Source organism: Vibrio sp. 10N.247.310.98 (genome assembly GCF_041467395.1).
GTDB classification, from domain to species: Bacteria; Pseudomonadota; Gammaproteobacteria; order Enterobacterales; family Vibrionaceae; genus Vibrio; species Vibrio crassostreae_C.
On record NZ_JBFSUL010000010.1, the window covers coordinates 57,672 to 101,615 of the forward strand.

Below are 43,944 nucleotides of genomic sequence, written 5' to 3' on the forward strand. Positions count from 1 at the left end.
AACTCGCCCCTACGCCGAGAACATGCGAAAAGTTATCTCTCATGTTGCATCGGGTTCCCTGGAGTACCAGCACCCTTACCTGCAACAGCGTGAACCTAAGCGTGTCGCTTACATCATTATCTCGTCCGATCGCGGCTTGTGTGGTGGCTTGAACTCAAACTTGTTCAAGAAAGTGTTAGAAGAAATGGAGCAATGGCGCACCAAGGGAGTCGAGGTAGAAACAACCTTAGTGGGATCTAAGGCTATCTCGTTCTTCCAACGCGGCGGCAACGTTATTGCACAAACGTCAGGTCTTGGCGATACACCTAAGTTAGAAGACATCTTAGGTACGGTGAATGCGATGCTCGGGCATTACGACGAAGGTAAAATCGATAGCTTGTATCTCGTTTACAACCAGTTCGTCAACACCATGGTTCAAGCGCCAACGACCTTGCAGTTGCTCCCCCACCCTTCGGATTCTGAGGAAGGTGGTGAGCCTAAAAAAGCGCGTCGTTGGGACTACATCTATGAGCAAGCACCCAAAGACATACTCTCAGAACTGTTACATCGATACATCGAATCGCAAGTGTATCAAGGCATTGTTGAGAGCATTGCCTGTGAGCAAGCAGCCCGAATGGTCGCTATGAAAGCGGCGACTGATAACGCAGGCCAACTCATTGATGACTTGCAGTTGGTCTACAACAAGGCGCGTCAGGCTGCCATTACCCAAGAGCTGAGTGAAATAGTCTCAGGTGCCCAAGCTGTCTAGGGCTAGAAAAGACTGGGTCAAGAACAGAATTTGAGGATTTAAGAATGAGTGTTGGAAAAATAGTTAAAGTAATCGGCGCGGTGGTTGACGTCGAGTTCAGCGGCGGCAACAGCCCACGCGTTTATGATGCATTGAAAGTGACTAGCGACGAAGCAAGCTCGTTAGTATTGGAAGTACAACAACAACTGGGTAGCAATATCGTTCGTTGTATTGCAATGGGTACGTCAGATGGCTTACGTCGTGGCCTAACGGTTGAAAACACAGGCTCTCCAATCACGGTTCCTGTCGGCGAAGAAACGCTAGGCCGTATCATGAACGTGCTTGGTCAACCTATCGATGAGTGTGGTGAAATCGGTCAGAAAGAAAACTACGAGATTCACCGTGAAGCCCCTTCTTATGAAGAACAAGCAAACAGCACTGAGCTTCTAGAAACAGGCGTTAAGGTTATCGACCTTATCTGTCCATTCGCTAAGGGTGGTAAAATTGGTCTGTTCGGTGGTGCTGGTGTAGGTAAAACCGTCAACATGATGGAGCTTATCAACAACATCGCCAAAGCCCACTCAGGTCTTTCTGTGTTTACCGGTGTAGGTGAGCGTACTCGTGAAGGTAACGACTTCTACTACGAGATGAAAGAAGCAGGTGTACTAGACAAAGTAGCCATGGTTTACGGTCAAATGAACGAGCCACCGGGAAACCGTCTACGTGTAGCACTTACAGGCCTAACTATGGCTGAGCGCTTCCGTGATGAAGGTCGTGACGTACTGTTGTTCATTGATAACATTTACCGTTACACGCTTGCGGGAACAGAAGTATCAGCTCTGCTAGGTCGTATGCCTTCAGCAGTAGGTTACCAACCAACACTGGCTGAAGAGATGGGCGTACTTCAAGAGCGTATCACGTCAACAAAACAAGGCTCTATCACCTCTATCCAAGCAGTATACGTACCTGCGGATGACTTGACTGACCCATCGCCAGCAACAACCTTTGCTCACTTAGATGCGACCGTTGTACTGTCTCGTAACATCGCGGCACTGGGTCTATACCCTGCGATTGACCCGTTAGATTCAACGTCACGTCAGTTAGATCCGCTGATCGTAGGCCAAGAGCACTACGACATTGCACAAAAAGTACAAACAACGCTGCAACGCTACAAAGAGCTAAAAGACATCATCGCGATTCTTGGTATGGATGAGCTGTCTACTGAAGACAAACAGACCGTATCTCGCGCTCGTAAGATTGAACGTTTCTTAACGCAGCCTTACCACGTAGCCGAAGTGTTTACCGGTCAGAAAGGTGTCTTTGTACCGCTAAGCGAAACACTAAGAGGCTTTAAAGGTCTATTGAGCGGTGAATATGACGATATCCCAGAGCAAGCGTTCTTGTACTGTGGCTCTATCGACGAAGTGCTTAACAAAGCAAAATCACTCTAAGAGGCAGGTGCACCATGGCTATCGGAATTACAGATAATACATTTCAACTTAATATTGTAAGTGCGGAAGGTACGCTGTTTTCAGGTCCAGCGTATGCCCTAGCCGTTTCTGGCGCTGACGGTGAACTGGGGATCCGCCCCGGTCACTCCCCGCTTCTCAGTAAGATCAAACCGGGCGTAACCGTGTTTGTTACAGACCCTAAATCAGAAGGCCAAGTGCTGTATGTCTCTGGTGGGATGCTGGAAGTTCAGCCGGATGTGGTTACGTTATTAGCCGACACGGCCTTGCATGGTAAAGACATTGACCGCGCTCGCGCAGAAGAAGCGAAATATGCCGCTCTAGAGAACATCAACAAGGGCAACATAGACATTAACTTTGCACAAGCTCAGCTAGAACTAGCGAAAGCCGTTGCTCAGTTACGTGCATCAGAGCTAACTTCTTCTCACACAAGACACTGAGAATAAGCGTTATTGGCCGTTAGCTGTGCTAGCAAACAAATACAAAAAAGGCTCACTAACTAGTGAGCCTTTTGATATCTGCGTAACGTAAAACCTAGGTCTAACGTTGCTTGATGTTCAAACGAATAGTTTTAAAAGATTCGTTTTAGAAAAGCAGTTTAGAGCAGTCGTTTAGAACTGTAGTTTAAAAGAACTCAATCGAATTACGGCCGCTTTTGTCATCACGTGTTGGCTTTGGCGTATCCGCTTTCTTTTTCGGTTTCTTCTCTTTTTTCTCTTTCTTTGGTTCAGCCTTTGCGCTTAGCATTTCTGCTTTGCTTTTCTTAGATTCCTTCTTCTTAGAATCCTTTTTAGACTGACCTTTCTTCGCCTTGTTCTCTTTTTTAGGCGTTTCTTTCTTTTTCGGCTTTTCTGATTCTTCTTGTACTGGCTGATCACACACCACTACATAGTATTCTTGGTTGAATTCAAAGAAGTCGCCATCGTACATTTTACGACGCTTACGGGTTTCTAGCTCACCATTTACCGCTACGTAGCCTTCAGAGATGATGTGCTTAGCTTCACCGCCACCACTCACTAGGTTAGCAATTTTAAACACTTTGTAGAGCTCGATTGGCTGTGATGAAACATCAATACCAATTGCTTCAATTTCAATCTCTTCGCCTTCTTCGCCCAGCTCTTGGCCTTCGTAATCAGCGTCTTCGTAATGTTCTTGGTCCATGGTGACCTCTACCTAAATATGTACTTCTGAAATATTGGGCGCAGTGTAATCTTAAAACAACGAAATGACCATGTTGAATTCAACCAGAGCCCATTTGTTTTAAACAAACCCTCTGCGTTATAAAACACCACCAACATTCGAAAGACTCACCAACTGCTTAGTATATTCATGCTGCGGATTACCAAACAAAGTCTCAGTGTCGCCCTTCTCTATTACCTCGCCAGCTTTCATGACGATGGTGTAATGACACAAGGATTTCACGACATTCAGATCATGACTGATAAACAAATAGGTCAGGCCATACTTTTCTTGAAGTGACTTCAGCAAATCCAATACTTGAGCTTGAACGGTTCTGTCCAATGACGATGTTGGTTCATCGAGCAGGATAAACTCTGGCTTTAAAATCAAAGCACGAGCAATCGCAATACGCTGCCTTTGACCGCCAGAAAACTCATTTGGGTAACGGTGACGCGTTTCAGGATCGAGGTCAACCTCTTTCATTACGTCACAGATGCGTTGGTCGAGTTCGTGCTCATCCAATTGTTGATGCACTAACAAACCTTCGCCAATCACCTGAGCGACCGACATTCTCGGGTTTAGCGCAGAAAACGGGTCTTGAAAGACTACTTGCATACGGCTTCTAAACGGAAGCATCTGTTTTCGATCTAAACCTTGAAGCTGTTCACTCGAGTAGGTGATTGACCCTTCACTATCTACCAGCTTAAGTATCGCCATACCGGTCGTCGATTTACCAGAACCACTTTCGCCAACCAAACCGATTGAGTGCCCTTTCTTCAAAGTGAACTCCATGTCGGTCACAGCTTTAACATGAGAAATGGTGCGCTTGAATAAACCGCCCGTGATCGGGAACCAAACACGAAGTTGATTTACATCGAGTAGCGGTTTGCTTTCGGGTGACACAGGAACGGGCAAACCTTTCGGATCAGAGTTAATAAGTTTTTGAGTGTAAGGGTGAGCAGGCGCGTTAAACAGGGTATGACAGTCGTTACTTTCAACCAAGCGACCATCTTTCATTACCGCTACTCTGTCGGCAATCTTACGAACGATACTTAAGTCATGAGTGATAAAAAGCATCGCCATACCGAGCTCTTGTTGCAGGTCTTTTAGAAGGTCGAGGATCTGCGCTTGTACCGATACATCCAATGCGGTTGTCGGTTCATCAGCGATAAGCAGCTCAGGTTCGTTGATCAATGCCATTGCGATCATCACGCGTTGGCGTTCTCCACCAGATAGCTCGTGCGGATAGGCTGAAATCTTTTGCTCAGGATAGCGAATGCCAACCTTGGATAGCCACTCTATCGCTAAGGCTTGCGCTTTGTTGGTTCTCATACCTCGGTGAATCGCGAGGGTTTCAACAAGCTGTTTTCCGACTCTATGAAGCGGATTCAGCGACACCATGGGCTCTTGAAAGATCATGCCGATGCGACCACCACGAATCCCGCGCAGTTGTCTTTCAGAACAACTCAGAATATCGGTGCCAGAGAAGTTAATCTTACCGTTTAAGTAATGTGACGAGCCTTTAGGCAGCAGTTTCAATACTGAATTAGCGGTAACCGATTTGCCTGAACCACTCTCTCCTACCAGAGCAAGTGTCTCACCTTTGTATATTTCTAAAGAGACATCTTGTGTCACTTGCTCTATCGAGTTTTTTCGCCCGAAACCGACAGACAGTTTATCTATGGTCAAAACCGGAGAAGCAGGCGTTGTATTTGAAGTCATAACCTATCCTTACTTCTGTTGATGCGGGTCGAAAGCATCACGCACCGCTTCACCAACGAAGACCAGTAACGTAAGCATCAGTGAAAGCACGACGAAGGCAGAAATGCCAAGCCAAGGCGCTTGTAAGTTAGCTTTACCTTGCGCCAACAACTCGCCTAACGAAGGCGAACCCGCAGGAAGACCAAAGCCCAAGAAGTCTAACGAAGTCAGTGTGGTCACCGAGCCTGAAAGAATAAACGGCATCATGGTTAACGATGCAACCATCGCGTTAGGTAACATGTGACGAAGCATAATACGTTTGTCATCAACACCCATGGCTTGCGCGGCTCGCACATAATCGAAGTTTCGGCAGCGTAAAAATTCCGCTCGCACGATGCCGACTAAACTCATCCAACTAAACAGCACCATAATCCCGAGCAACCACCAGAAATTCGGCTCAATAAAACTCGACAAAATAATCAGCAAGAACAGGGTCGGCATACCAGACCAGACTTCAATGAAGCGTTGTCCGAATAGATCAACCCAGCCACCGTAGTAGCCTTGTGTTGCGCCAACCACGACACCAATCACGCTCGATACAATGGTCAGAATAAAACCAAATAGAACGGAAATACGGAAGCCATAAATGATGCGGGCTAATACATCACGCCCTTTATCATCGGTTCCTAGCCAGTTCACTGAATCTGGCTCCGATGGCACCGCGCCTGAAATATCGAAGTTTATCGTATCGTAGCTAAAAGGAATGATTGGCCACACGATGTAACCGTTGTCTTCAATCAGTTCGATAACATAAGGATCTTTGTAGTCGGCTTCGGTTTCAAACTCACCACCAAATTCGGTCTCGGCGTACTCATTGACAACAGGTACAAACCACTGATTATCATAAGAAACCAAGAGTGGCTTATCGTTGGCGATGATCTCAGCAAACAGGCTCAATCCAAACAAAATGGTAAATATCCAAAGGGAGATAAAACCACGCTTGTTTGCTTTAAAACGTAACCAACGAGCTTCAGCTAAAGGGTTGTTAAACATTTATTATCAATACCTTGTTATTCGTTCGCCATTAACGCGCTTCAAAATCAATTCGAGGATCAACCCAGGTATAAGTCAGGTCGGAGATAATGCTCAGCACCAAGCCAAGCAAGGTCATGATATAGAGAGAACTAAACACCACTGGGTAATCTCGCTGAATAGTCGACTCAAAGCCAAGCAGACCGATGCCTTCGAGTGAAAACATCACTTCAATCAACATAGAACCCGTGAAGAAAATACTAATAAATGCGCTCGGGAAACCGGCAATAATGATCAGCATGGCGTTACGGAAAACGTGCTTGTAGAGAATACTGCTCTCGTCCAAGCCTTTCGCGCGCGCGGTCACCACATATTGCTTATTAATTTCATCAAGGAAGGAGTTTTTGGTCAGCATGCTGAGTGTTGCAAAGCCACCGATGACCATCGCAAAAATAGGCAAAGCTAAGTGCCAGAAATAGTCGCCAATTTGCTGATACCAGTTGAGTTGGTCGAAGTTACTCGACACGAGCCCACGCAATGGGAACCAACTGAAGTAGTTACCACTCGCGAACAAAATAATCAGGATAATCGCAAACAAGAAGCCTGGAACGGCATAGCCAACAATCACCACCGCACTCGACCAAATATCAAACCGAGAACCGTGATGTATCGCCTTCATGATGCCCAAGGGTATCGAGATCACGTAGATGATTAACGTACTCCATAACCCTAAGGAGATGGAAACCGGCAGTCGCTCGATGATCAAATCAATAACGTTGCCGCCTTTAAACAGGCTTTCACCGAAGTTAAAGGTCGCGTAATTTTTCAACATGTCGAAGTAGCGAACATGAATCGGCTTATCAAAACCAAACTGCTTTTTGATCTCTTCTACCACTTCAGGATCAAGCCCGCGAGAGCCTTTATAGCCACTGGCAGATGCTTGGTCACTTTCGCTTAAATCAACTTCTTGTCCACCACCAGAAAAGCGCTCCATGATGCCAGAGTTATGCCCTTCTAATTGAGCAACGGCTTGTTCTACCGGACCTCCAGGGGCAATCTGGATGATGAAAAAGTTGATGGTGATGATCGCCCACAGCGTGGGGATCACCAACAATAAACGTCGAAATATATACGCGGCCATGCTAACTAACTCCTAGCGACGTTTTTCAGGAAGCAAAGCCGCCTTCTCTTCTGAAATCCACCATGTATCGATACCTAAATCGTATTTAGGCAATACATCTGGACGCTCAAACTTATCCCACATTGCTACGCGGTATTCACCGACGTGCCATTGCGGGATGTTGTAGAAATTCCACTGCAATACACGGTCAAGTGAACGACCTAGCGTAAGCAGCTTTTCAGGGTGCTGTTGGTTACGCGCAATTTCTTCTGTTAACGCGTCAACCACTGGATCGATAACACCTGCAGTATTGTAAGTAGAATCAATGTAGTTAGAGTTCCAAACGATCATTAAGTTCGGGCTAGGATAAGGGTTTGCGGAAAATGACGACGAAACCATGTCGAAATCACGATCACGCAAGCGCTTGATGTATTGAGTGGTATCGATGGTACGGATCTTCATCTCAATACCCATGCGCTTAAGGTTCTTTTGAACCGGCGTTGCGATACGTTCCGTGGTTGGGCTGTAAATCAACAACTCAAATGACATCGGCTTGCCAGTCTTTTCGTTGGTCATGACTTTGTCTTTCAGCACCCAACCCGCTTCTTTCAACAATTTGAAAGCGGTACGCATTTGGCTACGAATACGACCGCTACCATCGGTGACGGGTGGTTGGAATTCTTCGGTGAAAACTCGCGGTGGAATCTGATCTTTGTATTGAGACAACAACTCGACTTCCGCTTCGCTTGGTAAGCCTTTCGCTTCATAGTCTGTGTTTTGGAAGTAGCTGCGAGTACGTTTGTACTGACCATAGAACATGTTCTTGTTCATCCACTCAAAGTCCATCGCATAGGTTAACGCTTCACGCACTTTAGGATCCGAGAACACAGGTGATTGAATGTTGAAGACGAAACCTTGAGTCGTTTCAGGCTTCTCGTGGTTGATCTCTTCTTTAATGATGTAGCCTTTATCGAAGTTCGCGCCCGTATAAGAGTTAGCCCAGAACTTAGCCGAATTCTCGGTTCGAAGATCGAACTCCCCTGCTTTGAACGCTTCCAACATTACCGTGTCGTCACGGTAGTAATCGTATTGCACCTGCTTGAAGTTATTGCGGCCAACGTTAACTGGTAGGTCTGCTGCCCAGTAGTTTTCATCTAGACCATAGGTAACACTTTGGCCTGATTTGTAGCTGATGATCTTATAAGGACCACTACCGACTGGTGGCTCACTTAGAGGCTCAGACAGCTTTCTGTCTTTCCAGAAATGTTTCGGCAATACACGAGTGCTTTGCGCGAAGCTAAACAGTTTTTCGCGGTTTGGACTGTTCATTTCAATACGAACAACCAAATCAGAGACCGCTTTTACTGACTTAATCTCTTTGTAATACACACGATACTGAGGCACGCCCTCGGTTGAGAACTTGTCAAAAGTAAAGGCAACATCATGCGCAGTGATAGGCTCGCCATCTTGGAATTTAGCATTTGGGTTGATGTCGATTTCCATCCAAGTGAAATCACTGGAGTAGCGAACCTTTGAAGCGATCAATGGATAGTACGCATCAATCTCGTCACTCGGAGAAAACATCAAGGTATCGTAAATCTCTCCGGTATAACTTGCAGCAACGCCGCGGGAACCGAATCGATTAAAGCTATCGTACGTACCTATGCTGCCATAGGTCACTTTGCCCTGCTTTGGCGCATCAGGATTAACGTAATCGAAGTGAGTGAAATCGGCTGGATATTTTGCTTCACCAAAACCAACCAGTTGTGTGGTTTCAATAACGGTGACAGCAGGAGTTGATTGGGTTTCAGAAGCGTAAGTAACGGAGGGTTGTAAAGCAATAAGCGGCAACATGATTGCACATGACTTCAAATTAAACCTGAAAAACTGAGTGCGTTGCGAGGCTTTGCGTCGAAAAACTGTTCCCATTTGACTCTCCCTTCAAATGTCATGAATTCTATATTCAAGTTGATTTATCGGCTTTGAATGCATGCCGCTAAATCAAGTATAGGTTCAAATCTAACATCATGTAATAACTAATAAAACCATCAGCACTCTATCTCTGACGGTTTATTTACAAATTACTCGTCACCACTCGAAGTTATTGGATGCAGTGAGCTTTGATTGCTTTGGTTCCTTTGATTGAGTTGATTAGCTTGGTGGCGTTGGAAAGCACGGGGGAAGGCAGAAGCACTAAGATTGCTCTAGCCTGAATGACACAAGCCTCAACGGCTAAGATTCCTTTGGTTGGCTTCTAAAGTGAAATTTAGGCTCTAAATAATCAACAAACTATACTTTTACTGGAGTATCCTTGCTGCCTAGGTCTAAATGGAATGACACTTTGAACAAACCAAACCAAATAACATTCGCAACGTTCAACCTTCTGAACTATCTCGAGCCACCGAATGCTTATTATGATTTTGAGAACATCTACAGCTTCGAAGAATGGCAGAAGAAGCAACATTGGATGGCTGAAGCGATTCGTTCATTAGATTGCGATGTGATTGGCTTCCAAGAGATATTTAGCCCGCAGTCTTTAGAGCAATTGATGAACGAGCTAGGTTATCCATACTTTGCAGTGGTCGATAGCGCACACGTTGAAGATGATTACCTATACACCTCACCTGTCGTTGGTATTGCTTCCCGTTACCCTATTGAAAACGTTCAGCCTGTTACGCCAGATTCGACGTTACTGACAGCATTCAACCTTGGCGACAAATTCTCATTCAACAGAACACCTGTTCACGCGACGATTACGTTACCCCATTTAGGTTCAACCGACTGTTATGTGGTGCACTTCAAATCACAACGTCCGACAGAGCCAAAAGCAGAATCTGTCGATACGAACAACGCTCAGCAAGGTGCAAAACCACAAAGTGACACGCTCACTCGTTTTCACCAAGAACGGCTTGGCTCTTGGCTATCCAGTGCCCAACGCGGCCTAGAAGCTCAGATGCTGCATCAATACATCACCAACCAACGCTACCAAACCGATCAACCTGTTGTGTTGATGGGTGATTTTAATAAGCCTCTATTTAATGATGAGTTTAAAGGGCTGTTGAGTTACTCAATCAACCGAGACGAAAACAGCAAGCATTGGCTATCCCACTTTCGATTAAAAGACAGCTGGGATCTTTACCATCAGCTACATGAAGAAGATTTGCTTGAACAGCGTAAGCCAACCCATTACTACGGCGCATCTGGGTCTGTACTGGACTACATTTTGATGTCGAACGAGTTTGATTGTCAGAACTCGTCTAGTTTGATGGAGATCTCTAGCTACACAGTGTTAGACCATCACCTCACCAATCCAAGCTTTGAACACGACCAATTCAGTACGGACCATGCCATCGTGTCTGTTACCGCTCATATTCGTGAAGCCTAGAGTTAAACATAAAAAAGCCGCAGTCAAAAACTGCGGCCTTCCACTTTAGCTAAACGGGTTGAGCTAACCGACGCCCCATTTAGAAACCGATTTACCGTTTAGCAAAGTATGAAACTTAGAATGTGTACATTGCGTCTAAGTAGAAAGAATCCAGAACAACAGTATCTTCTGTCTTGTGTCCGTTTTCGTAATCTTCGATATCAAAAGCATCGGCTTCGTACGCTAAGCGAAAGCTCAACGAAGACATTGTAGGTGGCGTATATCCAACACCAACACCCATACGGATGCCATCTCCCGAATCATCAAAACCATCTCCTGAAGGGCGAGAGCCATCAGCAAGCTTCATGTCTAGATCAATAGTCGACAGACCGATAGTGCCAAATGGACGAATGCCATTATCAAACGTGTAACCGAGGTTCGCCGTTACCGAAAAGATTTGAGGTGTCCAAGTGAAAACCTTATTACCAGATTTCGTTTTCAGGGCGATATCACCAAAATCTGTGTATTGAGCTTCAACCGAAACAATGCGGTTAAATTTGTAACCAGCAATTAATCGGTAAGTATTGTCTTCGGCTTTAAAAGTAATAGGCTCACTGATCGTGTCAGTTAACCCGCCCACTTCGACCATTAGCACACTTAAATAATTACCCGCTCCAACAGCAGGCCAATTTGCTCAATCTCCACAATTTAGAATAAGACGAACAGAAAACACGATGAACCACACAATAGACTTCAACGGCTTAATCATTGATATCGACGCTCGAACGATTACCAACCAGCAAGGAAACAAAATCACTTTGCGCCCTCGCCTATTAGCAGTGCTCTGCTTGTTATTGGAAAATGTGGGAAGACCGATTTCAAGAGAGCATATTGTTGATGTGTGTTGGGACGGACAACTCTCGTCACCACATGTTCTTGCAAACGTAGTCTATAACCTACGCAATGTGTTCGCGCGATTAAGAGCATCCAACGTCCAGATCATTACCATTACTAAGTTCGGATATGCGCTATCGATTGAACCCACGTAAAAGGATTTATGCAATCAATGGCGGTGACTAAGATCACCAAAAAACGCCCCATCGAAACGTTTCGATGATCATTATCACACTCTAAGAAGGTGAAAGGTGCAAATGATAAATCACACACTATTATCACTATCGAAACGTTTCGATGGCTTTTCTTGAGTTGTTTCTCATCCCATCAAACGTGTTTTTTCGATAGGTCGTGATATGAAAAAAAGTACTCTAATAAACTCTGAACTCTCCTACTTAGTGGCGACTCTTGGCCACACAGACGAAATTACGATTTGTGATGCAGGGCTGCCGATTCCAGATCATGTATCTCGTATCGACCTTGCTTTAACTCACGGTGTGCCAAGCTTTGCTCAAACCGTCAAAACCATGCTTGATGAGTCTCAAATTGAAGGTGTGGTTATCGCAGAAGAATTTGCAAAAGTAAGCCCAGAACATCATGCAGCGCTGATTGATCAAATCAAAACAGAAGAAGCGCGTTGTGGTAAAGAAATTGCGATTACTTACATCACTCATGAAGAATTTAAACAGCGCACTCATGAAAGCCGCGCTGTGATTCGTACTGGTGAATGCACACCTTACGCGAATGTCATTTTCCAAGCTGGCGTAACGTTTTAGCTCAAGCGAAACATAACGACAGCCCAGCTGTGATAGCTGAAAGACAGAATAACCAAATACAACTGGCCCCGAGTAAAGGAACCGACATGACTCAAGCCATTTTAGAACTTAGCTCAATTGAGAAAGCCTTCCCTGGTGTGAAAGCATTAGACAAGGCAAGCCTCAACGTTTACCCAGGACGCGTAATGGCGTTAATGGGCGAAAACGGTGCAGGCAAATCAACCCTCATGAAAGTGCTGACAGGTATTTATCACTTGGATGGTGGCACTATCGCCTACCAAGGTAAGCCAGCTGCATTCAAAGGGCCTCGTGACTCTCAACAAGCTGGTATCAGTATCATTCACCAAGAACTGAACCTGATCCCAGAGCTGACCATCGCCGAGAACATCTTCTTAGGTCGTGAAATCACCGGCACCATGGGTCGAATCTTGTGGAACGAGATGTACCAAGAAGCCGACAAGCTACTGAAACGCCTGAACGTAAAACACAGCTCAAAAACACCACTTGGCGAACTGAGCCTAGGCGAACAACAAATGGTAGAGATTGCGAAAGCCCTATCGTTTGAATCTAAGGTCATCATCATGGATGAACCAACAGATGCCCTAACCGATACTGAAACCGAGTCTCTGTTCAAGGTAATCAACGAGCTACGTGATGAAGGCTGCGGCATTGTTTACATTTCTCACCGCTTGAAAGAGATCTTCGAGATCTGTGACGACATCACTGTACTTCGTGACGGCAAGTTCATTGGTCAGTGCGAAGTAAAAGATACTGACGAAGACGGCCTTATCGAAATGATGGTTGGTCGTAAGCTCGACGAACAATACCCTCGCATCGCCCCAAGCCACGGTGAAACTTGCTTGGAAGTGATTGGTTTAACGGGTTCTGGTGTTCATGACGTTAGCTTTACCCTAAAGCGCGGTGAAATCTTAGGTGTATCAGGGCTAATGGGTGCTGGTCGTACGGAATTGATGAAAGTGATTTACGGTGCCCTTCCAAGTGAGCGCGGCGTTATCAATTTAGAAAATAAAACCATCAACCCTGTGAGCCCTAAAGATGGCCTTGCTAATGGCATCGCTTACATCTCTGAAGACCGTAAAGGTGACGGCTTAGTGCTTGGGCTTTCAGTGAAAGAGAACATGTCTCTTTGTTCACTGGACCTACTGACCAAAAACGGTCAAATCCAACACAAAGACGAAGTGATCGCAGTCGATGACTTCATCAAGCTATTCAACATCAAGACCCCTACTCGCGAGCAAATCATTGGCAACCTTTCTGGTGGTAACCAGCAGAAAGTCGCTATCGCTAAAGGCCTGATGACCAAACCAAAAGTATTGATTCTCGACGAGCCAACGCGCGGTGTCGATGTCGGTGCTAAGAAAGAGATTTACCAACTCATTAATAAATTTAAAGCCGACGGCATGAGCATCATTTTAGTCTCATCTGAAATGCCAGAAGTGTTAGGAATGAGTGACCGCATCATGGTGATGCATGAAGGCCGTGTAAGCGGTGAATTTGATGCTAAAGAAGCAAACCAAGAATTATTACTGGCGTGTGCGGTCGGTAAAAAGATCAACGAGGACGCAGCATGAGTACTAAAACCATGAGCAAAACAACTGAAGCTCCAAAGAAAAAACCGTTAATCAGCAAAGAGTGGCTGATTGATCAAAAGTCATTGATTGCTTTGCTCTTCCTGATTGTTGTCGTTTCTTTCTTAAACCCGAACTTCTTTACTGTCGACAACATCCTAAACATTCTGCGCCAAACCTCGGTTAACGCAATTATCGCTGTAGGTATGACGCTGGTTATCTTAACCGCGGGTATCGACTTGAGTGTTGGTTCTGTACTGGCGCTTTGTGGTGCGTTCGCAGCCAGCATGATTGGCATGGAAATCCCTGTGATGATCGCAGTACCAACCGCTCTTGTAGCAGGTGCAGCATTAGGTGCGATTAGTGGTGTGATTATCGCTAAGGGTAAGGTTCAAGCCTTCATCGCAACGCTTGTCACCATGACACTACTTCGCGGCGTAACCATGGTTTACACAGATGGTCGTCCTATTTCAACAGGCTTCACAGACACAGCAGACGCATTCGCTTGGTTCGGTACTGGCTACGCAATGGGTGTACCGGTTCCAGTATGGATCATGGTCGTGGTATTCGCAGCAGTATGGTACCTACTTAACCACACACGCTTTGGTCGCTACGTTTACGCACTGGGTGGCAACGAATCAGCAACTCGCCTATCAGGCATCGACGTAGACAAAGTAAAAATCGGTGTTTACGCAATCTGTGGTCTGCTAGCTGCAGTGGCAGGCATCATCGTGGCATCGCGTTTGTCATCTGCTCAACCAACCGCAGGTATGGGTTATGAGCTAGACGCTATCGCAGCCGTAGTTCTTGGCGGGACAAGCTTAGCTGGCGGTCGTGGCCGTATCATGGGCACATTGATTGGTGCTCTGATTATCGGCTTCCTAAACAACGCCCTAAACCTACTAGACGTATCTTCTTACTACCAGATGATTGCAAAAGCAGTGGTTATTCTTTTGGCAGTATTGGTCGACAACAAAAACAAATAAAACCTATTCACACTCTAGGTTAATACAAGTAACACTCTAGTTTAATAAAAGTAACAGTTTGTTTTACCTTAAAATATTAGAATCTATAAATAATGTAACAACGAGCTAGGACTCACCTCTTAGCTCCCCCTACACAAAGGACTTACACCATGAAAAAATTAGCGACTCTTATTTCTGCTGCTCTTCTTTCTACAACAGTATCTGTGTCTGCACAGGCGCAAGATACAATGGCAATCGTTCTGTCTACATTGAACAACCCATTCTTTGTAACCATGAAAGATGGCGCAGAAGCGAAAGCTGAAGAGCTAGGCTACAAGCTTATCGTTCTGGATTCTCAAAACGACCCAAGCAAAGAGCTGTCGAACATTGAAGATCTAACCATTCGTGGTGTTAAGGCAATCCTGATCAACCCAACAGATTCAGACGCCGTGTCTAACGCAATTCGCATGGCTAACCGTTCAAACATCCCAGTACTAACACTAGACCGTGGTGCAAGCCGTGGTGACGTAGTAAGCCACATCGCTTCTGATAACGTAATCGGTGGTGAAATGGCAGGTCACTTCATCATGGAAAAAGTGGGCGAAAAAGCGAAAGTAATCCAACTTGAAGGTATTGCTGGTACTTCTGCAGCTCGTGAACGTGGTGAAGGCTTCATGAATGCAGTAAACGGCAGCGACCTTGAGCTTCTTGCAAGCCAACCTGCTGATTTCGACCGTACTAAAGGTCTGAACGTAATGGAAAACTTGCTTGCTGCTAACCCAGATGTACAAGCAGTATTTGCTCAAAACGATGAAATGGCACTAGGTGCACTTCGCGCAGTTCAAGCGTCAGGTAAAGAAGTGATGATCGTTGGCTTTGATGGCACAGACGACGGCATCGCTGCTGTTAACCGCGGCCTACTAGGCGCTACAGTTGCACAACAACCTGACCTAATCGGTTCTCTAGGTATCGAAATGGCAGACAAAGTACTGAAAGGCGAAACAGTAGACGAGTACGTACCAGTACCTCTAAAAATCATCGCTAAGTAATAGTTACTAGGTAACGCGATATAAAGCAGGGGTCCCCTATCCCCTGCTTTGCTTAACTCATCAGCCCATTAGATCACTGACTTAACATAAAAACTAAACCCGACAGTGCATCGCTGTTTCTCATAAGCCGCTAACAAGGCGAGTAATCAACACCATGAGAAAGACCCATGCATTTTCAAATACGATATATCATAAGGCTCGTATCATGACTCAACTGATTGTTTTAGGTAGCGTTAACGCTGACCACGTACTGCAAGTTCCTTCGTTCCCTCGTCCGGGTGAAACCTTGATTGGCGGTAACTATCAGGTCATCCCTGGCGGTAAAGGCGCAAACCAAGCAGTCGCTGCTGCGCGATTAAACGCAGATATCGGCTTCATCGCCTGTGTCGGTGACGACCCATTCGGCATCAACATTCGTCAAGACTTCGCTAAAGACGGCATCAACATCGACGGTGTTATCGTGGCAGACAACACGCCAACTGGCATCGCGATGATCCAAGTATCCGCAACGGGTGAAAACAGCATCTGTCTTTCTGCAGAAGCTAATGACAAGCTGACTTGCGACCAAATCGAACCACATCTAGAGAAGATTCGCGGCGCTAAATACTTGCTGACTCAGCTTGAAACGCCAATTGAAGGCATTGAATACGCTGCGAAAGTAGCAAAAGAGAGTGGCACGCAAGTCATTCTAAACCCGGCTCCTGCTCGTCCATTATCGGATTCACTGCTTGCTTGTGTTGACGTGATTACACCGAACGAAACTGAAGCAGAAGTGCTGACAGGCATTACCGTGACGGACAACGCGTCTGCTCATCAGGCTGCGTTGGCTCTGCATGCTAAAGGCATCGAAACGGTAATGATCACGCTAGGCGCGAAAGGCGTTTGGGTGAGTCATCGTGGTCAAGGTAATGAAGCTAGCGAAGGTGAATTAATCGCAGGCTTCCGCGTTGAAGCTACGGACACAACCGCTGCTGGTGATACTTTCAATGGCGCATTAGTCACAGGCTTGCTTGAAGACATGCCATTAGAACGCGCGATTAAGTTTGCTCACGCTGCCGCTGCCATTTCAGTGACTCGCTTTGGCGCTCAAACGTCGATTCCAAGCCGTGCTGAAACCGATGCGTTTTTGGCAGAACAACTGTCGGCTTAGCTTGATACCTATTTGAAGGGTTAACTCCTGAGCTAAACCGTAGTTAACGGATGTAAGCCTTCAAATTCGGCAACAACAAATATCAAGCATAAGCCCCTGTTTTCAGGCAGAATATCGCCCAACGTGGAAAAGTGATTCCCACAAGGATTTTATATGGCAACAATGAAAGACATCGCTCGGGTTGCAAAGGTTTCAACGTCTACCGTGAGCCACGTGATCAACAAGTCACGTTTTGTCAGTGAAGAGATTGCTGAGCGTGTTAACAGTGCGGCTAAAGAACTCAACTATGCGCCGTCTGCATTAGCTCGCAGCTTGAAAATGAAGCAAACCAAAACCTTGGGAATGCTAGTGACCACATCCACCAACCCATTCTTTGGCGAAGTGGTAAAAGGTGTGGAACGTCGTTGCTACGAAAAAGGCTACAACCTTATCTTGTGTAACACCGAAGGCGATAGCGAACGCATGAAATCCTCTATCGATACCTTGCTGCAAAAGCGAGTCGATGGCCTGATGCTAATGTGTTCTACCCTTGAAGGCGAACATATCGATGTATTCGAGCGCTACCCAGAACTGCCTGTTGTAGTCATGGATTGGGGCCCTATGTTGTTTGCGAGCGATAAGATCCAAGACAACTCGCACCAAGGTGGCTACATGGCAACTAAGCACTTGATAGATAACGGTCATTCTCAAATTGGTTGTATCACTGGCCCACTGCACCGTAATCAAGCTTCGTCTCGTTATCAAGGCTTCAAGCAAGCAATGGAAGAAGCCAATTTAGAGATCAACCCTAAGTGGATTGTTGAATCCAACTTTGAATGTGACGGTGGTTTTGACTCTTATCAGACATTGAAAACTCGTGGTCAAATGCCGTCTGCCTTGTTCGTCAGTAACGATATGATGGCGATGGGCGTGATTCACGCTGCGGCGCAAGATGGCACATCGATTCCGAATGATCTGTCTATCATTGGCTACGATGACATCCACCTGTCGAAGTACATGACACCCGCGTTAAGCACTGTCCACCAGCCAAAACATCGTTTAGGTAAAACCGCAGTGGATACGCTTTTGAGTAGATTACAAACTCCAGATGCTTATCCGCAAGTCGTTGAACTTGAACCTACTCTTGTTGAACGAAGCAGCGTAAAAGCGCTTTAATACTCGCCACACTCATCACACCGTTGAAAGCTAGCTTATTGAGCTAGCTTTTTTGTCTTTGAAACATAATAACGCCGCTTAATCGCCCCTAAAATGCCGTTAATATGCGAAACTTACACGCTAAAGTATGTATTTACGCACTCAGCAACTATTTGCGCACTTAACGACTAATGATCATCTACACTAACAGTGAATAACAACGACATGGAGAGCGCTGTTTTATGATCGCGGGTTGGTTTGACAATATATCCCTACAGAAAAAGCTATTAGTCAGCTTTTTGATTCCTATCGCTTTGATGCTTATCGTGGCTTTTTCTGTCCATGAAAACACCCGAACGGTTGTAAAAGACAATAATTGGGTTGTACACACACATAAAGCCATCGCTCGGGCTCAAGAACTTCTCAGCTTAACAGTCGACATAGAAACGGCTGAACGTGGTTACTTGATCACGGGTGATCCTGTTTTTTTAGAACCCTACCATTTAGCTCTTGATGTATGGCCTCAAAAACTCCAAACCCTTGCGAATCAAGTGAGTGATAACCCACCTCAAGTAGAACGCCTATATAGAATCGATGATATTCATAAAACATGGCTGAAACAGTCTGGAGAGAAAGAGATCAATCAACGCAGCCTTGTCAATAAAGGCGAAGCTGAAATACAAAGTGTCATCGACCTCACTCAGCAGCAAACCGGAAAAAAATTGATTGATGAGATTCGCCAAGAGATTGCTCAATTCATTGAAATTGAACAACAACTTATTATTACCAGGGTCGAAAAATCGGAGAACTCAGCCAATCAAACCAGCTACATATTAATCCTCGGAACACTGTTTTCCGTGTTCATATCACTCCTTGTTGCTGCGTGGGCGTCAAAGCGTATTAATCGAAGATTACACACCCTACTTGAGGCCACTAACCAAGTTGCCGCTGGCCATTTGGATCAAGGTGCTGCAACTCTGGAATTGAGTTCGAATATAAACACCCAAGACGAAATCGCTCATCTCAAACAAAGCTTTCAAAAAATGACAGACAATTTGATCAGTAATGACAGTGAAATGAGAGCGAAAACTCGGGAGCTAATCGCCGAACGAACCAAAGCTGAAGCCGCAGTAAAAGCTAAGGGCGATTTTCTGTCTACCATGAGCCACGAGATCAGAACGCCAATGAACGGCGTTCTTGGAATATCTCAAATCATTGCAAGCCAGACCCAAGAACCCGAAACAAAAGAGAACATCAACATCATTCTCGATTCTGGTCACCACTTGATGACAATACTCAACGACGTTCTCGACTTCTCAAAAGTCGAAGAAAACAAGCTTGAGCTAGATGTGGCACCCTTTAATTTTGTTCAAGTCATGCAGCCTGTATGCAGCGCTCTAAAACCCTTAGCCGATGAAAAAGGCATTCGCCTGTTGATCGAAAATAACATACCGAAAAACATCCAACTCGTCGGAGACTGTGCAAGGCTACGTCAAATCATGTTCAACTTGGGCGGCAATGCGACCAAATTCACCAAAGAGGGTCATGTGTCCATTCAAGCTGACCTCAATCGCCCCAACAATCAACTGATTCTGACCGTGACAGACACCGGAGTTGGTATCCCGAAAGATAAGCACGAACAGGTATTCAATTCGTTCGAACAAGCAGACACTTCCACAACAAGGAAGTTTGGCGGAACAGGGCTTGGCCTCGCAATCGTCAAGAACCTAGTCAACCTCATGAATGGAGAAATCACATTAACCAGTGCTGTTGGGCTTGGCACAAAATTCCAAGTCTCTCTGCCTATCACATGGCAAGAAAGCAAAGCGAAAGACATCGCAACCCATACAGTCGATGCAGAAACTCTCAGTTATGACTCGTTAAGTATCCTGTTGGTGGAAGATAACCGTATTAATGCCATTGTTGCACAGGGCTTTTGTGAAAAGCTCGGCCATCATGTCGATCATGCAGAGAACGGAAAACTAGCAATTGAACGCCTCAAAACCACTCAATATGACCTTATCTTGATGGACAATCATATGCCTGAAATGAACGGGGTCGAGACAACAAATTACATCCGCGAAAAGCTGAAACTCGATACCTTGATATTCGCTTATACGGCCGATGTATTCCGTGAGGCGCATGACAACTTCATTCAAGCCGGTGTCGACCATATTCTGACCAAGCCTCTGCAGCAAGAGAGTTTCTTCGACGCCCTACAACAGTTCTCAAGTCGATTACCGAAACAAACCGCAGCCGAAGGTTCGAGTGAGAATGAAAATATTGTCGAGCTTCATCGTAAGCCTATTGAAACGCTGAGGTTAACGGAAGAAGAGATCAGCCACTCAGAAGTGATACACATACTGAAAGACGACACGGAAGGGTTCAGCTTACTCATCGACTCAACCATTATTGAGTTCGAACAGTCGGTTGACCGTGTCATCGAATACTATTTAGCGAAGGAGTTGGAGCCACTTTGTCGCACCCTGCACTCCATTAAAGGCATGTCACTAAACTTAGGCCTTAACATGCTTTCTAAGCAGGCATTGGAACTAGAAGTCGAAGCCAAAAATCAACAATTGCCGGATATTGAACGACTGCAAAAGCTGCTCAATCGCCTTATGGTCAATATCCATCAAGCTCAGCGGATGAAAAACGCCCATTCAGTCGAGCATCTGAATCAAATGAACGATCAAGCTTAAGAACGCTTCGCTCCCAAGCTAAAACGCAAGGCTTAATCACCTTGCGTTTTTCGATCTTATACCGCGCTAGTCTCTGTTCTAGCGATTTAACGGTCTATCGGTTTAGCGGTTTAACAGATCGGTGATTTGCTGCATCTCATCTTCAACATCAACGCCATTGTATTGCGGCGCAATCGAGAGATCTTGAATACTCACGGTTTCTACCGATTGCTTGTCGTTAAGTTTAGTCACTAACTCCCCTTTGGGTGAGTAGGCTCGGCTTCCACCACAATAAGTCGCGGTAAACGCATTAACCACATCTTGCCCGAGGCGATTACAAGTAACCATGTGACACCCTTCCTCCAAGGCTCTCGCTTGAGCAATGGCAAAACTATGATGCCCACCGAAGTTGGCAGGGTGAAGAATAACGTCGACCGACTGATACCCTCTCATGATCTCCGGGAACCAAATATCAAAGCAAATCGCGACACCAAACTTTAAGCCTTTGTGCTCAAACGAGAGGCGTTCCTCCCCTCTCGAGAAATACTGCTTATCGAATTTGGTTTGACTGATTTTTCTATATTTGTGTCGTAAACCGGAAGCATCCACAACCACGACGCTGTTGTAATATTGGCCGCTATCTTTCTCGGCAATACCAGCAACAATCAAGGTGTGATGCTTCGCTGCAAGCTGCGTTAATGAATCAATAGTACTGCTGTCGGCGAAGTCTTCAGCCAATTCATGAATTTCTTCAGCCTCATTAAAAATATACCCAGTCGTGAACAGTTCAGGCAGTAAAGTAATATCGCCAACTGACGGCTCCGCTTGCAAAAGATCAGAGACCGAATCTATATTCTTTTGTTTGTTTTTGTATTCAACTTCAAGCTGAATAAGCGTGATACTGACATTATTCAAAATCGAATCCTTGCTAGGTAAAACTTCAAGCTGTAATGCTTCAAGCTAGAGACTAAGAACTAAGAACGAAAGAGTAAGGCAATCCCCTATCGCTTTCTTATTCGCCCGCCAAAGGTTGAAGCAGGTGCACAGTCCTGTACGTATTTTAAACCTGCCTACGGCGCTAATTAAGGCTCTGGTAAAACGGGAGGCGTGCTGTCCATATAGGTTAAGAAATTCACCCACACCTCATGCGTGCGCTGCTTGGTTAACGTCATCTTGTAGGAAAGCGCCATAACCCCTCGAATAGAACCTTCACGCCATTGGGTGTACACAGAATCACAATGTGCTGTCATGTACGCCTGCCAGCTCTCCTGAGCCTTCTTAATTGACGCCACCAGCTCAGCATCGTAAGCATTGTGCTCAAAGCTGACCGCAAGGTATTTATCCAGTTCCGCTTGTGCAGATTCCAACTCAATTGCCGCACACTGATTGATCTCGATGGTATTCATCGCATTCTCGCAATCAACAACACCTTCGTCGGCCAACGCAGAGAATGAGAAGCACACCGCTATAAGTGCTGATATCAGTTTTTTCATAATGGTTTATACGAGATGTTCATAAGTAATAGGAAAAGATTAAGCCTCAATGACCATTTCAAGATTCAATAGATAGTGGATACTTGCTCCAAAGTAATGCAAAAGCACTCAATGTAAATCCATCCGTAATCTCACCACGAGAAATCAACCTTCGAATATCTGACTTGGCAACGTTCACAATCCCATTTACTTCGCTGTCACATTCTTTAACGCGCTGTTCTTCCCTAACTTGTGCTAAATAAATATCGACTTCAGAAGCTAAAATGGCAGAATTAGGTTTAACAGAGCCAAGTTTTTCTACCTGTGATGGCTCAACTAAATAACCAGCTTCTTCAAACAGCTCCCTCATAGAAGTTTCAAGGCTGGACTGTTGGTCTTTCCCATAACCTCTTGGGGCTTCAATTTGGTTTTCTTTGCCGTGAGCAATCCTAGGTATCAAGACAAAAATATAAGAGTCACTAGTTTCTACTAGCACCACAGCACCATTTTCAGAATCTGGCTCTATGACATAGTGGAATACACCGTCTTTGACTACGCTGAACCAAGGGTTTGAATACTGTTCAATCATTTTATTTCAAGTCCCATATATTTTTGCATTTTTGGATACATGCCAAACCAGTTCTGTCTTGTCATGGTCTTCTCTGCACTGTCTTTGAGCTTGTCTTCTATGTAGCCCATGGCTTCATCAGTTATAAGCTGCATCAACTCTACACTGCCCAATGTGGAAATTATTTCAAAAGCTTTGTAAGGATATTGGATCAACTCAATTTCATTTTTTAATGATTTGTATACAACACCTGCATCAAGTATTTTCTCGGGAACATTATTTAGTATTTTTATGTCGTCTAACAAAAAGCCTTCTCCCTTAGTCGCAAACAGTGAGTTGTATGCAGGGTTAATTACCTCACTCTTAAACCTCAAAGACTCTATTGAACTAATTTTACCGAAGTAAATGTCCGATTGACTGTACCAGTCTGATCTTGAATACACTTTGTCGGTCATGCTCTTAAATAGAATCCTATCACCGTCAGACTCAAAATAATGGTTCAATGCTGAGTCATCGTCGATACGACGAAATACCTCATGTTGTAAAGCATCTTGCTGTAAAGCGACTCTCTCTGAACGATAGATTATGCTGTCGAGTGCAAACTGAGTATCTCGCAAGCGCTTACGTAAAATACCTAACTGATGATTGCTTAAACTCCCTTTAAGAGGATTCCCTTCAAAGCTTGAGAAAATGAAATTGTCAGGTAAATTTTCAAAATATTCCTCCAATTCAAAGTTACTCTCTAAGTTAAACCCTCTAATAACTAGTTTGCCAGCTCCTTCTTCATTTAAGTATTTTACAAGGTTTGCCCGCATCAGGACTTCATCAAAACATGGGTTATCAATCAATGTGTTCGGGGACAGCACTACACCATCTCCAAACGTCATTCCCATTAAAAATCTCTTTCGTAACTCACAACGGTCTAACTGCCTCACTGAATCACAATTTGAGAGCAATAGTTTTTCTTTGAATAACAATTCGAAATCCTTTTCATCGACGCATATTGTAGTAAAGCAACAATAGCTAACCTGCTAAAACTTGCTCAAAATCATATCAACCCCACCAAGAAAAAACGAGATAACATCAAGATTTTGCTGGTAAAACTAGAAAACATATTATTTATATCAATAATTCGTGCCTGCACTCACACTATTAATTATTTATATTGCTACCTAAACGCTAACTTTATAAATTAAATCGAATGCTCACATAAATCGGTAACGCTTCTCCAACTATGGATATCAAGTACCAAAACATTGCCAAGACTTCATTTTACTTTGCCATCTCTTTCTTTTTTTCCATGGCAATGCTCATTCCTTTTACACCGTATCACTACCAAACATTAACCGAAGACACATCAAGGTTAGTCGAAACCAGGTTAGAAGGGATCCAATCAAGGTTCGACCGTTTTTTATCTGAAGTTAGACCTGAACAGTCTTGCGACGCGATCGTTAGACAGCTTCGACAAAACGTTTTTGAAGCCGATTGGGTAAAAGAAGCAGCGGTATTCAATAAACAGAACCGATTTTACTGTTCAACCACCGATGGTGACGTTTCATTTCGCCTATACAGCACCATCAGGCAGCGACTCAATGACGACCCGAATTTAACAACCCTGTCGTATTCCAACTCGGCCATCACGCAAGTTCAGTCCATCATGCTCATTTTCTCGAACAAAGAAGATGCCGGAGTGAGCCTGATGATTCCGCCACACTTCATCTATGACCTTGTTGAAACAAACCTGAGCAGCCATGGAATACAGGCCAAAGTTGAAGTGATCAAAAGAGATATCCACCCTACCGATATTGACTCATCAATCGCCAAGGTGCGGATACAATCAAACACCTACCCATTGACCATCACCTCATACATTGGGTATCAGTTTTATCTTCACTTCATGTTGAGTTATTTATGGTTTGGCTTTTTGATGGCCGGAATCACCACCATTATTCTCCTTTCCATCAAGCATAAAAAGCAGAGCCAACGCAGCTTAGAATATTCGCTTTCAAGTGCGCTAAAAAACCAACACCTTCATGTTCACATGCAGCCTATCGTTAACCAAAACACCAATGAGATCGTCGGCTGTGAGTCACTATTACGATGGAACGACCCAATTGAAGGTAACGTCTCCCCGGCTATTTTCATTCCGCTTGCTGAAAGCTTAGGCTTAATTGAGGAGCTCACCTACTTCGTGCTGCGCAAAGTATTAATGACGTTGAAAAGCAATCAAGATGTGTTCGACTCAAAGTACATCAGCGTCAACATCAGCCGCAACGTAGTGTCTAACAGTAACTTCTCTAACAAAGTGATCAGCATCTTTAAAAGACACCCTGAGATCCTCAAGCAGGTGGTTTTTGAAGTAACCGAATATGGTGAATGTTCTGATGCCGACATGGTCAAAATTAGAGACAACCTAACCAAGCTATCGAACAGGGGCGTCAGAGTCGCGATTGATGATTTTGGTACAGGCTACGCAGGGTTAGATTTCGTAAGACAGTTCCCGTTCAGCATTCTCAAAATCGATCGCGTGTTTGTGAAAAACATATCCGACGAATCCAGCTTTGGTCTCCCTTTGCTAGAGTCCATGCTTCAACTATCACGCTCCTTAGGCATGCAAGTCATCGTCGAAGGTGTCGAGTATGAATCCCAAGTGAAAATCTTATCTAAGCTCGGTGTCGACTATATCCAAGGCTTCTATTTTTATAAGCCGATGCCGATAAACCTGACTGTCAGCTTACTCAGGCAGCAGCATTTTGAGTCCGATAACGTTGAGGAACAAACCAACCAGACATTTCCTGTTACATAAGCCACTGAAAAACTGCGAAAGAAAACGCGAAGGCTATGGGTCTCCTTTGATGAACATTTAAATCATCGCATCATCGAATGCATCACAAGGGATATCATGGAAAAGACACTTCAAACCAAACTGGCGACTAGCCTACTACTGCTGAGAATCGGCATTTTTATCGTCTTCTTATTCTGGGGCTTGGATAAGATCCTTGTCCCTGAGCACGCGACAAAAGTACTGTCTGGCTTTTATGGCATCGACATCTCGAACAATGCGATGATGGCTCTGGGTGTCGCACAGCTCGGATTTTTAGGCGCATTCGTTGTAGGCATGTGGAAAAAGTACACCTACGGAGCCATTTTAGTCCTTCATGCAGGCTCAACCTTTTCCTCTTTTGGAAAATACATGGACCCGTTCAATAACCTACTGTTCTTTGCCTCTTGGCCAATGTTCGCAGCCTGTATCGCACTCTTCTTACTGCGCGACTACGACACTTACAGCGTTGCCAACTAATACAAAGGGCGCCGTTATTGGCGCCCTGTTTGGTTGGGTTGATTCTTATCAACCTAAAATACTCTGTTAGCTGTATGACCCTATTTTACATTTCTATAAGTTACTAGAAACCCTGTCAAACCTATTGAGAGAGCAGCAATACATACTCCCCTTAGTATTGCATCATTGAGATAAGCTGAGTAGAAAAGCATTGCAATAAATGCACTACATGACACCAAAAAAGGTGCAATTGAACGATGGGTAAAACGTGAAGTATCAACCACACTATAACGATCTAGAACCAAATCCAAGAGCAAGAGCATGTGCATAACAAACAAAACATTTAGTACTGGAAGTACCCAGTAAAACCAACTATCTACAGGAAAGCTAAATAGTTGAACAAAGGTAAGGTGAGCCAATATAGAAAACAAAATACTTTTCCAACCATTCGAACTACTTTGTACTCTAATGCGGTATGTTCGTCGGGCGACAGAAGCAAGTGGCTTGACTGAAGAAACCCAAATAGCCAACCAAACTATAAGTAATACCATGGTTCAAGAGCCTCTAAATTAAGGTTTACGCAGCTATTCTGAATTAGATATCTAGAACTATTATCCCAAGATATCGACACTTTACGCCTTGCTAAGGTGTGAGCAAACCAATACCTTAGCCTCCGCATAATACCTTAAACACATAAACCAACGCATAGTAAAAATGCCACGCGTTGCGAATTATTCTTAAGCAACTTGTTATACCTCTTGGTTGAGGCTAAAATGACCAAAACAAAGACCACTTAAGAGACCTATTACATGACCACTAGAATTTTAGCCGATGTTGCTGCAAGCATTACTGAGTTGAAAGCTAACCCTATGAAAGTTGCAACTAGTGCTTACGGTGAACCTGTTGCTGTACTGAACCGAAATGAGCCAGCATTTTATTGCGTACCAGCCGAAGCGTACGAAATGATGATGGACAGACTCGAAGATCTTGAACTACTAACTATTGCGAAAGAGCGTGAATCTGAAGAGAGTATTTCGGTAAATATTGATGACCTATAAACTCGACTTTAAAAAGAGTGCACTCAAAGAGTGGAAAAAGCTTGGCTCAACGCTTCAACAACAATTTAAGAAAAAGCTAATCGAGCGTTTAGATAACCCGCATGTTCCGGCTTCAAAACTCTCTGGAGCTGACAACATGTATAAGATTAAGCTGCGCCAATCGGGCTACCGTCTCGTCTACAAAGTTGAAGACGATGTCATCATTGTAACCGTCTTAGCAGTCGGAAAACGCGAACGTAGCGATGTTTACCGTAAAGCTATGAAAAGGTTAGATGATTGATTGCGGTATCAACGCTGCGTTAAGTAGTGAGCAACGCAGACCACCAAACTTAAACCACTGTGCCGTAAACACTAAGTTCAAAGCAAACTGAAAATGCCGAGCGTTGGGAATCTGCCTTAAACGCTTTGTATGCCGATTACGAGCGTTGGTTTTCAGTTACAGTGATTCTAAGGTCAGAATAAGCACCTCGAAGATATTCAGCAAACCCAGGAAGTGGTTCTGCATTACAAATCCCTCTCAATTGTCTACCCACACCGGTAAACATAACCCCACCATATGGTATACCTCTTGTTCCAGCAGGAGCGTTTAGAGATATTATTTTGTCAAAATACCCCAAGATAACCATTGTCGAGTTATGCTCGTTGTTTTGAAGAGCAAATCCACTATCTGTATTAAACTTAATCAAACCTGCTGCCTCAAGTTCGATTAGAGCATTGAAGTCTATACCGGCCTGATTTACGAAAGGATGGTTTCCACCAAAGATAAACAGATAAGGAGTCATGATGTCTGCTGAAAAGCGACAGAGTGAAGTAAATAGTTCAGCTTCTCTTTTATCAAGTAGTGACGCAGCCTCGATAGCTCGCTTAGAAAAATTTCTTGGACTATTGGCTTCTTCGGCTAAAATATTCGCCCACAATGTTTGCATGTCTTCATCTGACACACGTTTACATTTCTCAAAGAAAAACGAAAGCCAATCATCATCAATAGACTCTGGTTGAGAGTTTTCAGAAACAGCTTTTGCTGCCTTAACAGTAATACTTTCAATATTTTCTTGAGCTTTTGCTTCCTCATTAATAACTCGAACAACAGCCCGTTGTTCAATTTCACTAAGCTCAAGTTTACTTAACGCTCTGATTTTATCTGACTTCGCTTCTGCTTTTGCCATTCTAATTGTTCGAGTCGGCTCATATAACACGCCTATGGCGTTAGAAACTTTCTCTATCAATTTTGTAGCCGGTTCTGTGGGATTGAAATTCTCTAACAACTTTCACTTCTCTTCATGACATAAATTATCTTTACAATACAATGTTTTTATCGGGAATTGTGCGTGCTTTATCTCATATTTTCACGTAGGCATATAACAGCTATATTAGACAGAATAATTCTGCATTTTGTCCCCGAAACAATTCTGTCTAGTTTCCAAGACACACTACACTTAGTCTAATAACTCATTTAATAACATTATCTTACCTACTTATCTTCGTATCAAACATGACGAAAAGCAGAAATTTTCCATATAGTTTCTGCAAAATGCAGAAAACTCCCCAATATGTGAGTAAACCGCAGCTCGATAATGAATAGTCATATCTTTGAATATCGTGTTTTCAAACAAAAACGCCGACGTAATTGTCGGCGCTTAACTCTTGGTATTAATAGGTTAGAGGTAGTAACTACTTCGCCATGGTACTCAAAAACTCGGCTTCAAACTCTTCATCGGCTTCTCTTGTTAGGCACTCCACCAGCCAGTCGATGCTTTGATGGTCGAGCTTACTGTTCACCACGAAGGCTTGCTTTACGCCAGACTGACCCAACTTGGCAGAGCCGTAGTTCTTGAATGATTTATTGCCATGATAATGGAGTGACTTAATCGCTTCTGCGTTAGGTTCTGGCAAGGCATCGAGGGTGTTGGCAAGCTGAATAACCAACTCCATAGGGTTCTTAGATGATGAGATGCGATACAGAAAACCGCCCTCCACTCTTTGGCGAACCCAGTAATCAAAGCCACTGCAGTCCATCACTTTGTCGCTGACCAGTGCGGCTTCACTGCGATAGCCACACGGTTCAACCACCACTGGGGTGTGTTTGAATTCTGGCTGGCCTGATGCGGCATCGGTATGAGGCAAGATCAGGTCACATGGTTTACTGTCTTTGGCGGTCGGTGCGTTCCAATGAATCGGCATGAAAACTTGTTCACGGCGCATCTCTTTGGTCACTACTAAGCGGGCTTGGCACTCCCCTTGTGCGCTGCGTACTTTCACCACTGGATTAATAGTGGCGTGGTTGAAAGCATCTAGCCCAAATTCATCTAAGCCAAGCTCTGCAACCGTATCTGGATGCATGGCAACAAACGGTTCTGGGGTGTGTTCACCTAAGCCTGCCGCCAAACCTGTGCGGCTCATGGTGTGCCATTGGTCTCTGATTCGACCTGTGTTCATGATAAGCGGGAATTCAAGGCTGGTATCGGCAATCGGTTTGTCGTGCTCAACTGCAATAAACTGCGCTTTGCCTGATTCAGTAAAGAACTCGCCATTGGTGAACATGCGTTGCTCAATGATCTCTGGTTGATACTCTAACACTGGCCATTGCTGTGGAGTGAGTTCGCCATAGCCTTTTTCATCCAGTTTGGTTAATCCAATTAAGCACAAATCACGCGCTTTGCCCGTTTCATTGCCGAGCGCTGTCATCTCGCAATACTCTTTGAAGATCTCACCTTCGTGACGGAACTCAAATTGCTCTTTGAATCCCATTTTTTGTGCGACTTCTTTTAATATCCACCAATCGGGTTTGGCTTCCCCTGGGCTTGGTAACACGCGGCGTTGACGTGAGATTCGGCGTTCAGAGTTGGTCACAGTGCCCGATTTCTCACTCCACCCTTGTGCGGGCAGCACTACATCGGCCAAGCGTGTGGTTTCTGTATCAGCAATGCAGTCCGACACCACCACAAACGGGCACTTCTCTAATGCCGCTTTGATCTTTTCGCTATCAGGCAGGCTCACAACAGGGTTGGTTGCCATGATCCACACGGCTTTGATTTTGCCTTCATTCATGGCATCAAACAGGTCAATCGCTTTTAAACCCGCATGTGTGGCTAAGCTGTCGGTTTGCCAGAACTCGCTCACCGTTTGGTGTGATTGCGGATCACCAAATTCAAAGTGCGCCGCTAAGGTATTAGCTAAACCGCCCACCTCACGCCCACCCATCGCGTTCGGTTGGCCCGTTACAGAGAATGGCCCCATGCCCGGCTTACCGATTTTCCCGGTCGCTAAATGGCAGTTGATAATGGCATTCACCTTGTCACACCCTTGTGTCGATTGGTTCACACCTTGGGAGTAAATGGTCAGTACCTTCTCGTTCGATGTAAACAAACTGTAGAACTGTTTTAGCTGCTGCTCTGTTAACCCTGTGAGCTCAGGAACGCTTTTGTCGCCCCAGCCCGACTCTGTATAACGATATTGAGTCGCAGATCGAATCGATTCAGTAAAGCCTTGAGTGTGGTTTTCTATGTAGTCTGTATCTAGCTTGTCGTTATCATCGAGGTAACCCAATAAACCATTGAACAACGCCACGTCTGAGCCGGATTCCAATGCCAAGTGAATGTCTGCGATTTCACAGGTATCGGTATAACGCGGGTCGATGACGATAACTTTCAATGCAGGGTTGGCTTGTTTCGCGGCTCTTAATCTTTGGAAAAGTACCGGGTGACACCATGCTAGGTTGGAGCCTGTAATCACGACGAGTTCGGCTTGCTCGAGATCTTCGTAGCAAACCGGTACTGTGTCTGCGCCAAATGCTCGCTTATGCCCGACCACGGTTGAAGCCATGCACAGTCTAGAATTACTGTCGATGTTGCCGCTGCCGATAAAGCCTTTCATCAGTTTATTGGCAACATAATAGTCTTCGGTAAGCAGCTGACCAGACACATAGAACGCAACCGAATCGGCCCCAAATTCTTCGATCGTTTGATTGAATTTGTCTGCGACCAACTGAGTGGCACGGTTCCAATCCAGCTCTTGTTTTTGCTCATTCTGAATATGAGCAGGCTGTGTTAGGCGTCCTAAAGGCGTGACGGTATCACCAAGCGCAATCCCTTTAGTACATAGCTTTCCATAGTTTGATGGATGATCTTTATCACCACGCACTTCTAGTTTTCCTAACGATGTCGGTCTCGCTTCTATTCCACACCCTACACCACAATAAGCACAGGTCGATTTTATCCAGCCGCTGTTTGAATCGGTCATCCGTTTCTCACTCAATTATCCATAATTGTAATAACTGAAAATAAGCAAATAACACGCCACTTAATAGCAGCTGATGAATAGCAAATAATTTCATCTAAAAACAACAACTTAATAAAAACACAAATATCAACAACGAACCAAACAGAACTTAGCCAAGATAAAAACTTAATTTTTGCACCATTTTGCAGAAAGTTGCACCACAAACGCTCATTTATATAAATATAACAAAAATTTTACATACCACTTTAGGGGTAATTACGTGCCACCTGCAATTTTTAAATCACTGAAATATATATATTAAATTTTATTTAAATGAACAAATCGCAATCTGGCACCCTCCTTGCTCCACTAGAAACCAAGACTTAGAAAAAACATTTTTGTTTTTCTTGATGATTATGAATTGAGTGGAATCTCAACCCGGTATTCATCTGCTAACGACTAGAAATTAGATGCTAGTGATGGTGGCGCCGAGAATAAGGAATGGATTATGAGCAAGAAGAAAATCGTCGTTGTTGGTAACGGCATGGTTGGACACAAATTTATCGACAACATCCTGCAATCAGACAGTGATGAGTTTGATGTGATTACTTTTAGTGAAGAACCAAGGCTGGCCTACGACCGTGTTCAGCTGACGGCTTACTTTAATGGTAAAAGCGCTGATGACCTGTCATTGACCAGTGAAGAATATTACCAAAGCAACGGCGTGAACTACTTGTTGAACCAGAAGGTTGCCAAGCTAGACACCGCCAATCAACAAGTCATCACTGAAAGTGGTCACGTTGAAAGTTACGACAAGCTAATCTTGGCGACGGGCTCTTTCCCTTTTGTTCCCCCTATTCCCGGTAACGACCAAGAACACTGTCACGTTTATCGCACCATCGAAGACTTAGACGCCATCGAGCTTTCAAGCAAAGGCAGCAAATCTGGCGTGGTGATTGGTGGTGGTCTGCTTGGCTTAGAGGCCGCAAACGCAGTCAAAAACCTTGGCTTAGAAACCCATGTGGTTGAATTTGCTCCACGCCTGATGGCCGTTCAGTTAGATGACGGTGGCGGCGCCCTACTGCGCAGAAAAATTGAAGACCTTGGTGTGCAAGTTCATACCGAGAAAGCGACCTCTGAAATAGTCGACGGAGAAAACGCTCGCTACCGTATGAACTTTGCAGACGGCACCCACCTTGAAACCGATATGATCGTGTTCTCTGCGGGTATTCGCCCTCAAGATGCCTTAGCTCGCAGCTCTGATATCGCCATTGGTGAACGTGGCGGCATTGTGATTAACGATCACTGCCAAACCAACATCGACAACGTGTATGCGATTGGTGAATGTGCCCTTTGGGACAACAAGATCTTCGGCTTAGTCGCCCCTGGCTATTCAATGGCGAAAATCGCGGCTGCGCATATTGTCTCTGACGGTACTGACGACGCTGCATTCACTGGCGCCGACATGAGCACCAAGCTCAAACTGCTTGGCGTCGATGTTGCCAGTATCGGTGAAGTGCACGGCAAGACAGAAGGTGCTCAATCGTATACCTACAACGATGAAATAGAACAAGTTTATAAGCGCCTGATCATCTCGGCTGACGGCACGAAAATTGTCGGTGCCGTATTGGTCGGTGATGCAGAAGCCTACGGTTCGCTACTGCAAATCAAGCAAAATGATATGCCCCTTCCTGAAAACCCATCAGTGCTAATTTTACCTAACGTGGCCGATGATTCTGGCTCTGCAATGGGTGTTGAAGCTCTGCCTGATAGCGCTGTGATCTGTTCATGTTTTGATGTGACCAAAGGCGATATTAAAGAGGCCGTTTCAGCTGGCTGCACCACGATGGCTGCATTGAAAGAAACCACGAATGCTTCAACAGGTTGTGGCGGTTGTTCTGCCCTTGCGAAACAGGTTCTCGATAGCGAGCTAAGTAACCTAGGTGTGGAAGTCTCTAACGATATCTGTGAGCACTTTGCTTATTCTCGCCAAGAGCTTACCGACATCATTCGCGTCAACAAAATCAAGACCTTCGACGAGCTGTTAGATTCTCACGGCAACGGATTGGGCTGTACTGTGTGTAAACCGGCTGTCGGTTCGATTCTGGCTTCGTACTGGAACGATTACATCCTTGAAGATCAACATATCGAGCTGCAAGACACCAATGACATCTACCTTGGCAACATGCAAAAAGACGGCACTTACTCGGTAGTTCCGCGTATTGCTGGCGGTGAAATCACTCCAGATAAATTGATTGTTTTAGGCGAAGTCGCTAAAGAGTTCGACCTGTACACCAAAATCACGGGCGGTCAGCGTGTCGACTTGTTTGGCGCACAGCTTAACGAACTGCCTATCATCTGGAAAAAGCTGATTGATGCAGGTTTTGAAACGGGCCACGCCTACGGTAAATCGGTTCGTACCGTGAAATCTTGTGTCGGTAGCACTTGGTGTCGATACGGTGTCGACGACAGTGTTGGCTTAGCGATTCGACTTGAGAACCGCTACAAAGGCCTGCGTTCACCACACAAGATCAAGTTTGCGGTTTCAGGCTGTACTCGTGAATGTGCAGAAGCCCAATCGAAAGACATTGGTGTTATCGCCACCGACAAAGGTTGGAACCTCTACATCTGTGGTAACGGCGGTATGCGTCCTCGTCATGCAGACCTATTCGCCACTGATTTAGACGAAACCACACTCCTTAAATACATCGACCGCGTTTTGATGTTCTACACACGTACCGCAGACCGCTTACAGCGTACATCGGTATGGATGGAGAACCTCGAAGGCGGCATTGAATACCTCAAGCAAGTCGTGATTGAAGACAAGCTCAACGTGGCTGAAGAACTCGAAGCGGACATCGCACTCAACATCGAGAAGTACCAGTGTGAATGGAAAACCACCATTGAAAACCCTGAGAAGATGAAGCGCTTCCAGCACTACATCAACAGTGAAGAAATGGACACTAGCCTCTCTTTCATCAAAGAGCGAGAGCAGCGTTTTCCTAAGCCGAGCTTGAGTGATGCTTCGAATTCAAAACGCGATGAAAAGCTCGCAAAAGCAGACCAAATCGAAGTGACTGAGGTTTCATAAATTTCATCAGGTTCATCAATAAAAAAATAAAAACTCAATTTTAGACTAGGAGAAAGTCATGGAAAATTGGACAACCGTATGCAGCACCAGCGATCTAACCCCAAACGGGGGAATTTGCGCCAAAGTAGACGATAACCAAGTGGCTATTTTTTACTGCAAGCGCAGCGACACGCTTTATGGGCTCTCTAATTACGACCCTATCGGCAAGGCGAATGTGATGTCACGTGGTATAATTGGTTCATTAAGCGGAGAACCTTACGTGGCCTCACCCTTATACAAGCAGCATTACCACTTAGAAACTGGCGAATGTCTTGAACAGCCTGAGCTCAAGCTCGTGAAATTTGAAGTTCGCAAGCAAGGAGAACAAGTTCAAGTTCTCGCACCACTTGCTATCGCCAGTTAACTAAACCGCCGACACCATCATGCAAACGCTTATTAGCGTGCGCAATTTCGGCACATGGTTTATGCACATTAAAAGCGTTCTAAGTTCGGAAGTAACGCAGGTGCACAAACCGGGTAATTTTCCAGATTTAAAGGATTTAAACCATGGATAACACTAAATTTTCGCTGCTTTCATTTACGGGTAAGATGAAGGTATTACACCTAAGCTGGATGGCCTTTTTCATTACCTTTGTTGTGTGGTTCAACTTTGCCCCACTACTGCAAATGGTAAAAACTACGCTTGGTCTTTCTACTGAAGAGATCAAAACCCTCCTGATCCTCAACGTTGCATTGACCATTCCGGCACGTGTCGCAATAGGCATGCTAACCGATAGATACGGCCCAAGGTTGGTTTACTCTTCGCTACTCGCGGTCTGTTCTATCCCTTGTTTCATGTTTGCTCTGGCAGACTCTTTCATTCAAGCAGCAATCGCTCGTTTCCTACTGGGCTTCATTGGTGCAGGTTTCGTTGTCGGTATTCGTCTTGTGTCTGAATGGTTCCCACACAACGAACTGGGTACTGCAGAAGGTATTTACGGCGGCTGGGGTAACTTCGGTTCAGCAGCAGCAGCGTTCACACTTCCAACTCTCGCTCTAGCGTTTGGTGGTGAAGACGGCTGGCGTTATGCGGTTGGTATTACTGGCGTAATGAGCTTAGCGTTCTCGTTTATCTTCTACAAAAACGTGTCAGATACACCAAAAGGTTCAACTTACTTCAAGCCTGCTCAAGTAACAGCGATGGAAGTGACATCAAAGGGTGACTTTTTCTTCCTACTTATTATGAAGATCCCTATGTATGCCGCTTTAGCGCTACTGACTTGGAAGCTATCACCAAGCAACATCAACATGTTGTCAGACATGGCGGTTTACTCAGTGTATGCCGGTTTAGCTGCGCTTTACGTGTACGAAGTGTCGCAAGTTTGGAAAGTAAACAAGAACGTATTTAAAGAAGAAGTGCCAGAGATTCACCAGTACAAATTCAAGCAAGTTGCGGTACTTAACGTATTGTACTTCGCGACATTTGGTTCTGAACTGGCTGTGGTTTCTATGCTGCCACTGTTCTTCTCTGAAACCTTTGAATTAACACCGGTTCTTGCAGGTATGGTTGCATCGGCTTATGCCTTTATGAACCTAATGTCTCGCCCAGGTGGTGGTTGGATTTCAGATAAATTCGGTCGTAAACCAACACTGCTTATTCTAACGATTGGCCTTGCGGTGGGTTACTTCGCAATGGGTCAAGTCGACAGCACATGGCCTGTATGGCTAGCAGTTGTCGCGGCGATGGCGTGTTCTTTCTTCGTGCAAGCGGGTGAAGGTGCGGTATTCGCAACGGTTCCTCTAATCAAGCGTCGTATGACAGGTCAAATTGCTGGTATGACGGGTGCTTACGGCAACGTGGGTGCGGTAGTTTACCTAACTGTGTTGTCATTCGTGAGCTACCAAACATTCTTCTTAGTGATTGCTGCAACAGCGGTACTTGGCTTTGTGACTCTGCTGTTCATGGAAGAGCCTAACGGTCAAATCGCCGAAGTAAACGACGACGGCAGTGTCACGCTGATTAATGTTTCAAGCTAGGGTCTGTACTAAGAAGCATTGATATTATTGAATCGGGAGAGGCACCTTAGCGGATACATCAATGCTAGGTGCTTCGTTCAAAGGCTCTAAGTTCACTAGGGCTTTTGTTCTTCCTAGGATGTTCTGTCAAGGAAGCGGGAAGAAGAGCAGTTAAGAAGAAGACAAGTTATGACAATTTCATTCAGCCAAGGGCAAGTCATCACGCCAGAATCCAACAACCAGTTAACGCTTAAGTTTGGTGGTTATTCGAATCAAGGCGTACGTGATGAAAACCAAGATGCCATCATTGTAAAACACCCTAAAACTCGCGCAGAGCAAGAGTTGAAAGGCAGTGTTGCCTGCATTGCAGACGGAGCAAGTTGTAGTGAACACGGCCAGAAAGCCAGTCACACCAGCGTGATGCAGTTTATCGACGACTATTACGCAACTCCCCAAAGCTGGAGCATTCAACGTTCGGCGCAAAAGGTCTTAACGTCCCTCAATTCTTGGCTCTTCAACACGTCTGTTTCTAATATTCATCCCCCACAACAAGTGAACCACAATGCCCTCGTTTCGACGTTCAGCAGCGTGATACTCAAATCAAACACCGCACATATATTCCACGTTGGCGACAGCCGCATTTACTTACTCAGAGATGGAGAATTACGCCAACTGACCCGCGACCACACCCGTAAAAATATGGGACAGAAGCATTATCTTACACGCGCCTTAGGCATGGACAACCAACTCAACGTTGACTATCAAACCCTGCCTATCAAGAAAAACGACTGCTTTATCCTGACATCTGATGGCGTGCACGAGTTTGTCTCTCCCAACACCTTCAAGGAACACATCGACAAACCCGGAGCGGATTTCGAATACGCGGCACAAACCATCTGTAACACGGCTTTAAGCCACAATAGCTCGGACAACGTGAGCTGCTTGATTGTGCAAGTCAGCCATCTGCCTAAACCTTCGCTGATTGAGTTCCATGAGAAGCTGGCTAAACGTGCTATCCCACCCGCTTTAAAGCTCGGGCAAAGTATCGACAACTTCATGGTACTTGAGGTGTTGTATGCAGGATCTAGAAGCCATGTGTATCGTGTGATGCAGAAAGAGACACAGACCGAGTTCGTGCTGAAAGTCCCTTCCGTCCAATATCACGATAGCCCTTCGCAACTCAGAGCTTTCTTTAATGAACAATGGGCGGGGATCTTGTTAAAAAACAAGAGAGTAATGAAGGTTTACCCGACGCCAGAGAACTCGCAATTCTTATACCAAATCTGCGAATGGGTTGAAGGCATCACGCTAAGACAATGGATGTACGACAATCCAAAACCGTCACTCAATGAAGTACGCGACATACTAGAAAAGATCACTCAAGGCATTCGAGTACTGCAACGTGCAGACATGGTGCACCGAGACTTAAAGCCGGAAAACATCATGATTCAACGTGATGGTGAGGTAAAAATCATCGACCTTGGTGCGGTGTTAGTGAGAGGTCTTGAAGAGGGAGAGCTCACTGACAAGGACGACACACCATTAGGCGCGGTCAATTACATTGCACCCGAGACCATCAAGCACAACAGCGCGACCACCAGCTCTGATCTGTTCTCTATCGCTGTAATCGGCTATGAGATGCTAACCGGTGAATTACCCTACTCTGAAATGACCGCACAATCGCTTAAGCAATCTCGTCACCATCAATGGGAATACCAACCCATCACACAGAAACGAGCTGACTTACCAAGCTGGGTGGATTTGGTATTACAAAAAGCCTGCGCGGAATCACCAAGCGAACGTCATCAAGTGTTGGGGGATTTTGTGGCAGACCTTTACACACCAAACCAAAGCTTGGTCAAAAGCAAAGCCAAGCAACCTTTGATAAACCGAAACCCGATCCAGTTTTGGAAAGTGTTGGCTTTGTTGCTCGGCATTGTTGCGGTCGTAGAACTGGGGTTATTGTTAAACCCAAGCTAGATACGTTTACGAATTAGCCTAATATAACCGCGTTTAGCCTCGTTTCACTAAGCTTCTTGGCACGAGTTCAATGCCAGCTTGGTAACGCTTAGCCGATGCATTCAGCGCCAAAGCAAAAGCGCTGTCGGCAATTACTTCAAACTGCTGAGGCAGTGAATGGACTTTAAAAGGCAAGAAGTCGAGCAGTCGGTTATCACCAAAGGTTGCCAGTTTTACTTGATTAATCAGCTCTGGCTTTTCAACCATCACATCCAACACACCCTCTAACAAAGTGTAAGACATAGTCACAATCGCATCAGGCACCGTGCCTTTAGCTATCCAGTCTTCAAAAACCTCGCGCCCTGATTCTCGGTCAAAGTGCTCGCCATAACCGACAACCATCGGCTTGTTTTCGGTTAACCCTGTTTGTTGAGTATGTGCTTTATTCGCCGCTTGAAAACCCAACTGACGTTCACGTGAAATGTTCAGATCAGGCAGTGCACCAATCAAACCAACACTATGAATACTGTCATCAAGAATCGAATGCGTCAGTTCAAATGCAGCCTCGAAATCTTCACTGATCACACAGGCAAAGTGCTCATCATCTAAAGGACGATCTATCGCGATGACTGGCGTGCCTGAGTTTTGCAGTTTCAAGTAGAACTCATTGGCGTCTGGCATTGAGCTCGCCACCAGCAAGGCATCGATACGACGGCTAACAAGCGCTTCCGCAACTTTACGTTCGGTTTCGGCGTCATCATCTGAGCAACCAATCAAAATTTGATAACCCACTTTACGTGAGTTCTGCTCTATCAATTTTGCTAAACGCGCGTAACTGCTGTTTTCCAGATCGGGAATAATCAAACCAAATGAACGGCTATTACCAGCGCGCAGCGACGAAGCAGCATGGTCTGGTCGGTAGTTATACTCTTCCACCACTGCCATGACTTTCTGCTGTGTCTTTTCACTGATTCTGTATTTCTGCGCCTTGCCATTAATCACATAGCTGGCTGTGGTTTTCGACACACCGGCTAGTTTGGCAATCTCATCTAGTGTCATATGGGTGACCTGTATTTTGTGCGTAGGATCATATAACCAATCTTCTGATCCTTGGATTAGTTGAATTATATGCTGAATCGATTCAGTATAAAAGCTGAAAGGATTCAGCAAAATCTGAAAAGTGACTTCAATCATCCTTTTGAATGGATTGAGCGTCATTTGTCGTGATTCAGCTTCTTGTTGTTAACGAAACTGGAATTACGACACGCAGCAAAACTATTTTGAAAACCAAAATCGGCTTTGCTGAATTTTTTTACACTGAATGCTGAACCGATTCAGCAAGCATAAAGCAGCGGGCAAATATTGCTCTAGACTGAATCGTAGCGATACACAAATTCTCAAGCGATACGCTAAAGAGGCACCATGCTTAAATTATCAAAATCTGACATCACTCTAGGCCAAACTGCCGAAGACAAATTCAAAGCAATCCAAAACATTGCTGGCGACCTGACAGCTAAAGGTTTAGTTGACTCTGGTTACGTTGAAGGAATGCTGAACCGTGAAAACCAGAACTCTACGTTCCTAGGTAACGGCATCGCGATTCCTCACGGAACGACGGATACTCGTGGCCTAGTAAAAGAGACAGGCGTTGCGGTACACCACTTCCCTGAAGGTATTGATTGGGCAGACGGCAACCGTGTTTACGTAGCAATTGGTATTGCAGCGAAATCTGACGAGCACTTAGGCATTCTTAAGCAACTAACAAAGGTTCTAGCGGCAGACGGTGTTGAAGAGAAATTAAAGCAAGCTAAATCAGAAGACGAAATCATCGCCCTACTTAACGGCGAAGTTCAGCTAGAAGCCGACCTAGACGCTTCTTTAGTTCAGCTACTGTTCCCTGCGAGCGACATGATTCAAATGTCTGCCGTTGCGGGTGGCCTACTTAAGAACACAGGTTGCACAGACAACGCATTCGTTGCTGACCTAGTAACAAAAACACCAACTCACCTAGGCCAAGGCCTGTGGTTGTTGGGCAGCGACAAAGGCGTAACACGCACTGGCGTATCTTTCGTTTCAACAGCGAACCATTGTGAATACGAAGGCACACCAGTGAAAGCATTAGTCGCATTCGCAGCTTGTAACAGCGCGCACCAATCTATTCTGGCAAACCTAAGCAAGATGGTTTTCGAAGGTAAACAGCAACAACTGTTAACAGCTGACGCAGCGCAAGTGATTGGCCTTCTGAAAGGTGAAGCGGTTTCTACAGCGTCTCAAGACGATGACAACTGCGCAGTATTCAAAATCAAAAACGCACACGGCCTGCACGCTCGTCCGGGCGCAATGCTAGTCGCTGAAGCGAAGAAGTTTGAATCAACAATCCGCGTGTCAAACCTAGATGGCGACGGAAAAGAAGTGAACGCGAAGAGCTTGATGAAAGTGATCGCTCTTGGCGTTAAACACGGCCACCAGCTTCAGTTTGTTGCTGAAGGTGAAGACGCAGCACAAGCACTTGAATCGATTGGCAAAGCTATCGCTTCAGGCCTTGGCGAAGGTTAAGGAGTCGATATGTCTGATAAACAAATCAAAGCCGTTACTGTAACGCTTAACCCTGCTCTAGACCTGACAGGCGCTATCGACGCACTAAATGTAGGTTCAGTTAGCCTAGTAAGCAAAGGCTCTCTGCATGCAGCGGGCAAAGGCGTAAACGTCGCAAAAGTTCTTTCAGAGCTTGGCGCGAAAGTGACCGTAACAGGTTTCCTTGGTCGCAACAACGAAGAAGCATTCTGCCAACTGTTTGAACAGATGGGCGCAACTGACCGCTTTATCCGTGTCGACGGCGCGACTCGTATCAACGTGAAGTTGGTAGAGAATTCAGGCCAAGTAAGCGACATCAACTTCCCAGGTGTTCCTGTTGATGCTGACGCGATTAAAGCGTTCGAAGAAACCCTATTAGAACTTGCTGAAACGCACGATTATTTCGTCATTGCAGGCAGCTTGCCACAAGGTATCTCTCCTGAACTTTGCGCTTCTTGGGTTCAACGCTTACACGATTTAGGTAAGAAGGTGCTATTTGATAGCAGCCGTGACGCACTTAAAGCCGGTATCAATGCACAACCATGGTTAATCAAACCAAACGATGAAGAGCTGTCTCAGCTGTTCAATGCAGAGCTGACAACACGTGACCAATGCCAACACGCAGGCCAAGCCCTAAGTGAAAAAGGCATCGATAACATCGTGGTATCACTTGGCGCAGAAGGCGTGATGTGGCTAAACCAAGGTGAATGGTTACATGCTCAACCGCCGCGTATGCAAGTGGTAAGCACAGTAGGCGCAGGTGACACATTAGTCGCAGGCCTTTGTTGGGGTCACATGCAGCAGATGCCAAAACCAGAACTTATTAAATTCGCAACCGCCCTATCTGCTCTAGCAGTTTCACAGGTAGGCGTGGGCATCACCAGCCAACAAGAGCTGGATTCAGTACTACAAAATATCCAATTACAGGCGCTTAGTGCTCCAACTAGCCAGTTAGACACAAGCAAATAGGACAAAAGGTTTATTATGAATATTACCATTATCACAGCTTGCCCAAGTGGCGTAGCAAACAGCATCATCGCCGCGGGCTTGTTAGAGCAAGCGACAAAAGCACTAGGTTGGAACGCTGCTATTGAATGTCAATCAAGCGTGTTACCTGATTCAACTGTATCGCAAGACGCTATCGACAGCAGCGACGTTGTAGTTATCGCAGCTAACAAAAATGTTGATAAAGCACGTTTTGTTGGTAAGAAAGTGTACCAAGCGGCTATCTCTGAATGCACTGCAGATGCAAAAGCGTTTCTAGAGAAAGCGGTAGCAGAAGCAACGGTATTAGACGCTTCTCAAGCTGAAAGCACTGTTGAAGTGACCGGTACCTCTCCAAACTCTTCTACAACAGCAAGCACAGGCAGCAAGAAGATCGTAGCGATTACCGCTTGCCCAACTGGTGTTGCACACACCTTTATGGCAGCTGAAGCGCTTGAAGCAGAAGGCAAACGCCTAGGTCACCAAATCAAAGTGGAAACTCGCGGCTCTGTAGGTGCGAAAAACCAACTGACAGACCAAGAAATCGCAGACGCTGATCTAGTTATCATCGCAGCAGACATCGACGTTCCTCTGGATCGTTTTAACGGCAAAGCGCTGTACAAAACTACAACAAGCCCTGCTTTGAAGAAAACAAAGCAAGAGATGGAAAAAGCATTCGCAGAAGCTAAACCATACCAACACACAGCGTCTTCAAATTCAGCGCCTGCTGACGAGAAGAAAGGCGTGTACAAGCACCTGATGACAGGTGTATCTCACATGCTTCCTGTGGTTGTTGCGGGTGGTTTGATCATCGCACTCTCTTTCGTATTCGGTATCGAAGCGTTTAAAGAAGAAGGCACACTGGCAGCAGCACTGATGACTATCGGTGGTGGTTCTGCATTCGCACTGATGATTCCTGTTCTTGCTGGTTTCATTGCATTCTCGATTGCCGACCGTCCGGGTCTGGCTCCAGGTCTAATTGGCGGTATGCTGGCTAGCTCAACGGGCGCAGGTTTCCTAGGTGGTATCGCGGCAGGTTTCATTGCAGGTTACGCAGCGAAATTCATTGCCGACAAGGTTCAACTTCCACAGTCCATGGAAGCCCTCAAGCCAATCCTGATCATTCCGTTTATCGCGAGTTTGTTCACTGGTCTTGTGATGGTTTACATCGTAGGTGGTCCTGTTTCTGGCGTAATGAGCGCAATGACAGACTTCCTAAACAACATGGGTACGTCTAATGCGATTCTTCTAGGTGTGATTCTAGGCGCAATGATGTGTTTCGACCTTGGTGGTCCGGTAAACAAAGCCGCTTACACATTCGGTGTTGGTCTACTGGCTTCGCAAACTTACGCACCAATGGCTGCAATCATGGCAGCAGGTATGGTTCCAGCTCTAGGTATGGGCCTTGCGACTTTCCTAGTGAAAGACAAGTTTGAAGCAGGCGAGCGTGAAGCAGGTAAAGCATCATTCGTTCTTGGCCTATGTTTCATCTCTGAAGGTGCAATCCCATTCGCAGCGAAAGATCCAATGCGTGTTATCCCAGCTTGTATGGCAGGTGGTGCACTAACAGGTGCTCTATCAATGATGTTTGGTGCACAGCTAATGGCTCCACACGGCGGTCTATTCGTACTACTGATTCCTGGCGCTATCTCTCCAGTACTTATGTACCTAGTAGCGATTGCAGCAGGTACGCTAGTAACAGGCTTTGGCTACGCAGCACTTAAAAAGATGAGCGGCTCTAAAGTAACGGCAGAGGCTTAATCCCCCTACTCTGGTTAACGGTTCAGCCCAATAACCAGAGGCTCTTGATAACCGGTTTCTTGGTAAAACGGCTCCTTAAAACAAAGGCTCCTCATTTGAGGCTGTCTCTTGATCACAAGTCTGGTTAATCAAGAGACTTGGCGAGTTCATACCC

At 45.3% G+C, this 43,944-nt stretch carries 36 protein-coding genes (1 of these 36 cut by a window edge); 23 read left to right on the top strand and 13 right to left on the bottom strand.

Features of this window, described 5'->3' with window-relative positions; all coding sequences use genetic code 11:
- The 3 genes in view from atpG to AB6E78_RS06405 are tightly spaced (at most 44 nt apart) and all read left to right on the top strand, a layout consistent with a single transcriptional unit that may run on beyond the window.
- On the top strand, positions 1-748 hold the 3' portion of the coding sequence (atpG, locus tag AB6E78_RS06395; protein ID WP_017064727.1) for a F0F1 ATP synthase subunit gamma. Its footprint begins 122 nt before the window's first position; 748 of the gene's 870 nt are visible here — the last part of the coding sequence; the start codon falls outside the window, past its left edge; its stop codon occupies positions 746-748.
- A 44-nt stretch (positions 749-792) separates the two neighbouring features.
- Positions 793-2,178: a F0F1 ATP synthase subunit beta gene (gene atpD, locus AB6E78_RS06400; RefSeq protein WP_017060843.1), complete on the top strand. Its 1,386-nt coding sequence runs from the start codon at positions 793-795 to the stop codon at positions 2,176-2,178.
- 14 nt (positions 2,179-2,192) lie between these two features.
- The gene (locus tag AB6E78_RS06405; protein WP_017060844.1) at positions 2,193-2,636 is read left to right on the top strand and encodes a F0F1 ATP synthase subunit epsilon; all 444 of its coding nucleotides are present in this window, start codon (positions 2,193-2,195) and stop codon (positions 2,634-2,636) included.
- Positions 2,637-2,820: 184 nt separating this feature from the next.
- Here AB6E78_RS06405 and AB6E78_RS06410 read toward each other — a convergent pair whose 3' ends face one another.
- From AB6E78_RS06410 to AB6E78_RS06430, 5 genes are all read right to left on the bottom strand, one after another.
- Complete coding sequence (locus tag AB6E78_RS06410) at positions 2,821-3,357, bottom strand: RNA-binding S4 domain-containing protein (RefSeq protein ID WP_017064730.1); 537 nt, start codon at positions 3,355-3,357, stop codon at positions 2,821-2,823.
- 117 nt (positions 3,358-3,474) lie between these two features.
- Positions 3,475-5,097, bottom strand: coding sequence for a microcin C ABC transporter ATP-binding protein YejF (yejF, locus tag AB6E78_RS06415; protein ID WP_372133059.1), 1,623 nt, complete (start codon positions 5,095-5,097; stop codon positions 3,475-3,477).
- A gap of 9 nt (positions 5,098-5,106) precedes the next feature.
- Positions 5,107-6,129 carry an ABC transporter permease gene (locus AB6E78_RS06420; RefSeq protein ID WP_372133062.1) on the bottom strand — a complete coding sequence of 341 codons (1,023 nt, stop codon included), beginning with the start codon at positions 6,127-6,129 and terminating at the stop codon, positions 5,107-5,109.
- A gap of 31 nt (positions 6,130-6,160) precedes the next feature.
- Positions 6,161-7,249 carry a microcin C ABC transporter permease YejB gene (locus AB6E78_RS06425; RefSeq protein WP_004730359.1) on the bottom strand — a complete coding sequence of 363 codons (1,089 nt, stop codon included), beginning with the start codon at positions 7,247-7,249 and terminating at the stop codon, positions 6,161-6,163.
- A 12-nt stretch (positions 7,250-7,261) separates the two neighbouring features.
- Positions 7,262-9,157 (bottom strand): extracellular solute-binding protein, encoded by a 1,896-nt coding sequence (locus tag AB6E78_RS06430; RefSeq protein ID WP_017068488.1) that lies wholly within the window; start codon positions 9,155-9,157, stop codon positions 7,262-7,264.
- A gap of 412 nt (positions 9,158-9,569) precedes the next feature.
- On the opposite strand from AB6E78_RS06430, the gene AB6E78_RS06435 reads away from it, so the two are divergent.
- Positions 9,570-10,613, top strand: coding sequence for an endonuclease/exonuclease/phosphatase family protein (locus AB6E78_RS06435; RefSeq protein ID WP_136974999.1), 1,044 nt, complete (start codon positions 9,570-9,572; stop codon positions 10,611-10,613).
- A 115-nt stretch (positions 10,614-10,728) separates the two neighbouring features.
- Here AB6E78_RS06435 and AB6E78_RS06440 read toward each other — a convergent pair whose 3' ends face one another.
- On the bottom strand, positions 10,729-11,241 hold the full coding sequence (locus tag AB6E78_RS06440; RefSeq protein WP_372115657.1) for an outer membrane beta-barrel protein: 513 nt from the start codon (positions 11,239-11,241) through the stop codon (positions 10,729-10,731).
- Between the two features lie 85 nt (positions 11,242-11,326).
- On the opposite strand from AB6E78_RS06440, the gene AB6E78_RS06445 reads away from it, so the two are divergent.
- From AB6E78_RS06445 to AB6E78_RS06480, 8 genes are all read left to right on the top strand, one after another.
- A complete protein-coding gene (locus tag AB6E78_RS06445; protein WP_372133065.1) occupies positions 11,327-11,641 on the top strand; it encodes a transcriptional regulator in 315 nt (104 codons plus the stop codon).
- 201 nt (positions 11,642-11,842) lie between these two features.
- Entirely contained in the window at positions 11,843-12,262 is a 420-nt protein-coding gene (gene rbsD / locus AB6E78_RS06450) for a D-ribose pyranase (RefSeq protein WP_105058081.1), read from the top strand.
- An 86-nt stretch (positions 12,263-12,348) separates the two neighbouring features.
- A complete protein-coding gene (gene rbsA / locus AB6E78_RS06455; protein ID WP_372133068.1) occupies positions 12,349-13,854 on the top strand; it encodes a ribose ABC transporter ATP-binding protein RbsA in 1,506 nt (501 codons plus the stop codon).
- Complete coding sequence (rbsC, locus tag AB6E78_RS06460; protein WP_017060855.1) at positions 13,851-14,837, top strand: ribose ABC transporter permease; 987 nt, start codon at positions 13,851-13,853, stop codon at positions 14,835-14,837. Before rbsA ends, rbsC begins: the two co-directional genes overlap by 4 nt.
- Before the next feature lie 149 nt (positions 14,838-14,986).
- The gene (gene rbsB / locus AB6E78_RS06465) at positions 14,987-15,865 is read left to right on the top strand and encodes a ribose ABC transporter substrate-binding protein RbsB (protein WP_017060856.1); all 879 of its coding nucleotides are present in this window, start codon (positions 14,987-14,989) and stop codon (positions 15,863-15,865) included.
- 205 nt (positions 15,866-16,070) lie between these two features.
- Entirely contained in the window at positions 16,071-17,015 is a 945-nt protein-coding gene (rbsK, locus tag AB6E78_RS06470) for a ribokinase (protein WP_017064747.1), read from the top strand.
- A 153-nt stretch (positions 17,016-17,168) separates the two neighbouring features.
- Positions 17,169-18,170: a substrate-binding domain-containing protein gene (locus AB6E78_RS06475; RefSeq protein WP_372133071.1), complete on the top strand. Its 1,002-nt coding sequence runs from the start codon at positions 17,169-17,171 to the stop codon at positions 18,168-18,170.
- 221 nt (positions 18,171-18,391) lie between these two features.
- Positions 18,392-20,851: a CHASE3 domain-containing protein gene (locus AB6E78_RS06480; RefSeq protein ID WP_372133074.1), complete on the top strand. Its 2,460-nt coding sequence runs from the start codon at positions 18,392-18,394 to the stop codon at positions 20,849-20,851.
- Between the two features lie 102 nt (positions 20,852-20,953).
- Here the strand turns inward: AB6E78_RS06480 and AB6E78_RS06485 are convergent, their stop codons facing one another.
- The 4 genes from AB6E78_RS06485 to AB6E78_RS06500 all read right to left on the bottom strand — a co-directional run bounded on the left by AB6E78_RS06485 (position 20,954) and on the right by AB6E78_RS06500 (position 23,763).
- The gene (locus AB6E78_RS06485) at positions 20,954-21,745 is read right to left on the bottom strand and encodes a carbon-nitrogen hydrolase family protein (protein ID WP_372133077.1); all 792 of its coding nucleotides are present in this window, start codon (positions 21,743-21,745) and stop codon (positions 20,954-20,956) included.
- Between the two features lie 167 nt (positions 21,746-21,912).
- Positions 21,913-22,323: a lysozyme inhibitor LprI family protein gene (locus AB6E78_RS06490; protein WP_372133079.1), complete on the bottom strand. Its 411-nt coding sequence runs from the start codon at positions 22,321-22,323 to the stop codon at positions 21,913-21,915.
- Between the two features lie 58 nt (positions 22,324-22,381).
- Positions 22,382-22,891: an NUDIX hydrolase gene (locus tag AB6E78_RS06495; protein ID WP_372110681.1), complete on the bottom strand. Its 510-nt coding sequence runs from the start codon at positions 22,889-22,891 to the stop codon at positions 22,382-22,384.
- Positions 22,888-23,763 carry a hypothetical protein gene (locus tag AB6E78_RS06500; protein ID WP_372110678.1) on the bottom strand — a complete coding sequence of 292 codons (876 nt, stop codon included), beginning with the start codon at positions 23,761-23,763 and terminating at the stop codon, positions 22,888-22,890. The genes AB6E78_RS06495 and AB6E78_RS06500 overlap by 4 nt, the downstream gene beginning before the upstream one ends.
- 341 nt (positions 23,764-24,104) lie before the next feature.
- Here AB6E78_RS06500 and AB6E78_RS06505 point away from each other — a divergent pair, with 341 nt between their 5' ends.
- From AB6E78_RS06505 to AB6E78_RS06520, 4 genes are all read left to right on the top strand, one after another.
- Complete coding sequence (locus AB6E78_RS06505; protein WP_372133083.1) at positions 24,105-25,676, top strand: EAL domain-containing protein; 1,572 nt, start codon at positions 24,105-24,107, stop codon at positions 25,674-25,676.
- Positions 25,677-25,772: 96 nt separating this feature from the next.
- Complete coding sequence (locus AB6E78_RS06510) at positions 25,773-26,171, top strand: hypothetical protein (protein WP_372133086.1); 399 nt, start codon at positions 25,773-25,775, stop codon at positions 26,169-26,171.
- A gap of 788 nt (positions 26,172-26,959) precedes the next feature.
- A complete protein-coding gene (locus AB6E78_RS06515) occupies positions 26,960-27,208 on the top strand; it encodes a type II toxin-antitoxin system Phd/YefM family antitoxin (protein WP_004730320.1) in 249 nt (82 codons plus the stop codon).
- Entirely contained in the window at positions 27,198-27,488 is a 291-nt protein-coding gene (locus AB6E78_RS06520) for a type II toxin-antitoxin system RelE/ParE family toxin (protein WP_005377002.1), read from the top strand. Before AB6E78_RS06515 ends, AB6E78_RS06520 begins: the two co-directional genes overlap by 11 nt.
- Positions 27,489-27,624: 136 nt before the next feature.
- Here the strand turns inward: AB6E78_RS06520 and AB6E78_RS06525 are convergent, their stop codons facing one another.
- Together AB6E78_RS06525 and AB6E78_RS06530 are read right to left on the bottom strand one after the other, a co-directional pair.
- Complete coding sequence (locus tag AB6E78_RS06525) at positions 27,625-28,473, bottom strand: DUF2806 domain-containing protein (protein WP_372072858.1); 849 nt, start codon at positions 28,471-28,473, stop codon at positions 27,625-27,627.
- Between the two features lie 406 nt (positions 28,474-28,879).
- Positions 28,880-31,462 carry a molybdopterin oxidoreductase family protein gene (locus AB6E78_RS06530; protein ID WP_137001011.1) on the bottom strand — a complete coding sequence of 861 codons (2,583 nt, stop codon included), beginning with the start codon at positions 31,460-31,462 and terminating at the stop codon, positions 28,880-28,882.
- A 472-nt stretch (positions 31,463-31,934) separates the two neighbouring features.
- Between AB6E78_RS06530 and nirB the strand changes: the two genes are divergently transcribed.
- The 4 genes from nirB to AB6E78_RS06550 all read left to right on the top strand — a co-directional run bounded on the left by nirB (position 31,935) and on the right by AB6E78_RS06550 (position 38,492).
- The gene (nirB, locus tag AB6E78_RS06535) at positions 31,935-34,517 is read left to right on the top strand and encodes a nitrite reductase large subunit NirB (protein ID WP_017069458.1); all 2,583 of its coding nucleotides are present in this window, start codon (positions 31,935-31,937) and stop codon (positions 34,515-34,517) included.
- A 58-nt stretch (positions 34,518-34,575) separates the two neighbouring features.
- Positions 34,576-34,920: a nitrite reductase small subunit NirD gene (gene nirD / locus AB6E78_RS06540; RefSeq protein ID WP_012600889.1), complete on the top strand. Its 345-nt coding sequence runs from the start codon at positions 34,576-34,578 to the stop codon at positions 34,918-34,920.
- Positions 34,921-35,063: 143 nt separating this feature from the next.
- Positions 35,064-36,533, top strand: coding sequence for a NarK family nitrate/nitrite MFS transporter (locus AB6E78_RS06545; RefSeq protein WP_017060867.1), 1,470 nt, complete (start codon positions 35,064-35,066; stop codon positions 36,531-36,533).
- A gap of 168 nt (positions 36,534-36,701) precedes the next feature.
- On the top strand, positions 36,702-38,492 hold the full coding sequence (locus AB6E78_RS06550) for a protein kinase domain-containing protein (protein ID WP_372133091.1): 1,791 nt from the start codon (positions 36,702-36,704) through the stop codon (positions 38,490-38,492).
- A 33-nt stretch (positions 38,493-38,525) separates the two neighbouring features.
- Here AB6E78_RS06550 and cra read toward each other — a convergent pair whose 3' ends face one another.
- The gene (cra, locus tag AB6E78_RS06555; RefSeq protein WP_136982142.1) at positions 38,526-39,530 is read right to left on the bottom strand and encodes a catabolite repressor/activator; all 1,005 of its coding nucleotides are present in this window, start codon (positions 39,528-39,530) and stop codon (positions 38,526-38,528) included.
- Between the two features lie 363 nt (positions 39,531-39,893).
- Between cra and fruB the strand changes: the two genes are divergently transcribed.
- The 3 genes from fruB to fruA are packed head-to-tail and all read left to right on the top strand — an operon-like array spanning position 39,894 to position 43,790.
- Positions 39,894-41,027 (top strand): fused PTS fructose transporter subunit IIA/HPr protein, encoded by a 1,134-nt coding sequence (fruB, locus tag AB6E78_RS06560; RefSeq protein ID WP_048608700.1) that lies wholly within the window; start codon positions 39,894-39,896, stop codon positions 41,025-41,027.
- A 9-nt stretch (positions 41,028-41,036) separates the two neighbouring features.
- On the top strand, positions 41,037-42,014 hold the full coding sequence (gene pfkB / locus AB6E78_RS06565) for a 1-phosphofructokinase (RefSeq protein WP_372133095.1): 978 nt from the start codon (positions 41,037-41,039) through the stop codon (positions 42,012-42,014).
- A gap of 15 nt (positions 42,015-42,029) precedes the next feature.
- Entirely contained in the window at positions 42,030-43,790 is a 1,761-nt protein-coding gene (gene fruA, locus AB6E78_RS06570; RefSeq protein ID WP_372133098.1) for a PTS fructose transporter subunit IIBC, read from the top strand.
- The last annotated feature ends 154 nt before the right edge of the window (positions 43,791-43,944 follow it).

Excerpts from the sequence above, each read along its gene's own strand:
- AB6E78_RS06545 (WP_017060867.1), top strand. The coding sequence starts at position 35,064 with ATGGATAACACTAAATTTTCGCTGCTTTCATTTACGGGTAAGATGAAG.
- pfkB (WP_372133095.1), top strand. The coding sequence starts at position 41,037 with ATGTCTGATAAACAAATCAAAGCCGTTACTGTAACGCTTAACCCTGCT.
- rbsK (WP_017064747.1), top strand. The coding sequence starts at position 16,071 with ATGACTCAACTGATTGTTTTAGGTAGCGTTAACGCTGACCACGTACTG.
- rbsB (WP_017060856.1), top strand. The coding sequence starts at position 14,987 with ATGAAAAAATTAGCGACTCTTATTTCTGCTGCTCTTCTTTCTACAACA.
- AB6E78_RS06440 (WP_372115657.1), bottom strand. The coding sequence starts at position 11,241 with ATGGTCGAAGTGGGCGGGTTAACTGACACGATCAGTGAGCCTATTACT.
- nirB (WP_017069458.1), top strand. The coding sequence starts at position 31,935 with ATGAGCAAGAAGAAAATCGTCGTTGTTGGTAACGGCATGGTTGGACAC.
- AB6E78_RS06550 (WP_372133091.1), top strand. The coding sequence starts at position 36,702 with ATGACAATTTCATTCAGCCAAGGGCAAGTCATCACGCCAGAATCCAAC.
- AB6E78_RS06410 (WP_017064730.1), bottom strand. The coding sequence starts at position 3,357 with ATGGACCAAGAACATTACGAAGACGCTGATTACGAAGGCCAAGAGCTG.
- fruA (WP_372133098.1), top strand. The coding sequence starts at position 42,030 with ATGAATATTACCATTATCACAGCTTGCCCAAGTGGCGTAGCAAACAGC.
- AB6E78_RS06475 (WP_372133071.1), top strand. The coding sequence starts at position 17,169 with ATGGCAACAATGAAAGACATCGCTCGGGTTGCAAAGGTTTCAACGTCT.
- AB6E78_RS06430 (WP_017068488.1), bottom strand. The coding sequence starts at position 9,157 with ATGGGAACAGTTTTTCGACGCAAAGCCTCGCAACGCACTCAGTTTTTC.
- AB6E78_RS06495 (WP_372110681.1), bottom strand. The coding sequence starts at position 22,891 with ATGATTGAACAGTATTCAAACCCTTGGTTCAGCGTAGTCAAAGACGGT.
- rbsC (WP_017060855.1), top strand. The coding sequence starts at position 13,851 with ATGAGTACTAAAACCATGAGCAAAACAACTGAAGCTCCAAAGAAAAAA.
- AB6E78_RS06490 (WP_372133079.1), bottom strand. The coding sequence starts at position 22,323 with ATGAAAAAACTGATATCAGCACTTATAGCGGTGTGCTTCTCATTCTCT.
- AB6E78_RS06425 (WP_004730359.1), bottom strand. The coding sequence starts at position 7,249 with ATGGCCGCGTATATATTTCGACGTTTATTGTTGGTGATCCCCACGCTG.
- AB6E78_RS06405 (WP_017060844.1), top strand. The coding sequence starts at position 2,193 with ATGGCTATCGGAATTACAGATAATACATTTCAACTTAATATTGTAAGT.
- AB6E78_RS06505 (WP_372133083.1), top strand. The coding sequence starts at position 24,105 with ATGGATATCAAGTACCAAAACATTGCCAAGACTTCATTTTACTTTGCC.
- AB6E78_RS06480 (WP_372133074.1), top strand. The coding sequence starts at position 18,392 with ATGATCGCGGGTTGGTTTGACAATATATCCCTACAGAAAAAGCTATTA.
- nirD (WP_012600889.1), top strand. The coding sequence starts at position 34,576 with ATGGAAAATTGGACAACCGTATGCAGCACCAGCGATCTAACCCCAAAC.
- cra (WP_136982142.1), bottom strand. The coding sequence starts at position 39,530 with ATGACACTAGATGAGATTGCCAAACTAGCCGGTGTGTCGAAAACCACA.
- AB6E78_RS06510 (WP_372133086.1), top strand. The coding sequence starts at position 25,773 with ATGGAAAAGACACTTCAAACCAAACTGGCGACTAGCCTACTACTGCTG.
- AB6E78_RS06445 (WP_372133065.1), top strand. The coding sequence starts at position 11,327 with ATGAACCACACAATAGACTTCAACGGCTTAATCATTGATATCGACGCT.
- rbsD (WP_105058081.1), top strand. The coding sequence starts at position 11,843 with ATGAAAAAAAGTACTCTAATAAACTCTGAACTCTCCTACTTAGTGGCG.
- AB6E78_RS06520 (WP_005377002.1), top strand. The coding sequence starts at position 27,198 with ATGACCTATAAACTCGACTTTAAAAAGAGTGCACTCAAAGAGTGGAAA.
- AB6E78_RS06515 (WP_004730320.1), top strand. The coding sequence starts at position 26,960 with ATGACCACTAGAATTTTAGCCGATGTTGCTGCAAGCATTACTGAGTTG.
- fruB (WP_048608700.1), top strand. The coding sequence starts at position 39,894 with ATGCTTAAATTATCAAAATCTGACATCACTCTAGGCCAAACTGCCGAA.
- rbsA (WP_372133068.1), top strand. The coding sequence starts at position 12,349 with ATGACTCAAGCCATTTTAGAACTTAGCTCAATTGAGAAAGCCTTCCCT.
- yejF (WP_372133059.1), bottom strand. The coding sequence starts at position 5,097 with ATGACTTCAAATACAACGCCTGCTTCTCCGGTTTTGACCATAGATAAA.
- atpD (WP_017060843.1), top strand. The coding sequence starts at position 793 with ATGAGTGTTGGAAAAATAGTTAAAGTAATCGGCGCGGTGGTTGACGTC.
- AB6E78_RS06420 (WP_372133062.1), bottom strand. The coding sequence starts at position 6,129 with ATGTTTAACAACCCTTTAGCTGAAGCTCGTTGGTTACGTTTTAAAGCA.
- AB6E78_RS06500 (WP_372110678.1), bottom strand. The coding sequence starts at position 23,763 with ATGGGAATGACGTTTGGAGATGGTGTAGTGCTGTCCCCGAACACATTG.